Genomic DNA, 56,500 nt, shown 5'->3' with positions numbered 1-56,500 from the left:
CGCTTCCTGTTCAGCGGCCTGGTGGGCATCCTGGTGTGCACGGTGCTCAGCGCGGTGCTGGCGCTGTACCTGTCGCGACGCCTGTTCGGCGACATCATCCGTCCCTTGCGCAACCTGGCCAGCGTCGCCCATGCCGCGCGACGCGAGCGCAGCTTCGACCGGCGGGTGCCGCAGACCCAGATCGCCGAACTCAACGAGCTGGGCAACGACTTCAATGCCCTGCTCGACGAGCTGGAGGTCTGGCAGAGCCACCTGCAGAGCGAGAACGAAAGCCTTGCCCACCAGGCCAGCCATGACAGCCTCACCGGCCTGCCCAACCGTGCCTTCTTCGAAGGGCGGTTAAGCCGCAGCCTGCGCAATGCCGCCCGTAGCGAAGACCACCTGGCGCTGTTGTTCCTCGACAGCGACCACTTCAAGCAGATCAACGACAGCCTCGGCCATGCGGTGGGGGACGAAGTGCTGATCAGCGTGGCCAACCGCGTGCGTGCGCAACTGCGCGAGCACGACCTGGTGGCGCGCCTGGGGGGTGACGAGTTCGCCGTGTTGCTGACCCCACTGCACTCGCGCGAGGATGCCCAGCGCATCGCCGAGAAGATCGTCGCCAGCATGAAGCTGCCGGTGCAGCTGGAGGATGGCAACAGCCTCGTCACCTCGCTGAGCGTCGGTATCGCCTATTACCCGGACGACGGCCGCGACCCGGCCAGTCTGCTCAATGCCGCCGATGCGGCGATGTACCAGGCCAAGCGCAATCGCCGTGGCCATTGGCAAGTGGCGCAGACGGAACGCTGCGCCCCTGATGCAAAGAACAGGAGCTGAACCGTGATAAAGCGTTTTTCCATGCTGCGTTTCCCGTTATTCACCCTGCTGCTGGCGCTGTTCGCCCTGGCCGGCTGCCAGAGCGTGCCGCCCAAGGGACTGACCCCCGAGCAGGTTGCTGTGCTCAAGCGCGAGGGTTTTGCCCCGACCGACGAGGGCTGGGCGTTCGACCTGTCCGGCAAGGTGCTGTTCGGCAGTGACCTGGACAGCCTCAACAGCGCCAGCGAGTCGATTGTCGAGCGCATCGGCAAAGCGCTGCTGTCGGTGGATATCCAGCGGGTGCGCATCGACGGCCACACCGATGCCTCGGGCAAGACCGCCTACAACCAGCAGCTCTCTGAGCGCCGTGCCCAGAGTGTGGCCAAGGCCTTGATCGGCATCGGCATGCAGCCGCAGAACATCCAGACCCGCGGCATGGGCAGCAGCCAGCCGGTGGCGGATAACCGCACCGCGACAGGACGCATGGAGAATCGGCGGGTGTCGATCGTGGTGGCGTCGGACTGAGTGCTGCATGCCATCCATCGCGGGGCAAGTCGCATCGGCGCACCGCCGCTCCCACGTTGAATTGCCAATACCTGCGTGGGAGCGGGCTTGCCCCGCGATGGCCCTCAAGTTCAACCTTGAGAGAACTTCATCTCCCGCGTTTCCCCCATCAACAACGGCGCATTGGCCTCGGTCACCTCGCGGATGTAATCCCACAGCAGGGTGATCCGCTTGAGCTTGCGCAGATCCTCCCGACAGTACATCCAGAACTGCCGCGTCACCTCGATCTGCTCCGGCAGCACCGTCACCAGCCGCGGGTCCTGCGCCGCCAGGAAGCACGGCAGGATCGCCAGCCCGCGCCCCTGCAAGGCCGCCGTGTACTGGGCGATCACGCTGGTGCTGCGCAGGTGCGCGTTGGCGCTGGGGATCAGGTTGGCCAGGTACAGCAGCTCCGAGCTAAACGCCAGGTCGTCCACGTAGCTGATGAACGGATGGCGCCCCAGGTCGGCGATCTCGCGGATCGGCTCGTGGCTGTCCAGGTAGTCCTGGGTGGCATACAGGCGCAGGCGGTAGTCGCACAGCTTGCAGCACACGTAAGGGCCATGTTCCGGGCGCTCCAGGGCGATGACGATATCGGCCTCGCGCTTGGACAGGCTGATGAAGTGCGGCAGCGGCAGGATATCCACCGAGATCGCCGGCCAGGCATCGACGAAATGGCTCAGCTGCGGGGTGACGAAGAAGCTGCCGAAGCCTTCGGTGCAGCCCATGCGCACATGCCCCGACAACGCGACGCCCGACCCCGAGACCTGCTCGCAGGCCATGTGCAGGGTGCTCTCGATCGATTCGGCATAGCCCAGCAGGCGCTGGCCTTCGGCGGTGAGAACAAAGCCGTTGGTTCGCGACTTCTCGAACAGCAAAGTGCCCAGCGCCCCTTCCAGTGAACCGATGCGCCGCGACACCGTGGTGTAGTCCACGGCCAGGCGCTTGGCCGCACTGCTGGCCTTGCGGGTGCGCGCCACCTCAAGAAAGAACTTGAGGTCGTCCCAGTTCAGCGCGCTCAGGGAGGTGAGGTCTTTTTGCATGATGATCCGGTTTTTTTGTGCATTCTTGTTGGATGTTTGCACATCTATACTCGAACTCAGCCCCTGAGCGCCACCCCGTTCGCTGCGGCGTAGGCGTCCTCGTTCCGACAATAATTCCAAGGAGAGCGCAGATGAACGCACCCCAGACGCCCGACCAGACCAAGGTCGAGCAGGTCAAGCTGCTGATCGACGGCCAATGGGTCGAGTCCAAGACCACCGAATGGCGTGACATCGTCAATCCAGCGACCCAGCAAGTGCTGGCGCGGGTGCCGTTCGCCACCGTCGAGGAAGTCAACGCCGCCGTGGCTGCGGCCGAGCGCGCCTTCAAGACCTGGCGCGACACCCCGATCGGCGCGCGCATGCGCATCATGCTCAAGCTGCAGGCGCTGATCCGTGAACACAGCAAGCGCATCGCCGTGACCCTCAGCGCCGAACAGGGCAAGACTATCGCCGACGCCGAGGGCGATATCTTCCGTGGCCTGGAAGTGGTCGAGCACGCCGCTTCCATCGGCACCCTGCAGATGGGCGAGTTCGCCGAGAACGTCGCCGGCGGTGTCGACACCTACACCCTGCGCCAGCCGATCGGCGTGTGCGCCGGCATCACCCCGTTCAACTTCCCGGCGATGATCCCGCTGTGGATGTTCCCGATGGCCATCGTCTGCGGCAACACCTTCGTGCTCAAACCGTCCGAGCAGGACCCGCTGTCGACCATGATGCTGGTCGAGCTGGCGCTGCAAGCCGGCATCCCGGCCGGCGTGCTCAACGTGGTGCACGGTGGCAAGCAGGTGGTCGACACGATCTGCACCCACCAGGACATCAAGGCGATCTCGTTCGTCGGCTCGACCGAGGTCGGCACCCACGTTTACAACCTGGGCAGCCAGCATGGCAAGCGCGTGCAATCGATGATGGGCGCCAAGAACCACGCCGTGGTGCTGCCCGACGCCAACCGCACCCAGACCATCAATGCCCTGGTCGGCGCCGCTTTCGGCGCGGCCGGCCAGCGCTGCATGGCCACCTCGGTGGCGGTGCTGGTGGGCAAGGCCCGCGAATGGCTGCCGGATATCAAGGACGCGGCGAGCAAGCTCAAGGTCAACGCCGGCAACGAGCCGGGCACCGATGTCGGCCCGGTGGTCTCCAAACGCGCCAAGGAGCGTGTGCTGGGCCTGATCGAAAGCGGTATCAAGGAAGGCGCCAAGCTCGAACTGGACGGCCGCGATGTGAAGGTGCCGGGCTACGAGCAGGGCAACTTCATCGGCCCGACCCTGTTCTCCGGGGTGAAGACCGACATGCAGGTCTACACCCAGGAAATCTTCGGCCCGGTACTGGTGACCCTGGAGGTCGATACCCTCGACGAGGCCATCGCCCTGGTCAACGCCAACCCGTTCGGCAACGGCACCGGCCTGTTCACCCAGAGCGGCGCGGCGGCGCGCAAGTTCCAGAGCGAGATCGATATCGGCCAGGTCGGCATCAACATCCCGATCCCGGTGCCGGTGCCGTTCTTCAGCTTCACCGGTTCCCGTGGCTCCAAGCTCGGCGACCTCGGCCCGTACGGCAAGCAGGTGGTGCAGTTCTACACTCAGACCAAGACCGTCACCGCTCGCTGGTTCGACGATGACAGCGTCAATGACGGTGTGAACACCACCATCAGCCTGCGCTAAGGAGAACGCCATGCGTATCGCTTTCATCGGCCTGGGCAACATGGGCGCGCCCATGGCCCGCAACCTGATCAAGGCCGGGCACCAGCTCAACCTGTTCGACCTGAACAAGGCCGTGCTGGCAGAACTTGCCGAGCTGGGCGGCCAGGTCAGCACCTCGCCCAAGGACGCTGCCGCCAACAGCGAGCTGGTGATCACCATGCTGCCGGCCGCCGCCCATGTGCGCGGCGTGTACCTGGATGAAGAAACCGGCGTGCTGGCCGGCATCCGCCCCGGCACCCCGACCGTGGACTGCAGCACCATCGACCCGCAGACCGCCCGTGAGGTCTCCAAGGCCGCGGCGGCCAAGGGCATCGACATGGGCGATGCGCCGGTTTCCGGCGGGACCGGCGGCGCGGCAGCCGGCACCCTGACCTTCATGGTCGGCGCCAGCGCCGGGCTGTTCGCCACGCTCAAGCCGGTGCTGGAGCAGATGGGCCGCAATATCGTGCACTGTGGCGAGGTCGGCACCGGGCAGATCGCCAAGATCTGCAACAACCTGCTGCTGGGCATCTCGATGATCGGCGTGTCCGAGGCCATGGCCCTGGGCAATGCGCTGGGCATCGACACCAAGGTGCTGGCCGGGATCATCAACAGCTCCACCGGGCGTTGCTGGAGTTCGGACACCTACAACCCGTGGCCGGGCATCATCGAGACCGCCCCGGCTTCGCGCGGCTACACCGGCGGCTTCGGTGCCGAGCTGATGCTCAAGGACCTGGGGCTGGCCACCGAGGCCGCGCGCCAGGCGCACCAGCCGGTGATCCTGGGGGCCGTGGCCCAGCAGCTGTACCAGGCCATGAGCCTGCGCGGCGAGGGTGGCAAGGATTTCTCGGCGATCGTCGAGGGGTACCGCAAGAAGGATTGACGAGCGAGTGGACTTGATCGCGGGCCGGGTGGCCCTTCCCCTTGTAACTGCGCACCTTGGGGAAGGGTCATCAGGTTCGCGATTTTTTTATGACCAGCTGTGGGGGGCGTGGGAGCGGGCTTGCCCCGCGATGGCATCTGCTCGAGCAGTGATGTCTTGTGGCAGTACGCATCGCGGGGCAAGCCCGCTCCCACCGAGTCAGGCGAAGACGAAGTATTTACGCACCGTCTCGACCACTTCCCAGGTCCCCTTCATCCCCGGTTCGATCACAAACACATCGCCCGCCTTCAGATGCTTCGGCTCTTCACCCTCAGGCGTGACGATGCAGTAGCCATCGAGGAAATGGCAGTACTCCCACTTCTCATAGTTGACCTCGAACTTGCCTGGCGTGCAGATCCAGGTGCCCATGATCTTGCTGCCGTCAGCGGACAGGTAGGCGTTGAGGTTGACGGTGTGCGGGTCGCCGCCGATGCGCTTCCACTTGGTCGCGTCGACCACCGGGGTCGGGCAGGTTTCGCGCAGGACGGTGATGAAATCGGACATGGCGTGGCTCCAGGCAACAGGTGAGATGACGCATCACCATAGGGCCATTGCCAGGCGGGCAGTTGCCTGGGCTCGACGCCCAGCTGTCTGCCTGCGCTATGCCGGGATATGGGCCTTGCAGTAGTGAATAAATGCAGCCACCGGCTCAGGCCAGGCCGTCAATTGCTCCGTGGTCTCGCCCCGGTAGGCGTCCCGGGCATTGGCCAGCACGGGCCGGTGGACCTTGGGCAGCTGCGGTAACAGCCAGTCGGCAGCGACATCCTTGGCCGCGATTTCACCGGTCGTCAGGCTGTACCAGATACGCGCAAGGGCCAGGACCACGGTGCGCTCGTCGCCGCTCCAGTCCTCGGGGCTGTTCCATTGCGCGAGGGTGTCGTGGAAGGCCCGGGCCAGGTCGGCAGCCGGAACGGGGTCGAACCATTGCGCGGCGGCCGGGCCAAGCAGGTTGATGCTGTGCTGGCGGGCCTTGGTCAGCAGGATGGCCAGGTCGGGGTCGAGTTGTGCAGGTTCCAACTCACCGGCCAGCAACGCCTCGCGCAGCCATTCGCCGAATTGCAGTTCACGCCGGGCCGGATAGTGCCAGGGGTGAGTGTGGTCACGAGCCAGCACTGTCACCTCGAGCGCCCGCAGATCAGGGCGACTACCGGGACGGGCCGAGACCGTGAGCAGATCGAGCATCAGTGCTTGACGCGTCGCAGGGGGCAGGGGACTTGCCACGGTTACCAGCAGGTCCAGGTCGCTCTCCGGTTTCAAGCCACCGGAGACCGCAGACCCGTAAAGATGGATGGCCAGCAGTTGATCGCCCAGGTGCCGTGTGAGGATCTGCCGGGCGGCGGACAATTGCGCGTCGATCATGCTGTATGCCTCACGCCCACCAGTAACGCACGAAGTGGAAGAATACCGGCGCGGCGAAACACACCGAGTCCATGCGGTCGAGCATGCCGCCGTGGCCTTCGATCATGTGGCCCCAGTCCTTCACGCCGCGGTCGCGCTTGATTGCCGACATCACCAGCCCGCCGAAGAAACCCATGGCGTTGACGGTCAAGGCCATCAGCGCCGCCTGCCAGAAGGTGAACGGGGTGATCCAGCACAACAGGGCGCCGACCAGGGTGGCCAGCGCCACGCCGCCGAGCAGCCCTTCGAGGGTTTTCGACGGCGACAGGTTCGGCGCCACCTTGCGTTTGCCGAACAGCTTGCCGCACACGTACTGCAGCACGTCGCTGATCTGCACCACCAGGATCAGCCAGGCGATCAGCAGCAGGTTGCGGCCCTCGTAGCCGGGGATGTCCAGGGTCATCAACGCCGGCACCGACGACACGCAGTACACCGCGATCATCAGGCCCCACTGCACCTTGGAGGCGCGCTCGAGAAAGCGCGTGGTGTCGCCGCCGAAACTGGCCAGGATCGGCAGCAGCAGGAACAGGTACACCGGGATGAAGATGCTGAACAACCCGTACCAGTCCATGGCGATAAGCAGGTACTGCACCGGCAGCGCCACGTAGAACGCCGCCACCAGCGCTGGATAGTCGCTGCGTCGGGTCGGGGTGAGGGTCATGAACTCGCGCAGGGCATAGAACGACACGCCGTAGAACAGCACGATCACGCCGTACTTGCCGAACAGGAAGGCGATGCCGATCACCAGCACCATCACCCACCAGGCGTTGATGCGCGCGTTGAGGTTGTCGATCACCGCATGCGGGGCGGGGCCGGCGCGCCATTTGAGCAGGCGGCCGATCAGGCTGGCGAGCAGCAGCAGGGCGCCGATGCCGGCGAACAGCGACAGGGTGTTGTGATCCATCTCAGGCTTCCTTCGGGGCCAGGTTCAGCAGGGCCTGGCGGGCCCGCTCGAGAAAGGCGTGCTTGCCCTCGTCCGGCTGCAAGTGCAGCGGCTCGCCGAAACTCAGGGTGCACAGCAGCGGCAGCGGCAGGGCGCGGCCCTTGGGCATGACCCGGTTGAGGTTGGCGATCCACACCGGCACCAGCTCGACCTGCGGGTTGGCCGAGGCCAGGTGGAACAGGCCGCTCTTGAATGGCAGCAACGGGTCGTCGGTCAGGTTGCGCGTGCCCTCCGGGAAGAAGATCAGTGAATCGCCCTGGGCGAAGGCCTCGAGCACCGGTTGCAGCGGGTTGCCCTCGCCCGTGCCGTGCTGGCGGTCGATCAGCACGCCGTTGAACACCTTACGGATCAGGAAGTCGCGGATCCCCGGCTTGCACCAGTAGTCGGCGCCCGCCACGGGGCGGGTGCGGCGGCGCAGCGGTTCGGGCAGCGCGGCCCACAGCAGCACGAAGTCGCCATGGCTGCTGTGGTTGGCGAAGTACAGGCGCTGCACCGGTTGCGGTGTGCAGCCCAGCCACAAGGCGCGGGCGCCGGTGATCAGGCGGGCGGCGGAGGTGATGACGAAGGCGGTCAGGCTGGCGAGCATGGCATTGGTCTTATCCGGTGAAGGGGAGGGTCAGCAGCAGCGCGACCTGCAGCGCCAGGCACAGGGCCTGGCGACGCAGCAGGGCCAGGGCGGCCCGACTGCGGGTCGGCCAGTCGCGCGGGTCGCTGGGCGCAGGTTTGAGGCGCAGGTCGAACAGGGCGTGGTCCAGGGCCTGGGTATCGGCAGGCAGGTCGCCGCTGGCGCCGAGGCGGGCGAACAGGTCGGCATCCAGGGCGACGCGTATAGCCCAATACTTGTGGACCAGGCCGAGCAGCAGCAACAGGCCGCAGAGCAGATGGGGCAGTGGCGCCAATGGCAAGCCGAGCAGCGGTGCCAGGGTGCAGGCCAGGGCCAGCAGGGTCAGGCCGTCCGACAGGCGCTCCAGCTGACGGCCTCGGGCGAGCAGGCTGGCGACGAGAAACAGCCTCATGGCTGGGCCTCCAGATGATGCAATGCCAGGCGGTGGGCCGGGTGCAGGACCACGCCGGGGCGCGCCTGGCGAATCAGCGCCTCGGCTTGTTCGGCACTGGCACAGCGGCCACTGAGCAGCAGCCAGGCGGCGACGGCGCTGGCGCTGCGCGAGTAACCCAAGGCGCAGCAGACCAGCACCGGGCCTTGTTGCTGGAGGTGTTCGATGGCCTTGGCGGCCTGTTGCAGGATTTCCCGGTCTGGGGCAATCAGGTCCAGGGTCGGCAGGCTCTGGTAGTCCTGTGGCGTTTTCAGCGCCTTCATCGCGGGGCAAGCCGCGTTGTGGGAGCGGGCTTGCCCCGCGATGCTCTGTTGAGGGACAGCAAGACAGGGCAGTTCCGCGCTCAGGTCGACAATCGCCGCGAACGCGGACGCTTCAGTGCGCCCCGGAACTCTGCCGAGATATACGCCATCGGCCACCTCATCCGCCTGCGGATGCCGCCAGGTCCATAGCCGAGAATTGACCCAGGCGCCCAGCAGATACGGCGCCAGCAGCCAGGTGGCGGCCACGGACAGCTGCCCGTCGGCGCCTTTCTGGAAACCTGCGGCGCCGAACAGGGCATAGTTCAGCGCCACCAGCAGCAACGACAGCGCCGGCCACAGCAGCCACAACCCGCCACCGCCGATCTTCATTGCCAGTAGCCCCAGCACGGCCGCGCCGAGTCCATAGCGCAGTGTCAGGCGCCAACGTTTCGGATCGCGCGCCAGGTGTGCCTGTCGCCAGGGCAACGGGCCGCTGTGTGGCCACAGCCACAGGCAGACGAACCCCGCCAGCGCCCCGGTCGGCACGTCAATGAAATGATGCTGCCAGGTGGTCAGCACCGACAGGCCGATCAGCCCCATCCAGCCATGCAACACCCAGCGCCAGGCAGGATGCCGCGTATGCCGGGCGAACATCGTCCAGATGATCACCAGCAACGCAATGTGCAACGACGGCGCCTGGTTGTACGGTTTGTCGAAACCCATCAGCACATCGAACAGCCAGCCGAACAGCCCCGACAGTTCGGGACGCTCGAAGGTGAAGCGCAGCGGCCAGAGCAGGAAACAGGCCACGCAGACCAGTTGCGCCGTCAGCAGGGCCAGGGCATGACGGTCCATCTCCGAACGCGAGCGCGGCAGCAGGAACGACAACCCGTACAGCAGGTCGATCGACCAGTACGGGATGATCGTCCAGGGCCACAGCGGCACCTGCCGCTCCCAGGCGAACACCAAACTGCCGATATCCTCGCGGCCGGCGGTGTAGGTATTGGCCAGGCCGTAGCTGAGAAAGAAGAACGGCCCGAGCAGCAACAGCCACAGGACACCACGACGGACCAGCCCGGCTTCACGGCCCATCAGCGCACCCGCTGCGCCAGGCTGACGCTGAAGATGCCCCACTCGTCGATGCGCTGGGTGATCTTGCGAAACCCTGCCGCTTCCACCAACTGGTCCATCTCCGCCTGGCTGCGCCGACGCATCACCCAGGCCTGGCCGCCACGGTGGCTGGTCAGGGCGCGGGCGATCATTTCCAGCTGCGGGTGCCAGGGCTGCCCGGTGTAGACCAGATAGCCGCCGTCCTCTACCGCGTCGGCGAGTCCCGCCAGCGAGTTGCCGACCAGCTCGTTGCTGGGGAACAGTTCGTAGAGGCCCGAGACCACCGCCAGTGTCGGATGCGGGGTGAGAGCGGCCAGGCTCTGGCGGTCGAAGGCATCGCCCTGGACGAAACGAGCGATCTCGGCCAGGCCCTTTTCGCTGATCAAGGCATTGCCCTGTTGCACGTTCAGTTCGCTGTAGTCGCGCAGCAGGATCGAGTCGGGCAGCTGTTGCAGGCCCTGCAGCGCCTCGAGGATGTAGCGGCCATGGCCGGCGGCGATATCGACGATATGCACCGGGCGCTGCTGTTCACGCAGGCGGGCGATGGCCAGGCGCAGCAGTTCCTCGACATTCAGCTTGCGCTGGCGGATGCCACGCCAGCCGATGGCATCCAGGTAGTTGCGGTCGATCAGCTCGCCCAGCTTGCCCTTGCCGGTCGGGGTGTTGCGGTAGATGTAGTCGAGGGTGGAGCCTGAGTCGAAACCGGTGTCGAAGCCCAGCTTCACCCCTTCGGAAAAGCCTTTGCCCAAGCGCAGGCTGGCGCGGGTGGCACGCCAGTAGAGGTCGCGTGGCGAATGGCGCGGCAATGGCGCGGCCAGGCTCTCGGCCTCGGCGCAACTGGCGCCGCTCTTGTCGGCATCGAGCAGCGAGGGCTGCGCTTGCGGAGCGTCGAAGCAGTGCGCGACGAAGCGCTCGATCCGCGCCAGGGCATGGGCGCGGTCGCGTTCGCCAAGGGTGTCGTGGAAGAAGCCGGGGAGGATGTGCTTCTCTTTGCGTGCGCTGCCCAGGCGGTCGAAGAACTGCTCCTGCGGCTTGCGCTCGACCACCAGGTCGGCGCCGGAAATCAGCAGCTGCGTCGGCACCTGGATCGCCTGGGCATCGGCGACCACGCGGTCGGCGGCGTCGTACAGGCCCAGCAGCATGGTGACGGAGATGGGCCGGCTGATCAGCGGGTCGGCGACATAGGACATGACCCGTTCCGGGTCGTGGGTCAGCAGGCGCGGCTTGACGTAGCTGTTGACGAAGAAGTTGCCGCGCAGGGCCTTCATAAGCTTCAGCCCGGGGCGGGCGAAAGGTACGTAGAGCTTGACCTTGAAGGCCGGCGAGGCGAGCACCAGGCAGCGTACCCGGGGCGCATAATCGTGGGCCCAGGTGGCGATCAGTACCGCGCCGACGCTTTGTGCCAGCACCACCATGTCGGCCTCGGCGATGCCGTGCTGCGCCTGGATGTGCTCGATGAAGGTCTGCACGTCGCGCACGCTGGTGGCGAAGCTCGGGCTGTCGCCGCGAGCCCCCGGTGACTGCCCATGACCACGGGCGTCCCAGGCGAAGAAGTCGTAGCCGGGCATATCCAGCTCATCGGCCAGGTGGGCCATGCGCCCGCCGTGCTCGTGGCCGCGATGGAACATCACCACGGCCCGGCGCGGCTGGTGTTCGTTGCGCGTGGCGGGCCAATGACGATAGTGCAGCTCGACGCCGTCATGGGTGCAGAAGTGCAGCGATTGCGCTTGGCGCATGGCGAATATCCTTGTCCGGCAGCGAGGGGCTCAGCGGGTTTCGGCCAGGCCGTGGCGAACCCGGTTGTAGAGGGTATAGAGCGAGAGCAGCAGGATGACCAGCAGCAGGCCGTTGATCCAGGTCGCGGCCAGCAGCCCGAACCCCACGCCGGTGCCCAGCACGCCGAAGGCAAAGGCTCGGTCGCTCTTGCCCATCGGCCCGTCGTAGCGGCGCGATGCGCCGGCCAGCGGGCCCATCACTCCGGCGTACTCGCTGATCACGGCGAACACCACCACCAGCACTACCAGCGTCGGCGAAACGCCTGGCAGCAGGGCGAAGGGCAAGTAGAGGGCGGAGTCGGCGATCACGTCGCACAGTTCATTGAGGTAGGCGCCGAGTTTGGACTGCTGGCCGAACTCCCGGGCGAGCATGCCGTCGACCGCGTTCAGCGCCATGCGCAGCAGCATCCACACCGGGATCAGCAGGAACAGCCAGGTGACCTGGGGCAGCCAGGCCAGCAACAGGCCCAGCAGGACGGAAACCGCAGCGGCGGTGACCGTGACCTGGTTGGCGGTGATGCCGCGATCGAACAGGCGCTGGACGGCAGGGCGCAGCAACGCCTGGAAGCGGGGTTTGAGCTGGTAGATCGATGGCACGGTGAATTCCCTGTCGTGGTGCGGCATGGACGCGATTGTGGGGAATCAGGCCCAGGGGCGGCAAGGGGGGCGTAGCGGAGTTGTGAGGACGGCGAGGTAATCGAGGTGGCCTTTGTCGGCGTTGATCGCGGGGCAAGCCCGCTCCCACACTGTTCCCCGCGAAGGCAGGGTAGTGCAATAGGCAGGGCAATTTCCTAAGGAACAACACGCAACCCATTGATTTGGCTTGGCCCTGTGGGAGCGGGTTTACCCGCGAAGAATCCAGCGCGGTGTATGGCCCCGGCTTCGCCGGGCGATCTCCTACAGACTTGGCGCAATTGTTGTAGGAGCGGGCTTGCCCCGCGAGGGGCCGCACAGCGAGTTTAGGTACTCGGCTGTAGTTCATTTCCGAAACTTGTTTCACTGCCGCCTGGCACATTGCGAGGGTGCGGCTGAACGTTCTAGTTTCGCGGTTCACCGACCGGAAACGCTGCCCGGCAGATGCCCAACCATGGCAGCTCGACAAAACGAGAGAGCCGATGAACCTACTTGTTGTCCTGCACAAGTCCCGTGAGACCTATTACGGTGTCACCATCCCCGATGTACCTGGCTGTTTTTCCGCAGGCGCCACGGTCCCCCAGGCACTGGAGAACGTTCAGGAGGCGCTGGCGCTGCATTATGAAGGGCTGGTGGCCGATGGCGCGCCCCTGCCGCAGGTGCAGGAAATGGATGCGCATGTGGACAATCCAGAGTATGCAGGCGGCCTCTGGGCGTTGGTGGACTTCGACGCAACGCCGTACCTGGGGACGGCGGTACGGTTCAGTGCGACGTTGCCCAGGAACTTGTTGCAACGAATCGACGATAGGGTGAAGCAGGACAATCGCTACGCTTCACGCTCCGCATTTCTGGCTTCAGCGGCGCTGCGCGAACTGGCTGTGGTGTCCTGAGCCTGCGCGCCCCGGTCATATTCAGACAGGCTCGGCCAAGCGATCGACCAGCACGGCGGCGTACCCCGGCAATGCGCTGAAATCCCGCGAGCAGAGGAGCAAATGGCGATTGGCCCAGTCCTCTCGCAGGGCAACCCAACGCAGCGGCAGGACGCCTTCCCAGCGCCGAACCGAGGCCAGTGGCACCACTGCCACGCCGGCCCCGCCCGAGACCATGCGGATCACCCCATCGAACCCTTCCGCACGAACCCGCACCTGCATGCGCCTTCCCTGGCGTAGCGCCTGTTCCTCAAGGTGCAACGCGAGGGCGCTGTTGGCGCCAAGCCCCACATACCCATGGCCCAGACTCGCGTTGAAACCTGCCTCATCATGGGCGTCCAGCGGATGTCCCCGGGGCATTACCAGCACCAGCGGATCATCGCGAAACGGCCGTGTTTGCAGATGTTCGCAAGGCGCGGCGCTGGAAATGATGCCCAGGTCCGCCATGCCCTGGGTGATCGCCTGGACGATGCCAAGGCTCGGCAACTCCTGGATATCGACACTTACCCCCGGGTGCTCGACCAGATAGCTGGCCAGCAACTCCGGCAGGTACTCGGTCAGTGCAGCCGTGTTGCACAGCAGGCGTACCTGTCCTTGCAGGCCTTGAGCGTACTGTCCCAGGTCGTATTGCAGGCGTTCCAATTGCCGGGCAATCAGCCGCGCATGCTGCAGGAGCGCCTGGCCGGCAGGTGTGGGCTGTACACCGCGGCGGTTGCGGGTGAGCAGGGGGATGCCCAACGAAGCTTCCATGGCGCGAATGCGGGCACTGGCCGCTGGCAGCGACAGGTGACTGCGTCGGGCACCTTCGGTGATGTTGCCGCTCTCGAGGGTATGCTGGAACAGCTTGAGATCGATCAGGTCGAAATGCATCTGCCTCTGTCCTGGAAAGAGTCTGCCTGAGTATATGGCAGATTTTCAGCGCGCCGGCCGCACGGCAGGATGACGCCATGAATACCTTCCTGGCGTTTTATCAGAGTATCGGGCCTGCAATTTCACTGCTGGTGATCATGACCTTCTTCCTGGCTGGCGCGGTCAAGGGGGTGATCGGCCTGGGGCTGCCTACCATTGCCATGGGCTTGCTGGGCCTGGCTATGTCTCCGGCGCAGGCAGCGGCGCTGCTGATCGTGCCGTCGACCGTGACCAACCTGTGGCAGCTGGCGGCAGGCGGTCACTTGCTGGCGCTGCTGCGGCGCCTGGGAGGGATGTTGTCGATGATCTTCATCGGCACCCTGTTGGGCAGCGCCTGGTCAGGTATCGACAGTGGCCCGTGGGCAGCCCATGGCTTGGGCGCTGCGTTGCTGATCTATGCCCTTTACGGCCTGGCCGGCCCGGGCTTGCGGGTGGCGCCTGGGCGGGAGCGTTGGCTGGGCCCCGCCTGCGGGTTGCTGACGGGCGTGGTGACGGCGGCCACCGGGGTGTTCGTGATGCCCGCAGTGCCCTATTTGCAAGGTCTTGGCCTGAGCCGTGAGGAGATGGTCCAGGCATTGGGGCTGTCATTCACCGTCTCGACCCTGGCGCTGGCGGTTGGCCTGGCCGGTCAGGATGCCTTGGGTGGCCAGGCCTTGGGCGCTTCGTTGCTGATGCTGGCGCCCGCCTTGCTGGGCATGTTCGCCGGTCAGTGGCTGCGCGGGCGGATCAGCGCAGCGCTGTTCAAGCGCTGCTTCTTCATCGGCCTGGCGCTGCTGGGCACGCACCTGTTGATCAACGGTTAGCGGACGAAGCGCTGAGCATGTCGATCATCTGGATATCAAAGTCGCGCTCCAGGTAATCCATGCGCTTTTCGAAGAACGCGGCCATATGCGGCAGCGCCGAGTGCACGTCCAGGGCCGTCTTGCTGGCCCAGACCTCGAAGAACACGAACAGGCTAGGGTCTTCCTTGTCGCGCAGCATGTGGTACTCGATGCAGCCCGGCTCCTGGCGGCTGGGCTCGACGTAGGGACGGAACAACTGCTCGAAGGATTCGGCCTGTTCCGGGCGGGTCTTGGCTTTGAGGATGAAGGCGTATTGCTCGCTCATGGCAGATCTCGGTGAGTGAAGAGGGTGAGCAGATTCTAAATCAACAATATGTTTGCCATTCGTGATTAACAGGCAAATGTATTTTGCCCTGAACCCGCTGTTTCCCCGCCCCGTGAGTGCCTAACCTGCCGGCAACTTCACTTACAGGGCTGACCCTCCCATGAAAAAGATCCTCCTGCTCAACGGTGGCAAACGCTTCGCCCACTCCGACGGCCGCCTCAACCAGACCTTGCACGATGCCGCGCTGGCTCACCTGGACCGTGCCGGTTTCGATGTGCGGGAAACTTTCATCGACGGTGGCTACGACGTCCAGGCCGAAGTGGAGAAATTCCTCTGGGCCGACGTGGTGATCTACCAGATGCCCGGTTGGTGGATGGGCGCGCCCTGGACGGTGAAGAAATACATCGACGAGGTGTTCACCGCCGGGCACGGCAGCCTGTACGCCAACGATGGCCGCACCCGCTCCGACGCCTCGCAGAAGTACGGCAGCGGTGGCCTGGTCCAGGGCAAGCAGTACATGCTGTCGCTGACCTGGAACGCGCCGCAGCAGGCGTTCGACGATCCGAGCGATTTCTTCGAGGGCAAGGGCGTGGATGCGGTGTACTTCCCGTTCCACAAGGCCAACCAGTTCCTCGGCATGAGCGGGTTGCCGACCTTCCTCGCCGTCGATGTGATGAAGCGGCCGGATGTGCCGGCGGCGCTGGCGGCGTACGTGCAGCACCTGGATGAGGTGTTCGGCAAGGCCTGATCGCTCGCCTCTGTAGGAGCGGCCTTGTGCCGCGAAAGGGCCGCAGTGCGGCCCCAGGTTTTCGTATACCTGACAACTTCAATGGCGCAGCGTAGCCCTTTCGCGGCACAAGGCCGCTCCTACACGGGGCAAGTTGCTTGCACGTACGTTGATCAACAGCTATCAATCACGGCATTCTCCAATCAGGTCCTTTCGTGTGAAAACTCGCTCCGAAGAACTCCAGGTCTTCGTCGCCGTCATCGACAGCGGCTCGATCTCCGCCGCCGCCGAGCAGATCGGCCAGACCCCATCGGCCGTCAGCCGCACCCTGTCGCGGCTGGAGGGCAAGCTGGGCACCACCTTGGTCAACCGCACCACCCGGCGCATGGACCTGACCGAGGAAGGGCGCTTCTTCCTCGAACGCGCACGGTTGATCCTCGAGCAGATGGACGACATGGAAGAGCGCCTGTCGATGAACCGCCAGACCCCGTCCGGGCGCCTGCGCATCAACGCTGCCGCGCCGTTCATGCTGCACGCGATCCTGCCGTGGATCGGTGAGTTCCGTCGGCAATACCCCGGCATCGAGCTGGAACTGAACACCGACGACCTGATCATCGACCTGCTGGAGCAGAGCACCGACGTGGCCATTCGCATCGGCGAGCTGTCCGACTCCAGCCTGCATGCCCGCTCGCTGGGCTGCAGCCCGGTGCAGGTACTCGCCAGCCCCGATTACCTGGCGCGGCACGGTACGCCGCAGAAGGTCGAGGATCTCGACCAGCATTGCCTGCTCGGTTTCAGCTCCCTGGAATCGCTCAACCGCTGGCCATTGCGCCACGCCCAGGGCGACCATTGGGCGATCCGCCCGCAGCTGCTCGCCTCCAGTGGCGAAACCCTGCGCCAGCTGGCCATCGCCGGTGAAGGCATCGTCAGCCTGTCGCACTTCATGACCCACGAGGATATCCGCGCCGGCCGCCTGCAGGTACTGCTCGGCGAGCACAACAACGGCTATCGCCAGCCGATCCACGCGGTCTACTACCGCAACACCCAGCTGGCCCTGCGCATCCAGTGCTTCCTCGATTTCATCCAGAAAAAGCTGGCCGCCTACGCCTGCTGAGTTGCCTGAACGCGACAGTGTCTGCCCATCGGCGGCGCGATCCTGCAATGGTGTTTGCTTAGTCGGAGGGCTTCGGCCTTAATGACTGATCAACAAAAACAACACCAAGGAAGTGCGCATGCGTATCGTCATGTTCCAGCCGCTGGCCCTCGGGGTCGCGATCCTGAGCTGTTCCTCCGCCTTTGCCGTGACGCTGGAAGGCGGCGCGGTGGCCGCGCCTGATCAATATGGCGCACAGGTGGCCGCCGATATCCTCAAGAAAGGCGGCAACGCGGTGGACGCCGCCGTCGCCACCGCCTTCACCCTGGCCGTGACCTACCCCGAGGCCGGCAACATCGGCGGCGGTGGTTTCATGACCCTGTTCGTCGACGGCAAGCCCTACTTCCTCGACTACCGCGAAGTGGCGCCCAAGGCCGCGACCAAGACCATGTACCTGGACGACAAGGGCGAGGTGATCGAGAACCTCAGCCTGGTCGGCGTACGCGCCGCCGGCGTGCCGGGCACGGTGATGGGGCTGTGGGAGGCGCACCAGAAGTTCGGCAAGCTCAAGTGGAGCGAGTTGCTGACGCCGGCCATCGGCTACGCGCAGAACGGCTTCAAGATCGCCCAGAAGCAGTACCAGTACCGTGACGACGCCCAGGGTCTGTTCAAGACCGCCACCAACTTCAACGACTACTTCGGCCACATGAAGGTCGGCGAGCTGTTCAAGCAGCCGGAACTGGCGCAGACCCTGGAGCGCATCGCCGACAAGGGCGTCAGCGAGTTCTACCAGGGCAAGACCGCCGACCTGCTGGTGGCGCAGATGCAGGCCGACAAGGGCCTGATCACCAAGGATGACCTCAAGGACTACAAGGCCGTGTGGCGCGACCCGATCGCCATTGGCTGGCGCGGCAACGTGGTCTACACCGCGCCGCCGCCAAGCTCCGGCGGCGTCGCCCTGGCCCAGCTGCTGGGCATCAAGGAAGACCGCGCCGCGGACTTCAAGGGCGTCGAGCACAATTCGGCCAAGTACATTCACCTGCTGGCCGAGATCGAGAAACGCGTGTTCGCAGATCGCGCCGACTACCTCGGTGACCCGGCCTTCACCAAGGTCCCGGTCGACCAGCTGGTGGCCAAGGACTACCTGGCCAAGCGCGCCGCCCAGGTCAACCCGAACGCGATCTCCGAGACCGACAAGGTCAAGCCGGGGCTGGAGCCGCACCAGACCACGCACTTCTCCATCGTCGACAAGCAGGGTAATGCGGTGAGCAACACCTACACCCTCAACCTCGACTACGGCAGTGGCGTGGTGGTCAAGGGCGCGGGCTTCCTGCTCAACGACGAGATGGACGACTTCAGCGCCAAGCCGGGGGCGGCCAATGCCTTTGGCGTGGTCGGCGGCGACGCCAACGCTATCGCGCCGGGCAAGCGCATGCTTTCGTCGATGAGCCCGAGCCTGGTGACCCGCGATGGCAAGGTGGCGCTGGTGCTGGGCACGCCGGGTGGTTCGCGGATCTTCACCTCGATCTTCCAGGTGATGAACAACCTGTATGACTACGGCATGCCGTTGGAGAAGGCGGTGGCGGCGCAGCGTGTGCATCATCAGTTGCTGCCCAAGGACACGATCTACTTCGACAGCTATGCGCCGCTCACCGGCAAGGTGGCGGACGATCTGAAGAAGATGGGCTACGTGCTGGAAGACCAGGGTTGGGAGATGGGCGATATCCAGGCGATCCGGGTCACCGGGGAGAAGCTGGAGACCGCTTCCGATCCGCGTGGGCGTGGGGTGGGGATGATCGTCAAATAAGGCTGGGGTGAAATGATCGCGGGGCCAGCCCGCTCCCACGACCGGTGGGAGCGGGCTGGCCCCGCGATGCGTTACAGGGTCAGACGCGGAACTGGCTGACCAAGGTCTGCAGGTGACCACCCAGGCGCGCCAGCTCGACGCTGGAGGCGGCGGTCTCGTCGCTGGCCGCGGCGGTCTGCTCCGACACGTCGCGCACGTTGAGGATGCTGCGGCTGATCTCTTCGGCCACGGCGCTCTGCTGCTCGGCGGCGGCGGCGATCTGCTGGTTCATCGACTGGATATTCGACACCGTGCGGGTGATGCTCTCCAGCGAACCACCGGCCTTGCGCGCCAGCTCGACGCTGCTGTCGGTCAGGCTGCGGCTGCCGTTCATCACTTCGGCGACCTGCTGGGTGCCGTGCTGCAGGCTGGCGATCAGGCCTTCGATCTCTTCGGTGGACTGCTGGGTGCGCTGGGCCAGGCCGCGGACCTCATCGGCCACCACGGCGAAGCCACGGCCGGCCTCGCCGGCACGGGCCGCCTCGATGGCGGCGTTGAGCGCCAGCAGGTTGGTCTGCTCGGCCACCGACTTGATCACGTCCATGACGCTGCCGATCTTCTGGCTTTCCTGCTGCAGCAGGGTCATCGCCTCGGTGGAGCGGTGCACCTCATGGGCCAGGCGTTCGATCTGGCTGATGGCTTCACCCACCACCTTGTCGCCGACCCGGGCTTCGTCGTCGGCGTTGGTCGCCGCGTGGGAGGCCTGCTCGGCGTTACGCGCGACTTCCTGGACGGTGGCGGCCATCTCGTGCATGGCGGTGGCCACCTGGTCGGTCTCGACCTTCTGGCTGTTGGCGCCGGCGCTGGTCTGTTCGGTCACCGCCGACAGTTCCTCGGCGGCGCTGGCGATCTGGGTGACGCCGTCGCGGATGCCGGTGATCAGGTCGCGCAGGGTGGTGCCCATGCGGGCGATGCCCTGCTGCAGGGCGCCCAGTTCGTCGCGGCGGGTGACGCGCAGTTCCTGGGTGAGGTCGCCGCTGGCGATGCGGTTGACCACATCCATGGTTTCGCGCAGCGGGCGGGTGATCTGGCGGGTGATGATGAACGCGGCGAGCACGCCGACCAGCAGCGCCAGGAGGGTGGCGGTGGTCTGCAGGCTGCGGGCCTGGACGCTTTCGGCGTCACGGCGCTCGATCTGGATCTTGTACAGCTCGTCGCTGCGCTTGACGATGTCGGCGCCCTGCACGGTCATTTCGGCACGGGCCACGCCGATGGCGGCGGTGGCGTCGCGGAACTGGCGCACGGCGTCGCGGTAGGCCAGCACGGCGTTTTCGAACTGCTGGATGCGCGAGGCTTCGCCCGGCAGTTGGCGCTTGAGGCTGTCGATTTCGCTCAGGGCGTTTTCCAGCTGGCGCAGGGCGGCCTGCTCGGCTTCGTTGGTCAGGTCGGCGATGTAGCTGCGCACGTCCAGGCGAACCTGCACCAGTTGCTGCTTGGCCTTGCTGATGACCAGGTATTGCGCCAGGCGGCTGGCATCGCCTTCGGAACTGGACAGCACGGCGTTGCTGATGGCCTCGATCGCCTCATTGGCACGGCCGGCGGCCTGGTTCATCGACTCGCGGGCGGCGAGGGTGGTCTTGTAGCCCTGGCGCATCTTTTCCAGCGAGACGCGATATTCGCTGATGCTCTGGCCCTGCTCGCGCAGCAGCTTGACGTTTTCCGGGCTCTTGAAGGAGTTGACCAGGTGCTGCTGCTGGCTGCCGAAGGCGTCGAGCTTGGCCTGGACATTGGCCGCCGAGGCGTCGTCGCCGTTGGTCAGCATCCACTGCAGGCGGGCCACGCGCAGGTTGGTCAGGTCACTGTTGAGCTGGGTGATGTCGCTCATCCAGTTGCTGCGGTCGATGAGACTGCCCAGGCTGTTCCAGCCGGTCAGGGCCAGCAGGCCGGTCAGGACCAGGACCAGGCCGAAGCCCAGGCCGAGTTTGAGGTTGACGCTGATATTGGCGAACCAACTGTTCATGCACGCTCTCCCAGAGAATGATTTCGCTCACTTGATCTCAAAAGCTGGGCGTTGTTGTTGTCAGATAGCCCGCAGATTTGTGTAGGACTTATCGGCAAACAGGGGAGAAGCTGAAACGCTTTTTCAGCAAATTTGTAACTTGTTGAATACGTTTGTGTTTTTGATGTGGTCAATCGCGGGTACACCCGCCATGCGCACCTGTAGGCGCGCACTGGGGGATCGCGATCTCAAAGGCTCCGTGCGCTGAAGGTGTCGCACTGGTTCACGTCGCCACTGGAAAACCCAGCCTTGAACCAACGCTCGCGCTGTTGCGAGGTGCCATGGGTGAACGAGTCGGGCACCACCCGCCCTTGCCCCTGCTGTTGCAGGCGATCATCACCGATGGCATTGGCGGCGTTCAGCGCCTCTTGCACATCACCCGGCTCCAGCCAGTTCAGGCGTTTCTGCGCCTGGTAGGCCCACACGCCGGCCAGGCAGTCGGCCTGCAGTTCCTGGCGCACCAGCAGGCCGTTGTCACCTTCCATGCGTTGGCCATTGCGGCGCGCGGCGTCGACCTTGGCCGAGACGCCGAGCAGGGTCTGCACGTGGTGGCCGATTTCGTGGGCGATCACGTAGGCCTGGGCGAAGTCGCCGGCGGCCTTGAAGCGGGTTTCCATTTCCCGGAAGAACGTCATGTCCAGGTACACGCGCTGGTCGCCGGGGCAGTAGAACGGCCCGACCGCCGCCGAGGCGAAGCCGCAGGCGGAGTTGACCTGGCCACTGAACAGCACCAGCTGGGGATCGCGGTACTGCTTGCCCGCCTGGGCAAAGAGTGCCTTCCAGGTGTCCTCGGTGTCGCCGAGGATCGAGGCGACGAACTCGGCCTGCTCGTCGTTGGCCGGCGGCGCCTTGCTGCCGACGTTGGCCGGAGCGGTCTGCTGCTGCTCCATCTGCCCGGCCAACTGGCCGAGGATCTGCAGCGGGTCCTGACCGGTGAGCCAGCCGATGCCAACGATCAACAGGATGGCGCCGAGCCCGAGGCCCTTGCCGCCGCCGAAGCGCATGCCGCCGCCACCCCCTTCGCCGCGGGCATCGACCACGTTGTCGCTGCGTCGACCTTTTCGCCATTCCATATGGAGCTCTCCGGTTTGTGAAACATGAAGTCTAAAGATTAGTTCAGCGCTGCCCAGGGCGTCGCCCTGGTCGCTGATGCATAACCAAATGGTTATGTCTAAGACCGCTGAATTCAATATTCATCCCGACTGGCCTGCCGGAAACTGCAAGTCCGCCTGCCACGCCCAGGCGTTCGACAATTCCAAGAGAGGAAACCGGCATGCCCGCCCAGGACACCAGCCGCTTCGTGATCCGTGATCGCAACTGGCACCCCAAGGCCTTCACCCCCGACTACAAGACCTCGGTGGCGCGCTCGCCGCGCCAGGCGTTGGTCAGCATCCCGCAGTCGATCAGCGAAAGTACCGGCCCGGACTTTTCCCATCTGCGCTTCGGTGAGCACGACCACGACCTGCTGCTCAACTTCAACCAGGGCGGCCTGCCGATTGGCGAGCGCATCATCGTCGCCGGCCGTGTTGTCGACCAGTACGGCAAGCCGGTGCCCAATACCCTGGTCGAGATGTGGCAGGCCAACGCCGGCGGTCGCTACCGGCACAAGAACGACCGCTACCTGGCCCCGCTGGACCCGAACTTTGGCGGCGTTGGTCGTTGCCTGACCGACCGCGACGGCTACTACAGCTTCCGCACCATCAAGCCCGGTCCGTACCCGTGGCGCAACGGCCCCAACGACTGGCGCCCGGCGCATATCCACTTCTCCATCAGCGGGCCGTCGATCGCCACCAAGCTGATCACCCAGCTGTACTTCGAGGGCGATCCACTGATTCCGCTGTGCCCGATCGTCAAGTCGATCGCCAATCCTGAGGCGGTCCAGCGGCTGATCGCCAGGCTCGACATGGGCCATGCCAACCCCATGGATTGCCTGGCCTACCGCTTCGACATCGTCCTGCGCGGCCAGCGCCAGACCCACTTCGAAAATCGCTGAGGAGGCCCGTCATGCCTATCGAACTGCTGCCGGAAACCCCTTCGCAGACCGCCGGCCCCTACGTGCACATCGGCCTGGCCCTGGAGGCGGCGGGCAACCCGACCCGCGACCAGGAAATCTGGAACCGCCTGGCCCGGCCCGATGCGCCGGGCGAACATATCCTCTTGCTCGGCCAGGTGTACGACGGCAACGGCCACCTGGTGCGCGATTCGTTCCTGGAAATCTGGCAAGCCGATGCCAATGGCCAATATCAGGATGAATTCAACCTGGAGAACGCTTTCAACAGCTTCGGCCGCACCGCGACCACCTTCGATGCCGGTGAATGGACGCTGCACACGGTCAAGCCGGGGGTGGTGAACAACGCCGCGGGCGTGCCGATGGCGCCGCACATCAACATCAGCCTGTTTGCCCGGGGGATCAATATCCACCTGCATACCCGGCTGTACTTCGATGACGAGGGCGAGGCGAACGCCCGGTGCCCGGTGCTCAACCTGATCGAGCAGCCGCAGCGGCGCGAGACGCTGATCGCCAGACGTTGCGAGGTAGAGGGGAAGACGGCGTATCGCTTCGATATCCGTATTCAGGGGGAGGGGGAGACGGTGTTCTTCGATTTCTGAAGGCGTTTACGCGATCCCTGTAGGAGCGGCCTTGTGCCGCGAAAGGGCCGCAGAGCGGCCCCGGTGATTGATGTGTAAACGCTGGAATCCAGGGGTCGCTACGCGACCCTTTCGCGGCACAAGGCCGCTCCTACACACACACAGCGTGCAGGAGCCTGCCCTGCGAGCGTTTCAGCGCCGAACCAGCAGTACGCCGCTTTCCATATGGTGGGTATACGGGAACTGGTCGAACAGCGCGCAGCGTTCGATACGGTGGGTATCGTGCAGCTGGGCGATGTTCTGCGCCAGGGTCTCTGGGTTGCACGAGATATACAGGATGCGCTCGAAGCGGCGGGTCAGCTCGCAGGTGTCCGGGTCCATGCCGGCGCGTGGCGGGTCGACGAACACGGTGCCGAAGTCGTAGCTTTTCAGGTCGATGCCTTCCAGGCGGCGGAACGGGCGGACCTCGTTCAGCGCCTGGGTCAGCTCTTCGGCCGACAGGCGTACCAGGCGCACGTTGTCCACGCCGTTCTCGTCGAGGTTGTGCAACGCGGCATTGACCGAGGTCTTGCTGATCTCGGTGGCCAGCACCTTGCGCGCGCGGGTGGCCAGCGGCAGGGTGAAGTTGCCGTTGCCGCAGTACAGCTCCAGCAGGTCGTCCTGGCGCTCGCCCATGGCCTCGAAGGCCCAGCCGAGCATCTTCTGGTTCACCGCGCCATTGGGCTGGGTGAAGGCACCTTCGGGCTGGCGATAGCTGAAGGTGCGTCCAGCGATGTCGAGCTTCTCCACCGCATAGTCGCGGCCGATCACCACGCGCTTGCCCTTGGAACGACCGATCACGCTGACGTTCAGGTCGCTGGCCAGTTGTTGCGCGGCGGTTTCCCAGGCGTCGTCCAGCGGACGGTGGTAGCACAGGGTGACCATCGCATCGCCGGCCAGGGTGGTGAGGAACTCGACCTGGAACAGGCGATTGTCGAGCGCCTCGTTGCCCTGCCAGGCGGCCTTCAGGCGTGGCATCAGTTCATTGATGCGCTCGCTGGCGATGGGGAAATCGTTGATCAGGATCGCCTTGTGCTTCTCGCCCGGGGCGAACATCGCGTAATGGCGTTGGCCGTCCTCGCGCCACAGGCGGAACTCGGCGCGCAGGCGATAGTGCTCGCGCGGCGAGTCGAACAGCGCCGGCTCCGGCGCGCCGAACGGTGCCAGCAGCTCGCGCAGGCGGTCGGCCTTGGCCGCCAGCTGCGCATCGTATTGGGAAGGATCCAGGACAGCACTCATGCGGGGAACCAGCCCAGCTTGATGACGAACAGGATCGACAGGATCACCAGCGCCGGGTTCAGGTCGCGGTGACGACCGGAGATCAGCTTGATGGCGGTCCAGGCGATGAAGCCGAAGGCGATGCCGTTGGCAATCGAATAGGTCAGCGGCATGGCCAGGGCGGTCACCACCACCGGCGCGGCTTCGGTGACATCGTCCCAGTTGATCTCGGCCAGGCCCGAGGCCATCAGCACGGCGACGAACAGCAGCGCTGGCGCGGTGGCGAAGGCTGGCACGCTGCCGGCCAGCGGGGCGAAGAACAGCGCCAGCAGGAACAGCACGGCGACCACGATGGCGGTCAGGCCGGTGCGCCCGCCCGCGCTCACGCCCGCCGCCGACTCGATGTAGCTGGTGGTGGTCGAGGTGCCCAGCAGGGAACCGGCCATGGCGGCGGTACTGTCGGCGATCAGGGCGCGGCCCATCTTCGGCATGTGGCCGTCCTTGCCCATCAGGCCGGCGCGCTTGGCCACGCCGATCAGGGTGCCGGAGTTATCGAACAGGTCGACGAACAGGAAGGCGAAGATCACGCTGATCAGGCCGACGTCGAGGGCGCCGGCGATGTCCAGTTGCAGGAAGGTCGGGGCCAGCGACGGCGGCATCGACACCACGCCATTGAACGGAGTGACGCCCATCGCGATCGAGGCCACGGTCACTGCCAGGATGCCGATCAGCACCGCGCCGCGGACCTTCAGCGACTCGAGGGCGACAATCAGGAAGAAGCCGAGGATGGCGAGGATCGGCGCTGGCTTGCTGAGGTCGCCCAGGCCCACCAGAGTGGCCGGGTTATCGACGACGATCCCTGCGTTATGCAGGGCGATCAGTGCCAGGAACAGGCCGATGCCGGCGGCGATGGCCGAGCGCAGCGGCAGCGGGATGCTGTTCACGATCCACTCGCGGATGCGGAAGATCGACAGCAGGAAGAACAGCACGGCGGAGATGAATACCGCGCCCAGCGCCACCTGCCAGGTGTGGCCCATGTGCAGGACCACGGTGTAGGTGAAGAAGGCGTTCAGGCCCATGCCCGGCGCCAGGGCGATCGGGTAGTTGGCGATGATGCCCATGGTCACCGAGCCGATGGCCGCGGCCAGGCACGTGGCGACGAACAGCGCGCCCTTGTCCATGCCGGTCTCGCCGAGGATGCTCGGGTTGACGAACAGGATGTAGGCCATGGCCAGGAAGGTGGTGACGCCCGCGAGAATCTCGGTGCGCACATTGGTGTCGTGTGCTTTTAGTTGAAACAGCCTTTCCAGCATGCCTGCTCCCCGGGCGCCCTCGCGCCGTGAATGTATCGACCCCAACAGCAAAGCACAGACCGTACCGGATACCGTGGTTTTGTGTGGGGCGGAAAAAAGCCGCGCATCATACCAGCATGGATGGCGGGGGCCTATGGCCATTGGGGAGAGGGTTTTCTCCAGCCTGTGTCGGCCCTTTCGCGGGCAAGCCCGCTCCCACAGGTATTTCACAGGGCCTGAGGGCGGCGCGATCCCTGTGGAAGCGGGTTTATCGGACCGCCGCACCGCCGCGAAGCAGGCGACGCGGTACCTGGCACCGGCTATGCCGGTGTTCGTGGCTGAAGCCGCTCCCACAGCGACCGTGCAGCTCTCAAGCCACGCCTGTGGGAGCAACTGTCTTGCTCAATTTTTAGAATCTGGCGCGATCCCTGTGGGAGCGGGTTTATCGGACCGCCGCACCGCCGCGAAGCAGGCGACGCGGTGCCTGGCACCGGCTATGCCGGTGTTCGCGGCTGAAGCCGCTCCCACAGTGACCGTGCAGCCCTCAAGCCACGCGCCACGCCTGTGGGAGCGGGTTTACCCGCGAAGAGGCCGGCACAGGCAACCGATCAGCTGTTGTGCATCCGGTCCCGATGGGTCAGCGTCGGGAACAGCTTCATCCACACCCCGGTCACCACCAGCGTGCCCACGCCACCGAGCACCACCGCCGGCACTGTGCCAAACCAGTGCGCGGTAACGCCCGACTCGAACTCGCCGAGCTGGTTCGAGGCACCGATGAACAGCCCGTTCACCGCGCTCACCCGGCCGCGCATCTCGTCTGGCGTCTCCAACTGCACGAAGGCGCTGCGGATGACCATGCTGATCATGTCCGCCGCGCCCAGCACCACCAGCACCGCTAGGGAGAACCAGAACGAAGTGGACAGGCCGAAGGCGATGGTCGCGACGCCAAATATGCCCACTGCGGTGAACATGGTCAGACCCACCTTGCGTTCCACCGGGAAGCGCGCCAGCCACAGCGACATCAACAATGCACCGACGGCGGGCGCCGAGCGCAACAGACCCAGGCCCCAGGCGCCGGTGAGCAGGATGTCCTTGGCGAACACCGGCAGCAGGGCGGTGGCACCGCCCAGCAGCACGGCGAACAGGTCCAGCGAGATCGCGCCGAGGATATCCGGACGGCTGCGGATGAAGCGGATCCCGGCCAGCAGCGAGTCGAGGTTGGCCCTGCCTGGCTGCGGCGGCTGCCGACGGGCATCGAGGCTCAGGGTCAAAAGACAGGCGATGAGATAGAGGACTACGGTCGGACCGTAAACCCAGGTACTGCCGAGGGCGTAGAGCAGGCCGCCCACCGCCGGGGCGACGATGGTCGCCGCCTGGGACGCCGATGCAGAGGCCGCCACCGCGCGTGGGAACAGCCCGGGTGGTACCACGTTGGGCAGCAGGGCCTGGGTCGCCGGCATCTCGAACGAGCGGGCGGCCCCCAGCAGGAAGGCCAGCACGAAGATCAGTTCGCGGCTGACGTTGTCGGTAAAGCTGCCCACGGCCAGTGCGAGGGCGATCAGCGCCTGCAGGGTCTGGCACAGGGCGGCGACCTTGCGCCGGTCATAGCGGTCGGCGACGTGACCGGTGTGCAGCATGAACAGCACGCGGGGGGCGAACTCGACCAGCCCGACCAGGCCCAGGTCGAGGACATTGCCGGTCAGTTGGTAGAGATGCCAGCCGATGGCCACGGTGAGCATCTGGAAGCCGCTGGCGGTGAACACGCGGGCCAGCCAGAAGGCGAGGAACGGGCGGTGATGGCGCAGCAATTTCGGGGCGGAATCGGACATCGGGGAGCCTGCGACCTCGGTACCAGAGGGGGCTGAAGAGTAACATCTGTTTGTAACAAATAGTTGCTGAAAGCCGCGTGGATCAACTTTTCACACGCAAAAAAAGAGGGTGAGGCAACCGGTCACGCGGCAATCAACCACACATCCGGATGGGTCATTCGGGACTATGCTTCCATTCAGTCGTTGACCTGGATCAATCGTTCCAGATGCAACGATCTTGGCCCTCGGGCCGGAATCCCCGCGATCGAACAGAACAATTCCAACGCGCCGCACTCGATACCCGTGGGGGCAGTGGGCGACAGGCCATGAGCCCGGTCGCCGGATTACCTGAAGAGGAAGCACCATGTTCGGATTGGAAGCCCTAGAGCTCGCCCGAATCCAGTTTGCCTTTACCGTGTCCTTTCACATCCTGTTCCCGGCCATCACCATTGGCCTGGCGAGCTACCTGGCGGTCCTCGAAGGCCTTTGGCTGAAGACCGGCGACAATACCTACCGTGACCTCTACCACTTCTGGTCGAAGATCTTCGCCGTCAACTTCGGCATGGGCGTGGTCTCGGGCCTGGTCATGGCCTACCAGTTCGGCACCAACTGGAGCCAGTTCTCCGACTTTGCCGGGTCCATCACCGGTCCATTACTTACTTACGAGGTCTTGACCGCCTTCTTCCTCGAGGCCGGTTTCCTCGGCGTCATGCTGTTCGGCTGGAACCGTGTCGGGCGTGGCCTGCACTTCTTTGCCACGTGCATGGTGGCGCTCGGCACGCTGGTGTCGACGTTCTGGATCCTCGCCTCCAACAGCTGGATGCAGACGCCCCAGGGCTACGAGATCGTCAATGGCCAGGTGATCCCGGTGGACTGGTTCGCGGTGATCTTCAACCCGTCCTTCCCCTACCGGCTGATGCACATGGCCACCGCGGCCTTCGTCGCCACCGCGTTCTTCGTCGGCGCCTCGGCGGCCTGGCACCTGCTGCGCGGGCGCGACAACCCGGCGGTGCGCAAGATGCTGTCGATGGCCATGTGGATGGCGCTGATCGTCGCGCCGGTACAGGCGGTGATCGGTGACTTCCATGGCTTGAACACCCTCAAGCACCAGCCGGTGAAGATCGCCGCCATCGAAGGCCACTGGGAGAACAAGCCCGGCGAGCCGACCCCGCTGATCCTGTTCGGCATTCCCGACATGCAGGCCGAGACCACGCGCTTCAAGATCGAGATCCCGGCGCTCGGCAGCCTGATCCTCACCCACAGCCTGGACAAGCAGGTCCCGGCGATGAAGGACTTCCCGCCCGAGGATCGACCCAATTCGACCATCGTGTTCTGGTCGTTCCGGATCATGGTCGGGCTGGGCATGCTGATGATCTTCGTCGGCCTGTGGAGCCTGTGGCTGCGCAAGCGCGGCACGCTGTACAGCTCGCGTCCGTTCCTCTACCTGACCTTGTGGATGGGCCCGTCCGGGTTGATCGCCATCCTCGCCGGCTGGTTCACCACCGAGGTCGGTCGCCAGCCCTGGGTGGTCTATGGGCTGATGCGCACCGCCGATGGGGTGTCCAACCATAGCTACGCGCAACTTGGTTTCACCCTGGTGATGTTCGTGGTGGTCTACTTCGCCCTGTTCGGCACCGGCATCGGCTACATGATGCGCCTGGTGCGCAAAGGGCCGAAGACCGGCGAAGGCGAGGAGCACACCCCGGGTGGCCCTGGCCAGAAACGCACGCCGGCGCGGCCACTGTCCGCCGCCGATGAAGGCCATGAGGCCGACTCCGCCAGCCTGAGCAAGGGGAACTGAGATGGGTATCGATCTTCCGCTGATCTGGGCCGTGATCATCATCTTCGGCGTCATGATGTACGTGGTGATGGATGGTTTCGACCTGGGAATCGGCATGCTCTTCCCCTTCGTCAAGGACGAGCGTGACCGCGATGTGATGATGAACACCGTCGCCCCGGTATGGGACGGCAACGAAACCTGGCTGGTGCTGGGCGGCGCGGCGCTGTTCGGCGCCTTCCCGCTGGCCTACTCGGTGGTGCTGGAGGCACTGTACCTGCCGTTGATCCTGATGCTGGTGGGCCTGATCTTCCGTGGCGTGGCCTTCGAGTTCCGTTTCAAGGCCCGGGCCAACAAGCGGCACATCTGGGACAAGGCGTTCATCTGGGGCTCGCTGGTGGCGACCTTCTTCCAGGGCGTGGCCCTGGGCGCGTTCATCGAGGGCTTCAAGGTGGTCGACCGCAAGTTCGTCGGCGGCACCCTGGACTGGCTGACGCCGTTCACGCTGTTCTCCGGCCTGGGCCTGATCGTCGCCTACACCCTGCTGGGCTGCACCTGGCTGATCATGAAGACCGAAGGGCCGCTGCAGAAGCAGATGCATGACATCGCTCGGCCACTGGCGCTGGTGCTGCTGGCGGTCATCGGCGTGGTCAGCCTGTGGACGCCGATCGCCTATCCGCAGATCGCCGAACGCTGGTTCAGCATGCCCAACCTGGTCTGGTTCATGCCGGTGCCGATCCTGGTGCTGGTGACCTTCTACGGCCTGCTGCGGGCGGTGGCGCGCAATGCCCACTACACGCCGTTCCTGCTGACCCTGGTGCTGATCTTCCTGGGCTACAGCGGGCTGGGTATCAGCCTGTGGCCGAACATCATCCCGCCGTCGATCAGCATCTGGGACGCCGCGGCGCCACCGCAGAGCCAGGGCTTCATGCTGGTGGGCACGCTGTTCATCCTGCCGTTCATCCTTGGCTACACCTACTGGAGCTACTACGTGTTCCGCGGCAAGGTGACCCATGAAGATGGCTATCACTAGGAGCGTATCGTGATGAACGTCGAAGAGAAAAAGCCGCTGTGGCAACGCCTGGGTTGGCTGGTGCTGATCTGGGGGCTGAGCGTGGCGGCGCTTGGGGTGGTGGCTTATGGCATGCGCATGTTCATGAGTGCGGCAGGCTTGAGTACCCACTAGGTTTTGAGGGCTGCGGTGCAGCCCGATCGCGGGACAAGCCCGCTCCTACAGAACCAGTAGGGGCGGGCTTTTCTCGTTTTCTATCGGGTGTTTATTTACGGGCTTTCAACACCACGAACTTCGGCGTCGCAGCCACCTGCTCGACCCCTCGGAACAATCGCGCCAGCTTGCTGTGGTAGCCCAGGTGGCGGTTGCCGACGATGTACAGCGCGCCACCGACCTCCAGCGCCTCCCGGGCCTGCTGGAACATGCGCCAGGCGAGGAAGTCGCCGACCACCTGCTGCTGGTGGAACGGCGGGTTGCACAGCACCACGTCCAGCGATTGTTTCTCCTGACCGGCCAGGCCATCCGCGGCCCTGATCGTCACTTCGCGATCACCCAGCGCCGCCTGCCAGTTCTCCCGCGCCGACTGCACCGCCATGTACGACTCGTCGACCAGGGTGAACTGCGCATCCGGGTTGGCCAGGGCGCAGGCGATCGCCAGCACGCCATTGCCACAACCGAGATCGGCGACACGGGCGCGGCCCAGGTCGCGTGGCAGGTGTGGCAGGAAAGCGCGGGTGCCGATGTCCAGGCCTTCGCGGCAGAACACGTTGGCGTGATTGACCAGCTCCAGGGCCGGGCTGTCCAGGCGGTAGCGGCTGGGGTAGGGCGAGCGCGCGGTCGGGCGTTCGCCGACAGTGGCAATCAGCAGGCGGGCCTTCTTCTGCGCCAGCGAAGCCTGGACCGGGCCGATGTACTTCTCCATCAGGTCGCCGGCGGCGCGGGGCAGGTGCTTGATCATGGCCCCGGCGATCACCTGGGCGCCGGGCGCCAACTGGCCCTGCAGGCGGATCAGCTGTTCCTCGAGCAGGGCCAGGGTCTTGGGCACGCGCACCAGCACGCGTTCGAACGGGCCCTGGAAGGTCTCGCTGGCCGGGATGAAGGGCACGCTGTCGAATGGCTTGCCGTTACCCGCCAGGTTCTTCTCCAGGGCCAGGTGCGCCAGGTGCGAGTCGCCGCTGCTGCTCACCTGCACATGCCCCGCGAGGCTCGCGGCCAGGGCGCCGAAGCTGTCGTTGAGCACCAGCACCTTGCAGCTCGCCTGCGGCGCCTGGGCCGCCAGGTGCTCCAGCAGGTACTGGTCGGCGGCGTCGAAGGCCAGCAACGGGTCGTTGGCCTGGGCCGGCTGGCGGATCAGGTCGAGGTCGGCGAAGGGGCTGTTGAACAGGGGCATGGCGTACGACTCAAGGTGGTGCTGGTCATCGCGGGGCGCGATGGACATGAGGTACGCGATTCTACAGATTCCGAGCCTTTACCTGGGACTGATCTGCTTGGCTTCGACGAGCTTGGCGACCGCCGCTGTCTTGTTGGGAGCATTGGTCTTGTCGATGGCGCTGCGGATATGAAAGTTCACTGTGCTGGTCGATAAGCGCAGGATCTTGGCAATATCCTCGGCAATCTTGCCTTTGGCGCACCAGTCCATCACCTCCAGTTCCCGCACGCTGAGCCCGTAGAGATGGGTCAGGTGATATTCACTGAGCAACGTGTGCAAGGTGTTGCATAGCCACATCGTTGCAGCGCACTTTTCGTAATGTTCGTCTTCGTCGATGGCGCGGGAGCGCCGGGACACGCTCAAGTGGCTTTCGTTATGCCGCAGGTCATGCGTTGACTGGGTCCAGCCGTAGGTCAGCCCGTGCGCATGGGCTTCCTCGCGCAGCTGTGGGACGTCGCGGAAGAGATCGTCGCTCCAGACAAAAGGCAGCTCGCCGAGGTGGCACTTTAATATTGTCGGATCCATACTGATGAAATTCTCGTTCTGGTAACGATCATTCCAGCTTTTGGGATAGTTGTTGTAGAGAATTACCTGCGGAACCTTTGCACAGGCATGCAGATGTAGCGTCAAACCCAGATACTCCATGTCGAGCTTCTGTATCAGGTCTACGGCGCATGCGAAAATCTGTTTGGGCTCGCGCTCGTCCAGCAGCTGCTGGAGATCTTCAGTCTTCCAGTGTGGCATCGATGAAGCTCCCTTCTGCTTCTCGCTGGATCCAATGTAGGAAACGCACGAAGCGAAGTGTAGGAAATCTCCTAACTCTGTGCTGGGTTTTTTTGTTATAGCTGGCGCGTTTTCTTAGCTGATTGCGAGCAGTCCCAGGCGATACCTTACAAACCGACGGTGTTTATCTCCGCTGCTTTGCGCGACACTACGCGCATCTGTTCCATGGAGTCCGTCATGACCGCCAGCGCCGACAAATTCACCCGCCAGACCCTGCTCGACGTCCAGCCCCTGACGCCCAACCTGTTTTCCCTGCGTGTCACTCGCGATGCCGGTTTCCGTTTCCGCGCCGGGCAGTTCGCTCGCCTTGGGGTGAGCAAGGCCGATGGCAGCGTCGCCTGGCGCGCCTATTCCATGGTCAGCGCGCCCCATGACGAGTTCCTCGACTTCTTCTCCATCGTGGTGCCGGGGGGCGAGTTCACCAGCGAGCTGAGCCGCCTGGGCGAGGGCGACACCCTGCTGATCGACCGCCAGGCCTTCGGCTACCTGACCCTCGACCGTTTCGTCGGTGGTCGCGACCTGTGGCTGCTGGCCACCGGCACCGGCATTGCGCCGTTCATGTCGATCCTGCAGGACTTCGAGGCTTGGGAGCGCTTCGACAACATCAAGCTGGTCTACTCGGTGCGCGAGGCGAAGGAGCTGGCGTATGTGGACGAGATCGCCGCGCTGGAGCAGCGCGACTACCTGGCGGAGTTCGCGGGCAAGCTGCAGTTCATCCCGGTGGTAACCCGAGAGCCGCATCCGGGTGCATTGAATGCGCGGATCACCACGCTGATCGAGAACGGTGAGCTGGAAAAGGCGGCGGGGCTGGCGCTGTCGCCGGAGCATTCGCGGATCATGCTGTGCGGCAACCCGCAGATGATCGACGAGACGCGCAAGGTGCTCAAGGCGCGTGACCTGCAGTTGAGCCTGAGCAAGCGGCCGGGGCAGGTGGCGGTGGAGAACTACTGGTAAGGCACAACAGCGCCTGTTGGATCGTCGTCACTGGGGCCGCCGAAAAGCGGCCCCAGTCGTTTTGTGCTTCAGGGCTGGCGGTTCTGCGCCTTGAGCAGGTCGCGAATCTCGGTCAGCAGGGTTTCCTCGGCGCTTGGCACTGGCGGTGCGGTCGGTGCCACGGCCTCTTCGCGCTTGAGGCGGTTGATCACCTTCACGCCCATGAAGATGGCGAAGGCGACGATGATGAAGTCGAGGATGGTCTGGATGAACTTGCCATAGGCCATTACCACGGCTGGCACATCGCCTTCGGCGGCCTTGAGCGTGATCGCCAGGTCGCTGAAATCCACTCCGCCGATCAGCATACCGATAGGGGGCATGATCACGTCGCCGACAAAGGACGAGACGATCTTGCCGAACGCCGCGCCGATGATGATACCTACCGCCATGTCGACAACATTTCCCTTGACCGCGAAGGCCTTGAATTCACTGAGCATGCCCATGCTGTATTCCTTTGTTACGAATGGAGAGGTAAACGCAGTGTAAGCCACTAAAACGCTTCATGCGTGACGTTCGCAGCTACAGACTGTGTTTAGCGCGAATAGTTTTGTCGCCTGCCGCAGCCTCCGGGACACGTCCGTGTTCGGCTATCATGGCGGTTTTTTCCAGGAGACCCGCCCATGGCCAAGGCCAAGCGCTTGTATGGCTGCACAGAGTGCGGCGCGACCTTCCCCAAATGGGCCGGCCAGTGCGGTGACTGCGGGGCCTGGAACACCCTGGTCGAGACCATGATCGAGAGCGGCGGCGCCGCGGCGCCGAGCGGGCGTGCCGGCTGGACCGGGCAGCAGGCGCAGATCAAGACCCTGGCCGAAGTCAGCGTCGAGGAGATCCCGCGTTTCACCACCAGCAGCACCGAGCTCGATCGCGTGCTCGGCGGGGGCCTGGTGGACGGCTCGGTGGTGCTGATCGGCGGTGATCCGGGGATCGGCAAGTCCACCATCCTCCTGCAGACCCTGTGCAACATCGCCACGCAGATGCCGGCGCTGTATGTCACCGGCGAGGAGTCGCAGCAGCAGGTGGCCATGCGCTCCCGGCGCCTGGGCCTGCCCCAGGAGCAGCTCAAGGTCATGACCGAAACCTGCATCGAGACCATCATCGCCACCGCCCGCCAGGAAAAGCCGCGGGTGATGGTCATCGACTCGATCCAGACCATCTTCACCGAGCAGTTGCAGTCGGCTCCGGGCGGTGTCGCCCAGGTGCGTGAGAGCACGGCATTGCTGGTGCGCTACGCCAAGCAGAGCGGCACGGCGATCTTCCTGGTCGGCCATGTCACCAAGGAAGGCTCGTTGGCCGGGCCCCGGGTGCTCGAGCACATGGTCGACACCGTGCTGTATTTCGAGGGTGAGTCCGACGGCCGCCTGCGCCTGCTGCGGGCGGTGAAGAACCGCTTCGGCGCGGTCAACGAACTGGGTGTGTTCGGCATGACCGACCGTGGCCTCAAGGAAGTCTCCAACCCGTCGGCGATTTTCCTCAACCGTACCCAGGAGGAAGTGCCGGGCAGCGTGGTCATGGCCACCTGGGAAGGTACCCGGCCGATGCTGGTGGAGGTCCAGGCGCTGGTCGACGACAGCCACCTGGCCAACCCGCGACGGGTGACCCTGGGTCTGGACCAGAACCGCCTGGCCATGCTGCTGGCGGTGCTGCACCGGCACGGCGGCATCCCCACCCACGACCAGGACGTGTTCCTCAACGTCGTTGGTGGCGTGAAGGTGCTCGAAACCGCCTCGGACCTGGCGTTGCTGGCGGCGGTGATGTCGAGCCTGCGCAACCGCCCGCTCGCCCATGGCCTGCTGGTGTTCGGCGAGATTGGCCTGTCGGGTGAGGTGCGCCCGGTGCCCAGCGGCCAGGAGCGTCTGAAAGAGGCGGCCAAGCATGGCTTCAAGCGCGCCATCGTGCCCAAGGGCAACGCGCCGAAGGAAGCGCCCGTCGGGTTGCAGGTGATTGCCGTGACCCGTCTGGAACAGGCGCTGGATGCACTCTTCGAGTAATGCTGTTTCTTGCAAGTGATTCTCAATAACCAGTAGCATACCGCCACCTTGCGACCACCCCATGGAGAGCGTGTGGCGGAGTTCGACCTCAAGCGGCTGTTCACAAAGCACGCGAAAAACCTTCAGGGCCTGCTCTCGCGCAAGGTGCGCGACCCGCAGCTGGCGGCCGACCTGGTGCAGGACAGCTTCCTGCGCCTGGCCGAGCAGCAACGTCACGAGCCGATCGACAACGCCCAGGCCTACCTGTACCGCACCGCGCACAACCTGATGATCGATCACGTGCGCCAGCAGCAGCGGCGCAAGACCGACACGGTGCCCCACGAAGCCTTCGAGGCGATCGTCGAGGATGGCCCCGGGCTCGAGGAGCAGGCCGTGCGTGAGCAGCACCTGCGTCGCCTGCAGGCGATCCTCGGCGAGCTGCCCGAACGTACCCGGGAAATCTTTCGCCTCAACCGCCTGGAAGGCATGACCCACGCCGAGGTTGCCCGGCACCTGGGGATCTCCGACAGCTCGGTGCAAAAGCATCTGGCCAAGGCCCTGGCCTATGTGATGCAGTGCCTGCAGGAAACCGAATGACCAACGGTTTACTGACAAATGCCGCTTCAGACGTCAGCCCAGACATAACCAGATCACGAGAGAACCGTGTGAGCAGCCAGAACGAGCAAGCCATCCGCGAGCAGGCCGCCGAGTGGGTGGTGCTGCAGCAGGCCGGTCCCCTGGGCCCGGCGCAGCAGCACGCCTTGGACCAGTGGTGCGCCAGCGATCCCCGGCACGCCCAGGCCTATGGTTTCGCCCAGGCCACCTGGGCTGACCTTGGGCAATTGGCAAGCTTGCCCGCTGTCTCGGCCGTTCGCCCCACGACTCCCCTTCAGGGCAGCCCGGTACGGCGACGGCGACCTCGGTTGCGCCGGGCTGTCGCCAGCGCGGCGGCGCTGTTGCTGGCCGTGCTCACTGTGCAGCAAGGGCCGCAGGCATGGCTAGGCTGGCGTGCGGACTACCTCACGGGTATCGGCGAGGTGCGCCGGGTGACCCTGCCCGATGGCAGCCAGGTCGAACTGGACAGCCGTAGCGCCGTCCAGCTTGCCTTCGACGATCAGGAGCGCCGCGTGCGCCTGTTGTCCGGTGAAGCCATCTTCACTGCCGCACCGGTCACGGCCCAGGACGCACGCCCGTTCGTGGTCGAATACGCCGGGGCTACCAGTCGCGCCCTCGGTACACGCTTCGTGGTTGGCGCGCAGGGTGAGGGGGGCTGGGTCGGCATGTTGGAGCACAGCGTCGCCGTCGAGCTGCAGGCGCCGCCGTTGCAGGGCCCGGCCAGCCAGTTACTGGAGCAGGGCGATAGCTTGCGCTATGACCAGCGCAAAGGGATACGACCCTGGCCGGGTCACGATCTGCGGCGGGCCACGGACTGGCAGCGCGGCGTGCTGGTGTTCGAACGCCAGCCGCTCGCCGAGGTGGTCGCCCGGCTCAATCGCTACCGTGCTGGCCAGCTGGTAGTCGCCAGTGACGCACTGGCCCGGCGTGAGGTCAGCGGCGTATTCCGCCTCGACCAGCTAGGCACCGCCCCGGTGGTGCTCGGTGACGAGCTCAAGGCCCGGCTGATCGAGCTTCCAGGCCTGGCCGTGCTCTACTGAACGCGGCTTCGGCAAAAAACTTTCTATTTTAGTTACTGACTTTTCCTGCGTTGCTCGTCTGATTGTTGAGATTGATTTTCATTACTAGAAAACGCCAACAACGGACGAGCAACCGCAGTGAGCACGCCACGACAACAACCCTTGCGCCCTCTGGGCCGCCTCGCCCTGGCCGGCAGCCTGGTCCTGGGCAGCTGTGCTTTGCCGATGGGGATCGGCATGGCACACGCCGCCGATTCGCCAAGCACCGCCAACCGCAACCTGGTGCGTTTCGATATTCCGGCCCAGTCGCTCGACAGCGCGGTACTGGCCTACGCCGAGCAGTCCGCTGTGCAGGTGTTCTTCGACAGCCGCAAGCTGGCCGGCCTGCGCAGCGAGGGGCTGCGCGGCAGCTACCCGGCTGAAGAGGGCCTGCGCCAACTGCTGCGCGGCACGCCGGTACGCTACCACTTCAGCGCCGCCGGACAGGTCGGCCTGGAGCGTGTCGCCCAGGACGGCGAGGTCCTGGAGCTGGGCGCGACCCATGTCGATTCTCAGCGCGATGGCGATTGGGTGTACCAGACCCCGCGATCGGTCAGTGTGATTACCCGCGAGCAGATCGAGCAGCGTGCCCCTCGTCATGCCGCCGACCTGCTCGAACAGACCCCGGGCGTGTACACCGCGGTCAACCAGCGTGACCCAGGACTGTCGGTCAACATCCGCGGCGTGCAGGACTATGGCCGGGTCAACATGAACATCGACGGCATGCGCCAGAACTTCAACGTCAACGGCCACCAGCAGCGCAACGGCGTGATGTTCATCGACCCCGAGTTCATCCAGGGCGTCGAGATCGACAAGGGCACCTCGGCCGGCATGGGCGGTGCCGGAGTGATCGGCGGCATCGCCAGCTTCAACACCGTCGATGCCCGCGACCTGCTCGGCCAGGGCAAGGAGATCGGTGGTCGCCTGCGCGCCGGCCACGGTATCGGCGAGTTGGGCAACGGCACCTACTTCAATGGCAGTGCGCTGTTCGCCGTCGGCAATGAAGCCGGCGATATCCTGCTTGGCCACAGCGAGCGGCATTTCGGCAACTACCGCAGCGGTACGCAGAACGCCGACAACCTGGGCACGCAGATCCGCGGCAAGCTGGAGAATCGCGAGGCCTGGAAGAGCTGGCTGCATGGCGAAGTGGGGGCGATGGACAGCGTGACCCGCTCCCAGCTGTTCAAGTTCGGCCTCAACTTCGCCGACGACCAGCGCCTGCAGTTCAGCTACATCGAGACCGACACCGACAGCAAGGACGCCTGGACCTACAACGACAGCAACGCCAACCGCTATTACTACCGGGTCACCGGCACCAACGACATCAATGCGAAGAATGCCGCGCTGGACTACAGCTTCACCCCGGACAACGACCTGATCGACTTCAAGGCCAAGCTGTACTACGTGACCACCCGCCAGGACCGCTGGAACGCCGACAACCTGTCCAGCGCCGCCACCGGCAACCGTGTCGAGGCCTACACCGACCGCTTCCAGACCGACACCTGGGGCCTGCAGCTGCAGAACACCTCGCGCTGGCACCTGGGACAGGCCGACACCCTGAGCTTCAACTACGGCACCGAGTTGTTCCAGGACAGCTTCCGCCCCAGCACCGAGCGCATCGCCGCAGTCAACGAGGTGGAATCGCTACCCTACGTGCAGGGCGCCAACCCCAAGGGCAAGCGAGTGATGGCCAGCCTGTTCGGCAAGCTCACCTACGAGCATGACGACTGGCTCACCCTGGATGCCGGGCTGCGCTACGACCGTTATCGCCTGAGCGGCAAGACCGGTGTCACCACCTGGATGTACCCCGAAGGCGTCACCGAGGTCGGCCTTACCCGCCAGCAGACCCACATGATCTTCGACGAGGACACCGAGGAGGGACGCTTCTCGCCGACCTTCGGCATCGCGCTCAAGCCCGGGCCGGACTGGTTGCAGGTCTATACCCGCTGGGGCCGTGGCTGGCGCCCGCCAGCGGTGACCGAAGTGTTCATGAGCGGCCGCCCGCATGCCGGCGGCAGTGCCGAGATGGTCTACCCCAACCCGTTCCTCAAGGCCGAGGAGTCGCACAACTGGGAGCTGGGGCTGAACATCTTCAAGGAGTCGCTGCTGCGCGACGGCGACCGCTTCGGCGCCAAGGTCGCCTACTTCGATACGCGCATCGACAACTTCTCGTTCCTCGACACCAATGTCTCGCTGCCCGGCAGTAGCGTGGCAGGCATCGCCCTGGGCCGTTCGGCCTACCAGAACAACCTGGAGACCACACGCTTTCGCGGCGTGGAATACAGCCTGGACTACGATGCCGGTGCCTACTACGGCCAGCTCAGCTACACCCACATGATCGGCAGCAACGAGTTCTGTTCCAACCAGTTCTACATGGGTGGCGCACAGCGTCTGGTCAGCGCCGGTACCGTCATGCGCCCGGTGCGGGTGGGCAGCCGCATCATCATGCTGCCGGTGCGCGTATCACGCGCCGAGGGCGCCGCAGACACCAACGCTATCGTCAGTTGCGGCGACATCATGGGCAACGCCTCGTACATGCCCGCCGACCGTGGCGCCCTGACCCTGGGCATGCGCCTGCTCGAGCGCACCCTGGATGTGGGCATGCGCGTGCGTTACAGCGAAGGCAACGGCGAGAACCTCAAGAGCCATACCTACAACCAGATCGATCAGGCCCAGTGGCCGCAGTACACGGTCTACGACCTCTACGCCAGCTACTGGATGACCCCCAGCCTGAACCTGGCCCTGTCGCTGGAGAACGCCACCGACGAGGCCTACTTCGTGGCCATGGGCGACGGCAACAACCTGTCGCTGGCCCGCGGCCGCACCTTGAGCGGCATGCTCGAGTACCGCTTCTGAACCAACCGGGTTTGCCCATTCCGGGCGACGCGAAGGCACGGAACGCGCCTTCGTCATCACTGTGCAACAACGAGGAACCGTTATGACCATCTCCGTTAACTATGACGCCGCCTTCGCCAGCTCGACCGTCGACGACTACCTGGCCTTCTGGAGTGCCGGCTTCGTCACCGCCGGCCATGGCTACAGCAACACCGGCGGCTTCAGCAACGGCACCTTCGATGGCGACCAGTACGCCACCCACGGTCGCAACAACTCGGACTACGCCTTCATTGCCGACAGCGACAGCGCCAACGGTCTGCACTATGTGTTCGACCCGTCCAAGGCCCCGGGCGACAACCTCAACCACTACCTGTGGGGCTCGCTGGACAACGTCTCCCTGGGTGAAGTGCTCGGTGGCGGCAGCGGCAGCGACTTCAGCCTGGGCAACTACGTGGTCAGCTTCAACGGCCTGGACCTGGATGCCGCGCAGGGTGCCGGGCGTGCCGGCAACGAAGTGCAGGGCGTGATCTACGGCCTGATGCAGGGCAACACCTCGGCCCTGGAAGGCGTGCTGGACAACCTGCTGGCCGGTTATGGTGTCTCCACCAACAGCACCTTCGCCGAGATCGGTGCGGCCCTGGCCGCCGGCCCGGCTCACGCCGCTGCTGCCGAAGCGGTCGGCGTGCAGGCGCTGCCCGAGGACCTGGCCCTGGCGGCCTGAGCGCAGGCATGAAAAAGCGAATGGAAGGTCACCCTGCCATTCGCTGATCTGATGCACTTACCCCGCAGCCCGTGTCTTTGCCGGGCCCAGGCTGCGGCGGTGCGAATTCTGTGGCGACGACAGGGCGAATGCAATCACCGGTCGGCGCCTTCTACGAGGTTTCCAACAAATGCGAACCGCTCCCGCCGCGGCCAACGAAGTGCTGCGGGCGCTCAGGGCCTGCCGTGCCGGGCTTGGCAACGTTGCGCTGTTCACCGCGGTGATCAACGTGCTGATGCTGGCCCCGGCGCTGTATATGCTGCAGGTCTACGACCGGGTCCTGTCGTCGCGCAACGAGATGACCCTGTTGATGCTCAGCCTCATGGTGCTCGGGGTGTTCGCCTTCATGGGCCTGCTGGAGTGGCTGCGCAGCCAGGTGGTGATCCGCTTGGGCACGCGCATGGACATGGACCTCAACCCACGGGTGTTCGAGGCCGCCTACGAGGCCAGCCTGGCCGGGCACAAGGGTGCCGCAGGGCAGATGCTCGCCGACCTGACCGCGCTGCGCCAGTTCGCCACCGGTCAGGCCCTGTTCGCGTTCTTCGACGCGCCGTGGTTCCCGGTGTACCTGCTGGTGATGTTCATGTTCAGCCCATGGCTCGGCCTGATGGCGCTGCTGGGGGCGGTGCTGCTGACGCTGCTGGCCTGGGTCAACGAGCGCCTGACCCAGGCGCCGTTCGCCGAGGCCGGGCAGCTGTCGCAGCAGGCCGGCCTGGAAGCCAGCGCCAACCTGCGCAACGCCGAGGTGATCGAGGCCATGGGCATGCTGGCGCCGGTGCGTCAGCGCTGGGCGCGCCTGCACCATGGCTTCCTGGCTCGGCAGAACCTGGGCAGCGAGCGTACCGCGGCGGTCACCGCGCTGACCAAGACCGTGCGCCTGGCGCTGCAGTCGCTGGTGCTCGGCCTGGGCGCCTGGCTGGCCATCGAGCAACTGATCACGCCGGGGATGATGATCGCCGGCTCCATCCTCATGGCCCGGGTGCTGGCACCCATCGACCAGTTGATCGGCGCCTGGCGCCAATGGAGTGGCGCGCGCCTGGCCTATCAGCGCCTCAGCGAGCTGCTGCTGGCCCAGCCGCCGCGTCCGGCGGGCATGCCGCTGCCGGCACCGCTTGGCAAGCTGACGCTTGAGCAGGTGGGGGCGACGCAGCCGGGCAGCAGCCGTCTGTGCCTGAACAACCTGGGCTTCGAACTGCCAGCGGGCGAGTCACTGGGGATCATCGGCCCGTCCGGCTCGGGCAAGTCGACCCTGGCGCGGCTGCTGGTCGGCGCCGTTGCCCCGGCGAGCGGCAAGGTCCGCCTGGATGGCGCGGACCTGAGGGTCTGGGACCGTGGCGCACTGGGTCAGCATATCGGCTACCTGCCCCAGGACGTGCAGCTGTTCGCCGGCAGCATCGCCGACAACATCGCCCGGCTTGGCGCGGTGGATGCCCAGCAGGTGGTGGCCGCGGCGCAGCTGGCGGGGGTGCACGACATGATCCTCAAGCTGCCGGGCGGCTATGACACGCTGCTGGGCGAGGGCGGGCTGGGCCTGTCCGGCGGCCAGCGCCAGCGCATCGGCCTGGCGCGGGCGCTGTATGGGCTGCCGGCGCTGATCGTGCTCGACGAGCCCAATTCCAATCTCGATGAAGCCGGGGAGCAGGCGCTGGTCGAGGCCATTGCCAGGCTGCGCGAGCACAAGCGCACGTTGATCCTGATTACCCACAAGTCCTCGCTGCTGGCCGGCCTGGACAACTTGCTGATGCTCAAGAGCGGCCAGTTGCAGGCCTTCGGCCCCACCGCCCGGGTGCTGCAGGACGCACAACGGTCCGCCCGGCCGGCTCCCTCACCCGTCGCGCCACCCACCACACGCAATCCCATCGGCCTGAGCGTCACCTTCGGCCAGCCAAGAGCCTGACTTCATGAGCGTACACGCCCTCTCCACGCAAAAGACCGAGGCGAGCCTGCTCAGCCTCGACGAACACCGCCCGGGCCGGGTCGGCCGCTGGCTGGTGCTGGCAGGTTTCGGTGGCTTCCTCCTGTGGGCCGCGTTGGCGCCGCTGGACAAGGGTGTGCCGGTCAGCGGCAGCGTGATGGTCGCCGGTAGCCGACAGGCCGTGCAGCACCCCACGGGCGGGGTGATCGAGCAGTTGCTGGTGCGTGACGGCGACACGGTGAGCGCCGGCCAGGTCGTGCTGCGCATGGACCCGACCCTGGCTCAGGCCCAGGTCGGCTCTCTACGGGTGCAGTATGTCAACGCCCGCGCCGCCGAAGCGCGCCTGCTGGCCGAGCGCGATGGCAGGGCTTCGATCGAGTTCCCGCAGGGGCTGCGTGACCAGGCCGGCAGCGCCTGGGTGGCCACGGTGCTGGAGAGCCAGCGGCAACTGCGCAGCAGCCGCGCCCAGGCGCTGGAGATGGAACTCGGCGGCCTGCGCGAGAGCATCGCTGGCGCCGAAGCCTCGCTGCAGGGCCTGCAAGGCTCGCTGACCAGCAAACAGGCCCAGCGTGACGCGCTGGACGAGCAACTGCGCGGCCTGCGCGAACTGGCTCGGGATGGCTACATCGCCCGCAATCGCCTGCTCGACAGCGAACGCCTGCTGGCCCAGGTCAACGGCTCGATCGCCGAGGACTTCGGCAGTATCGGTCGCACCCGGCGCCAGGTGCTGGAACTCAAGCTGCGCATCGGCCAGCGCCAGCAGGAGTATCAGAACGAGGTGCGCCAGCAGCTCGCCGAGCTGCAGGCCAGCGCCGAGGACCTGGACAACCGCCTGCGCAGCGCCGAATTCGAGCTGGCCCATACCCAGGTGCGGGCGCCCGTAGCCGGCACGGTGGTCGGCCTCAGCGTGTTCACCAACGGCGGGGTCATCGCCAGGGGCCAGCAACTGATGGAGATCGTGCCGCGCGATGCGCCGTTGCTGGTCGACGCCCGTGCCTCGGTGGACATGGTCGACCGCCTGCGCCCAGGGCTGCCGGTGGAATTGATGTTCGTCGCCTTCAACCAGAGCACCACGCCGCGAGTGGATGGCGAGGTGACGTTGGTCTCGGCCGACCGCCTGCTCGACGAAAAGACCCAGCAGCCCTACTACCAGGTGCGCATCAAGGTCAGCGAGCAGGGCCTCGGCCAACTGGCCGGCCTGGATATCCGTCCGGGCATGCCGGTGGAGGCCTTCGTGCGGACCGGCGAACGCTCGATGCTCAACTACCTGTTCAAGCCACTGGCCGACCGGGTGCATGTCGCCCTGGCCGAGGAATAAAAGGATGTCAGTGTTTTTGCGTGCCGCCTGCCCGCTGCTGTTGTTTACGAGTCTGTCGGCGCAGGCCCTGGACCTGGGCGACGCCTATGCCCTGGCCCTGCGCAACGATCCCACCTGGCAGGGCTCCATCGCCGAGCGCGAGGCGGGGCTCGAGAACCTGGCGATCGGTCGTGCCGGCCTGCTGCCCAGGCTGTCGTACCGCTACAACCGCGCCCGTAACGATTCCGAGGTGACCCAGCGCAGCCAGTTCGGCGACGTGACCACCCAGCGCGACTACCGCAGCTACAGTTCGACCCTGACCCTCGAGCAGCCGCTGTTCGACTATGGTGCCTGGAGCGACTACCGCCGTGGCGTGGCCCAGGCCGCCCTGGCCGACGAGCGCTATCGCGGCCGTGGCCAGGAGCTGATGGTGCGTTTGTTCGGCGCCTACAGCGAAGCGTTGTTCGCCAACGAACAGATCGCCCTGGCCCAGGCCCAGCGACGCACCTACGCCGAGCAGTTGACCCTCAATGAGCGCCTGCTCAAGGGCGGCGAGGGCACCCGTACCGATGTGCTGGAAACCCGCGCCCGCTACGAGCTGGCCCAGGCCCAGGAGATCGAGGCCGGCGACAATCTCGATGCGGCGTTGCGCGTCTTGCAGGCGATCATCGGCGAGCCGGTGGCAGTCGAGGACCTGGCGCCGATGGCCGGCGATTTCCGCGTCCAGCCGCTCACCCCCACGCGTTTCGAGCCCTGGCGCGACCTGGCCGTCGCCCACAACGCCGAACTGGCCAGCCAGCGCCACGGGCTCGAGGTCGCCGAGCAGAACATCGAGCGGCAGCGGGCCGGGCACCTGCCTTCGTTGAGTGCCTATGCCAGCAAGGGCATTTCCCGTTCCAGCTCCGAGAGCAGCTACAACCAGCGTTACGACACCGACAGCATCGGCGTGCAACTGAGCGTGCCGCTGTTTGCCGGAGGCGGTGTGCAGGCGTCGGTGCGTCAGGCCCGGGCCCAGCGCGATGCCGCGGGTTTCGAGCTGGATGCGCAGCTGCGCGACACGCTCAACCAGCTGCGCCGGCAGTTCAACCTGTGCGCCAGCGGCACGGCGAAGATCCGTGCCTACGACCTGGCGGTGAAGGCCGCCTCGGCCCTGGTGCAGGCCACGCGCAAGAGTGTGCGGGGAGGGGAGAGGGTCAACCTGGATGTGCTGGACGCCGAGCAGCAGCTGTTCGGTGCCCGGCGCGACCTGGCGCAGGCACGCCATGAGTACCTGCGGGCGTGGTTGCAGTTGCGCTATCTGGCGGGGGTGCTGGAGGCGGGGGATCTGAATGTGTTGAACCGGTACTTCGTGGCGCACGGCTAGGGCGACTCAGCGGATCGAACGTGGGAGCGGGCTTGCCCCGCGATGGCGTCCTGTCATGAAGTGATGTTGTACCGACAGACCGGATCGCGGGGCAAGCCCGCTCCCACAGTGCCCGCTCCCACAGTGCCCGCATCCCACAGTGCCTGCTTGCGCGCATGCTCGAGACGAAAAAAAGAGCCGACGATGCGCGTCGGCTCCCCCTCGATGACCGTCCTGGTCAGCGATCAGTGTTCGGCAACTGCCTTGCGCCTGGGCGCCTCGTTGCCGTGCTCGTCGAGTTCCAGCACCGGAACCTCGTTACCGTCGGCGTCGAACAGCTTGCCATCCTTGAAGTAATCGCCATCGCGCAGGGCCGAGATGTCCGAGTACTGGATGGTGCGCTCGTAGGCCGCGGCGAACACCGACTGGTTTTCCGAGTTGCCGGTGGTGAAGTGGTTGAAGATCAGGTTCAGCAGGATGGCCATGATCGCCGCCGAGCTGATGCCGGAGTGGAAGATGGTTTCGAACCAGCTCGGGAAGTTGTGGTAGAAGGTCGGCGCCGCGATCGGGATCATGCCGAAGCCCAGCGAGGCGGCGACGATGATCAGGTTGACGTTGTTCTTGTAGTTGACCTTGGACAGGGTACGGATGCCGCTGGCCGCCACGGTGCCGAACAGCACGATGCCCGCGCCGCCGAGGACCGGGGTTGGTACCGCGGCGATGACCCGGCCCATGATCGGCAGCAGGCCCAGCACCACCAGGATCACCCCGCCGGTGGCCACCACGTAGCGGCTCTTGACCCCGGTCACGGCCACCAGGCCGACGTTCTGGGCGAAGGCGCTCTGGGTGAACGAGCCGAAGATCGGCGCCAGGATGCTCGACGCCATGTCGGCGCGCAGGCCATTGCCCAGGCGCTTGGAGTCGACCTTGGTGTCGATGATCTCACCGACTGCGAGGATGTCCGCCGAGGTTTCCACCAGGGTCACCATGATCACGATGCACATCGACAGGATCGCGGCGATATGGAAGGTCGGCATGCCGAAGTGGAACGGCGTGGGGAAGGCGAAGATCGGGCCTTCGGTGACCTTGCTGAAGTCGGTCATGCCCAGCGCCCAGGCAATCAGGGTGCCGGCGACCATGGCCAGGAGGATCGACAGGCGCGAGATGCTCGCGCTGCCCAGCTTGCTCAGCAGCAGGACGATGGCGAAGGTCAGCCCGGCCAGACCGATGTTGGCCACGCTGCCGAACTCCGGCGAGGCGCTGTTGCCGCCCATCACCCAGCGTGCGGCCACGGGCATCAGGGTCAGGCCGATGGTGGTGATGACGATGCCGGTGACCAGCGGCGGGAAGAACTTGGTGATGCGCGAGAACACCGGGGTGATCAGGAATCCGATGAGCGAAGCCGCCATCACCGCGCCCAGCACCGAAGGCAAGCCGCCACCGCTCTGACTGCCGAGGATCGCGCCCATGGTCGCCACGCCGGCGAACGATACGCCCTGCACCAGTGGCAGCTGGCAACCGAAGAATGGCAGGCCGAGGGTCTGCAGCAGGGTGGCCAGGCCTCCCGCGAACAGCGAGGCGGCGATCAGCAGGCCGATTTCCGCCGGGGCCAGGCCGGCGGCCTGGCCGAGGATCAGGGGTACGGCGACGATCCCTCCATACATGGTCAGGACATGCTGCAGCCCGTAGGCCAGGTTGGCGCCAAGGCCGAGATTTTCGTCCTCGGGGCGCGGGGCGGGAGACGTGCTGGGGGACGTGGTCATTGGAGCAGGCTCTCTGTTTATTGTTGTGCCGCTACTGTAGACAACTACCACAAAAAATTGCCACAAAAATTGTATACAAAGTTTTGATCGTAGCGACGGAACGGGTGCGTCCAGGGTGCGTGAAACCTGGATGCAGGTTGCGTTCCAACATGCAGGAGGCTGTTCCAGAGGGGTGTGTACAAACAGGTTGGCGGGTGTAGGAAAGCTGTCTGGCTGGACAGGAAAGCCGTCACAGCCAGATAGATAGCAGGCTAAGAGATATCAATCTTCGATGAGTTCGCGCAGCTCGCGCATCATTTCGGTGCTGTCACCCACGTTCAGCTCCACCAGACGGTGCAGATGGGTCATCGAATCGATATCGATGTGCAGGCAGATGAATCCCAGACGGCTCGGCTCCTCGTGGCGCAGTTCGACCTGCATCAGCACCTGGGTCTTCTTGTCGTTGAGGTGGATGATCGCTTCGAAGTCCTGGGTGAGGTCGGCATTCCAGGGATCGGGGCGCTCGATCAGCAATCCCTTGAGCGACAGGTCGAGCAGTTTCACCGGCCAGCGCCGCTCGCCCTGGCGCAGTTCAGTGGGGGCATCGAAGGCGATGCGTTGAAAGCGGCGGCGTTCGTCGTGGTCGCTCATGGGAAAAGCCCTCGGGGGTTCAACCTGACTATAGTGGGTTATGTTGCCGTATCAGGTACCGCAATCTGGCCGCAGAGGCTCTAGACCAAAGCAAGTGTGGCAATGCGCGATGACTCGCCCTAGACTCGATGGGCGGTCTTTCCAATCCACCAGCTGGAAGTAAACCATGAACAACAATAATAGCCTGCTACGCCACATTCCGTGGCTGGCGCTGGCAGTCATAGGGGCCTGCGCGCTGGGTGTGGTTGCCCTGCGTCGCGGTGAGGCGATCAATGCCTTGTGGATCGTGGTCGCGGCAGTGGCCCTCTACCTGGTCGCCTACCGTTACTACAGCCTGTTCATCGCCACCAAGGTGATGCAGCTCGACCCCCGCCGGGCCACGCCCGCGGTACTCAACAACGATGGCCTGGACTACGTCCCGACCAACAAGCACATTCTCTTCGGCCACCACTTCGCCGCCATTGCCGGCGCCGGCCCGCTCGTGGGCCCGGTGCTCGCCGCGCAGATGGGCTACCTGCCCGGCACGCTGTGGCTGATCGCCGGCGTGGTGCTGGCCGGCGCGGTGCAGGACTTCATGGTCCTGTTCCTCTCCACCCGCCGCAACGGCCGCTCGCTGGGCGACATGGTGCGCGAGGAAATGGGCCGCATCCCCGGCACCATCGCCCTGTTCGGCTGCTTCCTGATCATGATCATCATCCTCGCGGTGCTGGCGCTGATCGTGGTCAAGGCCCTGGCCGAGAGCCCGTGGGGCATGTTCACTGTGATGGCGACCATCCCGATCGCGATGTTCATGGGCATCTACATGCGCTACATCCGCCCGGGCCGCATCGGCGAGATCTCGGTCATCGGCGTGGTCCTGCTGCTGCTGTCGATCTGGCTGGGGGGCCAGATCGCCGCGGATCCGGTGTGGGGCCCGGCGTTCACCTTCACCGGCGTGCAGATCACCTGGATGCTGGTCGGCTACGGCTTCGTCGCCGCCGTGCTGCCGGTGTGGCTGGTGCTGGCGCCGCGTGACTACCTGTCGACCTTCCTCAAGATCGGCACCATCGTCGGCCTGGCCATCGGCATCCTGATCATCGCGCCCGAACTGAAGATGCCGGCGCTGACCCAGTTCACCGACGGCACGGGCCCGGTGTGGAAGGGCACCCTGTTCCCGTTCCTGTTCATCACCATCGCCTGCGGCGCGGTGTCCGGCTTCCACGCGCTGATCTCCTCGGGGACCACGCCCAAGCTGCTGGACAACGAAACCAACGCCCGCTACATCGGCTACGGCGGCATGCTCATGGAGTCGTTCGTCGCCATCATGGCCATGGTCGCCGCCTCGGTGATCGAGCCGGGCGTGTACTTCGCCATGAACAGCCCGGCCGCAGTGGTCGGTGCCGACGTCGTCTCGGTGGCGCAGACCGTGAGCAGCTGGGGCTTCATGATCACCCCCGAGCAGCTCGAGGCCACCGCCCGCGACATCGGCGAGCACACCATCCTGGCCCGTGCCGGCGGTGCGCCAACCCTGGCGGTCGGTATCGCGCAGATCCTCCACCAGGTGCTGCCGGGTGAGAACACCATGGCGTTCTGGTACCACTTCGCCATTCTGTTCGAAGCACTGTTCATCCTCACCGCGGTGGACGCCGGTACCCGTGCCGGACGCTTCATGTTGCAGGACCTGCTGGGCAGCTTCGTGCCGGCGCTGAAACGCACCGAGTCGTGGACCGCCAACCTGATCGGCACCGCCGGTTGCGTGGCGCTGTGGGGCTACCTGCTGTACCAGGGCGTGATCGATCCGCTGGGTGGCATCAACACCCTGTGGCCGCTGTTCGGCATCTCCAACCAGATGCTCGCCGGCATCGCCCTGATGCTGGGCACCGTGGTGCTGATCAAGATGAAGCGCCAGCGCTACGTTTGGGTCACCCTGCTGCCGGCCGTGTGGCTGCTGATCTGCACCACCACCGCGGGTCTTATCAAGCTGTTCGACCCGAACCCGGCGGTCGGCTTCCTGGCCCTGGCCAAGAAGTACAGCACCGCGCTGGACGCCGGCCAGGTGCTGGCCCCGGCCAAGGACATCGGCCAGATGCAGCACGTGATCTTCAACGCCTACACCAACGCCGGCCTGACCGTGCTGTTCCTGGTGGTGGTATTCAGCGTGCTGTTCTTTGCCGTCAAGGTCGGCCTCGCCGCCCTGGGTCGCAAGGAGCGCAGCGACAAGGAAACCCCGTTCCAGGCCCTGCCTGACGCTTGAGAGGACCGCCGCGATGTTCAACGACCTGGGTCGACTGGGTAAGTACCTGGGGCAGGCCGCCCGCCTGATGGTCGGCATGCCCGACTACGACAACTATGTCGAGCACATGCAGAAGAAGCACCCGGACAAGCCGGTAATGAGCTACGAGGCGTTCTTCCGCGAGCGCCAGGAAGCGCGCTATGGTGGCAAGTCCGGGCCCAAGTGCTGTTGAACCTGATGCCGGCGCGGTCCTTGTAGGAGCGGCCTTGTGCCGCGAAAGGGCCGCGCAGCGGCCCCGGCAATATCTGCTGCGAACCTGAAAATCTGGGGCCGCTTTGCGGCCCTGTCGCGACACAAGGCCGCTCCTGCAAGGGATCGCGGCCTTTCTTTTTTTTCCGCACAGGAGATTTCCGCGTGCAAACGCCGATTCCCGTTACCGTGCTGACCGGCTTCCTTGGCGCCGGCAAGACCACATTGCTCAAGCACATGCTCAAGGCCGAGCATGGCCTGAAGCTCGCCGTGATCGAGAACGAATTCAGCGAGGCCGGCATCGACAGCCAGCTGCTGGGCGATGAACCGGTGCAGGTCATGACCCTGGCCAACGGCTGCGTGTGCTGCAGCATCCATGGCGACCTGACCCGGGCCCTGTACCTGCTGCTCGAACGGCTGGATGCCGGTGAAATCGCCTTCGATCGCCTGGTCATCGAATGCACCGGCCTTGCCGACCCGGCACCGGTGGCGCAGACCTTCTTCATCGATGAAGAGCTGCGCGAGCGCTATATCCTCGACGGCATCATCACCCTGGTCGACACTGCCCACGCCGAGCTGCACCTGACCCAGGCCATCGCCCAGGCCCAGGTCGGCTTCGCTGACCGCCTGCTGCTCAGCAAGACCGACCTGGTCGAGCCGCAGGTGGTCGAAGCCCTGCGCGAGCGCCTGGCGCGCATCAATGGCCGGGCGGCGATCCGTGTGGTCGAGCACGGCCGCATCGACCTGGCCGAGCTACTCGATGTGCGCGGCTTCAACCTCAACCCGGACCTGGGCATCAGCCCAAAGCCCACCTTGCGCCCGGTGCTCAAGCCGGCCACGCCTGACCGTATCTCGACGCTGGTGCTGCGCACTGAAACGCCGTTGGACATCGATCGGCTCAGCGACTTCATGAACGAGCTGCTGGAAGAGCACGGCAAGCAATTGCTGCGCTACAAGGGGGTACTGAACATTGCCGGCGAGGACCGCCGCCTGGTGTTCCAGGGGGTGTTGAAGCTGTACGGGTTCGACTGGGACGCCGAGTGGAAGGAAGGCGAGAAGCGGGAAAGCGTGATGGTGTTCATCGCCGATGAGTTGCCGGAGGAGAATATTCGGGCAGGGTTTGAGGCGTTGTATCACGCATGAGTGGGACGTAGCTGACTGGTTGATGCCGCCGAATGGCGGCATTTTTTTGCCTCGTTCAATTCGTTGGCCATACGCTATGGCCCCCTTGAAAGAGGTACCTTTTTTGGTACACTTGGTCGAGTCACATCCACAGCTTCGGGTGTTTTTCTTTCGCAGTGACCTCGGTAATGAGCCAGTGCGGGAGTGGTTGAAAGCGTTGCCGCGCAACCAGCACAGGTTGATCGGAAACAAGATCAAGTCTGTTCAATTCGGTTGGCCGCTTGGCATGCCTCTGGTTCGGAAGATGGAAAGCGGACTCTGGGAGATCCGTATCGACCTGGGGGATAGCGTGGGACGGGTGATGTTCACGATCACCGATGGGGTGATGGTCTTGCTCCATGGATTCATCAAGAAAAGTCAAAAGACGCCCTCGATCGACCTCGCATTGGCCAGGCAGCGCAGGGCAAGCTTGCGGAGGCAAACGATATGAACCCGCACATCGGTTCGGATTTCGATGATTTTCTTGCCGAAGAAGGCATTCTGGAGGAGGTCACGGCCACAGCGCTCAAACGGGTGATTGCCTGGCAGCTGACTGAGGCGATGAAGCAGCAGAAGGTCAGCAAGAAGGCGCTTGCCGAGCGCATGCACACCAGCCGTACGGCGGTCGATCGAGCGCTTGATCAGACGGATGCCGGCATGACGCTGGCAACGCTGGCCAGTGCGGCGAGGGCGTTGGGGCAGCGCGTGGAAATACGTCTCGTGCCGGATGTCGCAACAACTCGCTGAGAAGAAGCACAAAAAAGCCCGGCACATGGCCGGGCTTTTTCACATCAGGCGTCTGCCAATCAGTTGCCGTACACCGGCAGCTTCTTGCAGATGGCCTTGACCTTCTCACGCACGGCGTCGATCACCGCTTCGTTGTTCAGGTCGGCCAGGATGTCGCAGATCCAGCCAGCCAGTTCGCGGCACTCGGCTTCCTTGAAGCCACGGGTGGTGACGGCTGGGGTGCCGAAACGAAGGCCCGAGGTGACGAAAGGCGAACGTGGGTCGTTCGGGACCGAGTTCTTGTTGACGGTGATGAAAGCCTTGCCCAGGGCGGCGTCGGCGTCCTTACCGGAGATTTCCTGCTTGATCAGCGACAGCAGGAACAGGTGGTTCTGGGTGCCGCCGGAAACGACGTCGAAACCACGCTCGATGAACACGCTGGCCATGGCCTGGGCGTTTTTCACGACTTGCTGCTGGTAGGCCTTGAACTCAGGCTGCAGCGCTTCCTTGAAGCAGATCGCCTTGGCGGCAATGACGTGCTCCAGCGGGCCGCCCTGGGCGCCCGGGAAGACCGCGGAATTCAGCTTCTTCTCGATGTCGGCGTTGGCACGGGCCAGGATCAGGCCGCCACGCGGACCGCGCAGGGTCTTGTGGGTGGTGGTGGTGACCACGTCGGCGAACGGAACTGGGTTCGGGTACACGCCAGCGGCGACCAGGCCAGCCACGTGGGCCATGTCGACGAACAGGTAGGCACCGACCTTGTCGGCGATTTCGCGGAAGCGTGGGAAGTCCAGGACTTGCGAGTAGGCGGAGAAGCCAGCGACGATCATCTTCGGCTTGTGCTCCAGGGCCAGTGCTTCGACTTCGTCGTAGTTGATCAGGCCGTTGGCGTCGATGCCGTACTGGATGGCGTTGTACAGCTTGCCCGAGGAGGAAACGCTGGCGCCGTGGGTCAGGTGACCGCCGTGGGCCAGGCTCATGCCGAGGATGGTATCACCGGCCGACAGCAGGGCCAGGTAGACAGCGGCGTTGGCCTGGGAACCGGCGTGCGGCTGGACGTTGGCGTAGTCGGCGCCGAACAGTTCCTTGGCGCGGTCGATGGCCAGTTGCTCGACGACGTCGACGTACTCGCAACCACCGTAGTAACGCTTGCCTGGGTAGCCTTCGGCGTACTTGTTGGTCAGAACCGAACCCTGGGCCTCCATGACCGCCGGGCTGGTGTAGTTTTCCGAAGCGATCAGCTCGATATGCTCTTCCTGGCGCAGGGCTTCTTGCTGCATGGCTTCGAAGAGCTCGGCGTCGTACTTGGCAATGGTCAAATCACGGCTGAACATGGCGGTCCTCAAGGATCGGGCAGAATTGGGGGTGCATTCTAACCGATTGATTCGCCGCTGGCATATGAAGTGGCATCAAGTCGCGGACCAATGGCCCTCATGTTGCAACCCGCGCCGTTTCTGGGCTGGAGTTGACTTTTGGGTCCGCTTTTCCGGCGCTACGCCGTGCCCTTGTAGGAGCGGCCTTGTGCCGCGAAAGGGCTGCGTAGCAGCCCCAGGATTTCAGCGTTGATGCAAGGTTGGCGGGGACCGCCTTGCGGTCCTTTCGCGGCACAAGGCCGCTCCTACAGGGCCGTGTGGTTTTGCGATTACTGGAACATGAACAACGTCTCGTTGCTGAACTGCGCCTCGAACTGGTTGGCCGGCATCGGCCGGCCGAACAGGTAGCCCTGCACCTCGTCGCAGCCGTGCTCGCGCAGGAACTCCAGCTGCTCGTGGGTTTCCACGCCCTCGGCGATCACCGCCAGGTTGAGGCTGTGGGCCATGGCGATGATTGCCCGGGCGATCTGCGCGTCCTGCTCGCCCTCGGGCAGGCCGTCGACGAAGGTGCGGTCGATCTTGAGCACGTCGATGGGGAACTGCTTGAGGTAGTTGAGCGACGAGTAGCCGGTGCCGAAGTCATCGACCGCGATGCTCAGGCCGAGGTTCTTCAGGCTGTCGAGGATCTGCATGGCCTCGTTGACCTCGCGCATCAGGATGCTCTCGGTCAGCTCCAGCTCCAGGCAGGCCGGGGGCAGCCCGGTTTCCTCGAGGATGGTGGCGATGCGCGTGCCCAGCTGGCCGTCGGAGAACTGCCGGGCGGAAATGTTCACCGACACCTTCGGCACCCGCACCTTCTCCTTGTGCCAGGCCTTGAGCTGGCGGCACGCCTCGCGCAGCACCCAGTCGCCGACGTCGACCACCAGGCCCAGCTCTTCGATCACCGGGATGAAGTCGCCCGGCGGCACCAGGCCGCGGGTTGGGTGGCGCCAGCGCAGCAGCGCCTCGGCGCCGGTCAGGCGCTTGCCGTCGCCGCTGAACTGCGGCTGGTAGTAGAGGATGAACTCGTTCTGCTCCAGGGCATGGCGCAGGTCGCTTTCCAACTCCAGGCGCTCAAGGGCGCTGGCGTTCATGTCCGTCTGGTAGAACTGGAAGTTGTTCTTGCCGCGTTCCTTGGCGTGGTACATCGCCGTGTCGGCGTTCTTCATCAGCTGGCTGAGCTCGCTGCCGTCCTGCGGGCTCAGGGCGATGCCGATACTGGCGGTGACGAAGAACTCGCGGTTTTCCAGGACGAACGGCGTGACCAGCCCCTCGAGGATGTTCTCGGCGACATGGATGGCCCGGTTGAGCGCCTGCTCGCGGCTGGCCTTGGGCTGCAGCAGCAGGGTGAACTCGTCGCCGCCCATGCGCGCCACGGTGTCGTCGTCGTCGACGCAGGCCAGCAGGCGCTCGGCCATGTCCTTGAGCATGCGGTCGCCCGCGGCATGGCCGAGGGAGTCGTTGATCGGCTTGAATCGGTCGAGGTCGAGGAACATCAGCACCACCCAGGCCTTCTGCCGTTCGGCCTGTTGCAGGGCGGTGTACAGGCGGTCCTGGAACAGTGTGCGGTTGGGCAGGTGGGTCAGGGCATCGTAGTAGGCCAGGCGATGGATGCGCTGTTCACTGGCCTTGCGCTCGCTGATATCGGTGAAGAAGCACACGTAGCTGGCCAGGTCGCCCTCGTCGTCGAGCACTGCGGTGATGCCCACCCACGCCGGGTAGTGCTCACCGTTGCGGCGCTTGAGCCAGACCTCGCCTTCCCAGGTGCCGCGCTGGCTCAGTTGCTTGAGCACGTAGCCCAGCTGGGCGCTCTGCTGCTGTTCGACGGTGAGCATGCCGGGCAGCTGGTCGAGTACCTCGGCCACGGCATAGCCGCTGACCCGGCTGAAGGCCTCGTTGGCCTGGACGATATAGCCGGCCGGGTCGGTGATGAGGATCGCCGAGGTGGAGTGTTCGAACACTGTCGCGGCCATGCGCAGGTCTTTCTCGGCCCGGCGCTGCTGGCTGATATCGCGGCCCACGCCAAGCACGCCCTCGAAACGCTCGTGTTCGTCCCACACCAGCACCAGGCGCAATTCGATGGGGATCTTGCGGCCATCGGCGCGCAGGCAGTCGAACAGGAACAGCTGGGTGGGCAGGGTGCTGCGCAACTGGGCCAGTTGCTCACTGTCGCCCAGCACCTTGCTGACCCGCTCCAGCAGGTTGTAGACGCCGCTGAGCTGGGCGGGGTTGGCGACGATCGACTGCCAGCCGTTGGCGAAGATCCAGTCGGCCTGATAGCCCAGCACCGCCTGCACCGAGGGGCTGACGTAGTTCAGCTGCAGCTGGCTGTCGGTGGAGAAGATCACGTCGCTGATGCTCTCGGCGAGCATGCGGTAGCGCTGTTCGCTGTCGCGCAGGGACTCGCTGGCCTCGATCTGCACGGTGACATCCTTGCCCACGCCGATGATGCGGGTGACCAGGCCCTCGCTGTCGCGGGTCAGCACTTGTTCGCGGATGTCGTAGCAGCGCCAGCCGCCGTCACGGTGGCGGAAGCGCAGCTGGCAGTGCAGCGACTCGCCGTAGCTGGTATCGCGCTGCTGCTGGCGCAGGGCGCGGTAGTGCTCGGCGTCGCCGGGGTGCAGGAGCATCTCCCAGAAACGGTCGCCCATCTGTGCCAGCTCCACGCGGTCGTAGCCCAGGGTCTGGCCGAGGTGGCGGTTGCTGAAGATCATCCGCTGGCTGTTGACGTCCTGCACGTAGAGCTGGTCGGGCACGGTGCGCACCACATCCGACCAGAAGCCTTCGCGCTCCAGCAGCGACAGCTCCACCTGCTTGCGGCTGGTGATGTCGCTGATGCTCAGGATCACCGCCTGGTAGTCGCGACGCTGCTGGGGCAGGCGGGCCATCAGCCACAGGTGCAGCTCGCCGCCCAGCGGGGCGGGCAGGCGCAC

Annotated in this window: 50 protein-coding genes and 2 pseudogenes (2 of these 52 only partly in view); 28 read left to right on the top strand and 24 right to left on the bottom strand. The window is 65.1% G+C overall.

What is annotated here, in order from left to right; genetic code table 11:
• Both LU671_RS11700 and LU671_RS11695 read left to right on the top strand, forming a co-directional pair.
• On the top strand, positions 1–816 hold the 3' portion of the coding sequence (locus LU671_RS11700) for a diguanylate cyclase domain-containing protein (RefSeq protein WP_203650428.1). It extends 456 nt beyond the left edge of the window; only the last 816 of its 1,272 coding nucleotides appear in the window; its start codon lies off the left edge, out of view; its stop codon occupies positions 814–816.
• Between the two features lie 21 nt (positions 817–837).
• Positions 838–1,320 carry an OmpA family protein gene (locus LU671_RS11695; RefSeq protein WP_232855762.1) on the top strand — a complete coding sequence of 161 codons (483 nt, stop codon included), beginning with the start codon at positions 838–840 and terminating at the stop codon, positions 1,318–1,320.
• 110 nt (positions 1,321–1,430) lie between these two features.
• On the opposite strand, the gene LU671_RS11690 is transcribed toward LU671_RS11695, so the two are convergent.
• Positions 1,431–2,381, bottom strand: a complete 951-nt coding sequence (locus LU671_RS11690) for a LysR family transcriptional regulator (protein WP_232855754.1) — start codon at positions 2,379–2,381, stop codon at positions 1,431–1,433.
• 131 nt (positions 2,382–2,512) lie between these two features.
• Between LU671_RS11690 and LU671_RS11685 the strand changes: the two genes are divergently transcribed.
• Both LU671_RS11685 and mmsB read left to right on the top strand, forming a co-directional pair.
• Entirely contained in the window at positions 2,513–4,039 is a 1,527-nt protein-coding gene (locus LU671_RS11685; protein WP_232855753.1) for a CoA-acylating methylmalonate-semialdehyde dehydrogenase, read from the top strand.
• Between the two features lie 10 nt (positions 4,040–4,049).
• Positions 4,050–4,940: a 3-hydroxyisobutyrate dehydrogenase gene (gene mmsB, locus LU671_RS11680; RefSeq protein WP_232855752.1), complete on the top strand. Its 891-nt coding sequence runs from the start codon at positions 4,050–4,052 to the stop codon at positions 4,938–4,940.
• Between the two features lie 198 nt (positions 4,941–5,138).
• On the opposite strand, the gene LU671_RS11675 is transcribed toward mmsB, so the two are convergent.
• From LU671_RS11675 to LU671_RS11640, 8 genes are all read right to left on the bottom strand, one after another.
• Positions 5,139–5,483 (bottom strand): cupin domain-containing protein, encoded by a 345-nt coding sequence (locus tag LU671_RS11675; RefSeq protein ID WP_023631693.1) that lies wholly within the window; start codon positions 5,481–5,483, stop codon positions 5,139–5,141.
• Between the two features lie 96 nt (positions 5,484–5,579).
• Complete coding sequence (locus LU671_RS11670; RefSeq protein ID WP_203650439.1) at positions 5,580–6,338, bottom strand: aminoglycoside adenylyltransferase family protein; 759 nt, start codon at positions 6,336–6,338, stop codon at positions 5,580–5,582.
• A 10-nt stretch (positions 6,339–6,348) separates the two neighbouring features.
• Positions 6,349–7,281 (bottom strand): phosphatidate cytidylyltransferase, encoded by a 933-nt coding sequence (locus tag LU671_RS11665; RefSeq protein WP_232855751.1) that lies wholly within the window; start codon positions 7,279–7,281, stop codon positions 6,349–6,351.
• A gap of 1 nt (position 7,282) precedes the next feature.
• Positions 7,283–7,906, bottom strand: coding sequence for a lysophospholipid acyltransferase family protein (locus LU671_RS11660; protein WP_232855750.1), 624 nt, complete (start codon positions 7,904–7,906; stop codon positions 7,283–7,285).
• 10 nt (positions 7,907–7,916) lie between these two features.
• Positions 7,917–8,336 carry a hypothetical protein gene (locus tag LU671_RS11655; RefSeq protein ID WP_232855749.1) on the bottom strand — a complete coding sequence of 140 codons (420 nt, stop codon included), beginning with the start codon at positions 8,334–8,336 and terminating at the stop codon, positions 7,917–7,919.
• Positions 8,333–9,709, bottom strand: coding sequence for a phosphatase PAP2/dual specificity phosphatase family protein (locus tag LU671_RS11650; RefSeq protein ID WP_232855748.1), 1,377 nt, complete (start codon positions 9,707–9,709; stop codon positions 8,333–8,335). The genes LU671_RS11655 and LU671_RS11650 overlap by 4 nt, the downstream gene beginning before the upstream one ends.
• The gene (locus LU671_RS11645) at positions 9,709–11,463 is read right to left on the bottom strand and encodes a bifunctional alpha/beta hydrolase/class I SAM-dependent methyltransferase (protein WP_232855747.1); all 1,755 of its coding nucleotides are present in this window, start codon (positions 11,461–11,463) and stop codon (positions 9,709–9,711) included. The genes LU671_RS11650 and LU671_RS11645 overlap by 1 nt, the downstream gene beginning before the upstream one ends.
• Positions 11,464–11,493: 30 nt before the next feature.
• Complete coding sequence (locus LU671_RS11640; RefSeq protein ID WP_203650449.1) at positions 11,494–12,099, bottom strand: CDP-alcohol phosphatidyltransferase family protein; 606 nt, start codon at positions 12,097–12,099, stop codon at positions 11,494–11,496.
• 518 nt (positions 12,100–12,617) lie between these two features.
• On the opposite strand from LU671_RS11640, the gene LU671_RS11635 reads away from it, so the two are divergent.
• Positions 12,618–13,025 carry a type II toxin-antitoxin system HicB family antitoxin gene (locus LU671_RS11635; protein WP_203650451.1) on the top strand — a complete coding sequence of 136 codons (408 nt, stop codon included), beginning with the start codon at positions 12,618–12,620 and terminating at the stop codon, positions 13,023–13,025.
• 21 nt (positions 13,026–13,046) lie between these two features.
• Here LU671_RS11635 and LU671_RS11630 read toward each other — a convergent pair whose 3' ends face one another.
• Positions 13,047–13,934 (bottom strand): LysR substrate-binding domain-containing protein, encoded by an 888-nt coding sequence (locus tag LU671_RS11630; RefSeq protein ID WP_232855746.1) that lies wholly within the window; start codon positions 13,932–13,934, stop codon positions 13,047–13,049.
• Between the two features lie 77 nt (positions 13,935–14,011).
• On the opposite strand from LU671_RS11630, the gene LU671_RS11625 reads away from it, so the two are divergent.
• Complete coding sequence (locus LU671_RS11625; protein ID WP_232855745.1) at positions 14,012–14,776, top strand: sulfite exporter TauE/SafE family protein; 765 nt, start codon at positions 14,012–14,014, stop codon at positions 14,774–14,776.
• Here LU671_RS11625 and LU671_RS11620 read toward each other — a convergent pair.
• Positions 14,766–15,080, bottom strand: a complete 315-nt coding sequence (locus LU671_RS11620) for a putative quinol monooxygenase (protein ID WP_232855744.1) — start codon at positions 15,078–15,080, stop codon at positions 14,766–14,768. The two genes, LU671_RS11625 and LU671_RS11620, sit on opposite strands and share 11 nt — an antisense overlap.
• A 160-nt stretch (positions 15,081–15,240) precedes the next feature.
• Here LU671_RS11620 and LU671_RS11615 point away from each other — a divergent pair, with 160 nt between their 5' ends.
• From LU671_RS11615 to ggt, 3 genes are all read left to right on the top strand, one after another.
• A complete protein-coding gene (locus LU671_RS11615; RefSeq protein ID WP_232855743.1) occupies positions 15,241–15,828 on the top strand; it encodes an NAD(P)H-dependent oxidoreductase in 588 nt (195 codons plus the stop codon).
• A 196-nt stretch (positions 15,829–16,024) separates the two neighbouring features.
• On the top strand, positions 16,025–16,921 hold the full coding sequence (locus LU671_RS11610) for a LysR family transcriptional regulator (protein WP_203650468.1): 897 nt from the start codon (positions 16,025–16,027) through the stop codon (positions 16,919–16,921).
• Between the two features lie 118 nt (positions 16,922–17,039).
• Complete coding sequence (gene ggt, locus LU671_RS11605) at positions 17,040–18,707, top strand: gamma-glutamyltransferase (protein ID WP_203650470.1); 1,668 nt, start codon at positions 17,040–17,042, stop codon at positions 18,705–18,707.
• Positions 18,708–18,786: 79 nt separating this feature from the next.
• Here ggt and LU671_RS29700 read toward each other — a convergent pair whose 3' ends face one another.
• The 3 genes and pseudogenes from LU671_RS29700 to ypfJ all read right to left on the bottom strand — a co-directional run bounded on the left by LU671_RS29700 (position 18,787) and on the right by ypfJ (position 21,818).
• Positions 18,787–19,491 carry a methyl-accepting chemotaxis protein gene (locus tag LU671_RS29700; protein ID WP_371263159.1) on the bottom strand — a complete coding sequence of 235 codons (705 nt, stop codon included), beginning with the start codon at positions 19,489–19,491 and terminating at the stop codon, positions 18,787–18,789.
• A 198-nt stretch (positions 19,492–19,689) separates the two neighbouring features.
• Positions 19,690–20,571 (bottom strand): annotated as a pseudogene (locus LU671_RS29695) (methyl-accepting chemotaxis protein); the annotation flags it as partial.
• Positions 20,572–20,933: 362 nt separating this feature from the next.
• Entirely contained in the window at positions 20,934–21,818 is an 885-nt protein-coding gene (gene ypfJ / locus LU671_RS11595) for a KPN_02809 family neutral zinc metallopeptidase (protein WP_232855741.1), read from the bottom strand.
• 200 nt (positions 21,819–22,018) lie between these two features.
• Here ypfJ and pcaH point away from each other — a divergent pair, with 200 nt between their 5' ends.
• Complete coding sequence (gene pcaH, locus LU671_RS11590; protein ID WP_203650476.1) at positions 22,019–22,738, top strand: protocatechuate 3,4-dioxygenase subunit beta; 720 nt, start codon at positions 22,019–22,021, stop codon at positions 22,736–22,738.
• Between the two features lie 11 nt (positions 22,739–22,749).
• Positions 22,750–23,355 (top strand): protocatechuate 3,4-dioxygenase subunit alpha, encoded by a 606-nt coding sequence (pcaG, locus tag LU671_RS11585; protein ID WP_232855740.1) that lies wholly within the window; start codon positions 22,750–22,752, stop codon positions 23,353–23,355.
• 171 nt (positions 23,356–23,526) lie between these two features.
• Here pcaG and trmA read toward each other — a convergent pair whose 3' ends face one another.
• The 3 genes from trmA to LU671_RS11570 all read right to left on the bottom strand — a co-directional run bounded on the left by trmA (position 23,527) and on the right by LU671_RS11570 (position 27,712).
• Complete coding sequence (gene trmA, locus LU671_RS11580) at positions 23,527–24,612, bottom strand: tRNA (uridine(54)-C5)-methyltransferase TrmA (protein WP_232855739.1); 1,086 nt, start codon at positions 24,610–24,612, stop codon at positions 23,527–23,529.
• On the bottom strand, positions 24,609–25,904 hold the full coding sequence (locus tag LU671_RS11575) for an NCS2 family permease (RefSeq protein ID WP_203650481.1): 1,296 nt from the start codon (positions 25,902–25,904) through the stop codon (positions 24,609–24,611). The genes trmA and LU671_RS11575 overlap by 4 nt, the downstream gene beginning before the upstream one ends.
• Before the next feature lie 587 nt (positions 25,905–26,491).
• Positions 26,492–27,712 (bottom strand): MFS transporter, encoded by a 1,221-nt coding sequence (locus LU671_RS11570; protein WP_232855738.1) that lies wholly within the window; start codon positions 27,710–27,712, stop codon positions 26,492–26,494.
• A 343-nt stretch (positions 27,713–28,055) separates the two neighbouring features.
• On the opposite strand from LU671_RS11570, the gene LU671_RS11565 reads away from it, so the two are divergent.
• Genes LU671_RS11565 through LU671_RS11555 form a run of 3 tightly spaced genes read left to right on the top strand, consistent with a single transcriptional unit; the run spans position 28,056 to position 30,654 of the window.
• A complete protein-coding gene (locus LU671_RS11565) occupies positions 28,056–29,492 on the top strand; it encodes a cytochrome ubiquinol oxidase subunit I (RefSeq protein WP_110739371.1) in 1,437 nt (478 codons plus the stop codon).
• A gap of 1 nt (position 29,493) precedes the next feature.
• Positions 29,494–30,501: a cytochrome d ubiquinol oxidase subunit II gene (gene cydB, locus LU671_RS11560; protein ID WP_110739372.1), complete on the top strand. Its 1,008-nt coding sequence runs from the start codon at positions 29,494–29,496 to the stop codon at positions 30,499–30,501.
• Positions 30,502–30,513: 12 nt separating this feature from the next.
• Positions 30,514–30,654, top strand: coding sequence for a DUF2474 domain-containing protein (locus LU671_RS11555; RefSeq protein WP_036986195.1), 141 nt, complete (start codon positions 30,514–30,516; stop codon positions 30,652–30,654).
• Positions 30,655–30,745: 91 nt separating this feature from the next.
• On the opposite strand, the gene LU671_RS11550 is transcribed toward LU671_RS11555, so the two are convergent.
• Both LU671_RS11550 and LU671_RS11545 read right to left on the bottom strand, forming a co-directional pair.
• A complete protein-coding gene (locus LU671_RS11550; protein ID WP_203652587.1) occupies positions 30,746–31,870 on the bottom strand; it encodes a methyltransferase in 1,125 nt (374 codons plus the stop codon).
• A 78-nt stretch (positions 31,871–31,948) separates the two neighbouring features.
• Complete coding sequence (locus tag LU671_RS11545) at positions 31,949–32,653, bottom strand: autoinducer binding domain-containing protein (RefSeq protein WP_203650483.1); 705 nt, start codon at positions 32,651–32,653, stop codon at positions 31,949–31,951.
• 216 nt (positions 32,654–32,869) lie between these two features.
• On the opposite strand from LU671_RS11545, the gene LU671_RS11540 reads away from it, so the two are divergent.
• Positions 32,870–33,646 carry a ferredoxin--NADP reductase gene (locus LU671_RS11540; protein ID WP_232855737.1) on the top strand — a complete coding sequence of 259 codons (777 nt, stop codon included), beginning with the start codon at positions 32,870–32,872 and terminating at the stop codon, positions 33,644–33,646.
• 68 nt (positions 33,647–33,714) lie between these two features.
• Here LU671_RS11540 and mscL read toward each other — a convergent pair whose 3' ends face one another.
• Positions 33,715–34,128, bottom strand: a complete 414-nt coding sequence (gene mscL / locus LU671_RS11535; protein WP_110739376.1) for a large-conductance mechanosensitive channel protein MscL — start codon at positions 34,126–34,128, stop codon at positions 33,715–33,717.
• 177 nt (positions 34,129–34,305) lie between these two features.
• Between mscL and radA the strand changes: the two genes are divergently transcribed.
• From radA to LU671_RS11495, 8 genes are all read left to right on the top strand, one after another.
• Entirely contained in the window at positions 34,306–35,673 is a 1,368-nt protein-coding gene (radA, locus tag LU671_RS11530; protein WP_203650487.1) for a DNA repair protein RadA, read from the top strand.
• A gap of 72 nt (positions 35,674–35,745) precedes the next feature.
• Complete coding sequence (locus LU671_RS11525) at positions 35,746–36,249, top strand: RNA polymerase sigma factor (RefSeq protein WP_203650489.1); 504 nt, start codon at positions 35,746–35,748, stop codon at positions 36,247–36,249.
• Between the two features lie 68 nt (positions 36,250–36,317).
• Complete coding sequence (locus LU671_RS11520; RefSeq protein ID WP_232855736.1) at positions 36,318–37,307, top strand: FecR family protein; 990 nt, start codon at positions 36,318–36,320, stop codon at positions 37,305–37,307.
• A 204-nt stretch (positions 37,308–37,511) separates the two neighbouring features.
• Positions 37,512–40,181: a TonB-dependent receptor gene (locus LU671_RS11515; protein WP_232855761.1), complete on the top strand. Its 2,670-nt coding sequence runs from the start codon at positions 37,512–37,514 to the stop codon at positions 40,179–40,181.
• A gap of 82 nt (positions 40,182–40,263) precedes the next feature.
• On the top strand, positions 40,264–40,881 hold the full coding sequence (locus LU671_RS11510; RefSeq protein WP_203650496.1) for a heme acquisition protein HasA: 618 nt from the start codon (positions 40,264–40,266) through the stop codon (positions 40,879–40,881).
• A gap of 169 nt (positions 40,882–41,050) precedes the next feature.
• Positions 41,051–42,817, top strand: coding sequence for a type I secretion system permease/ATPase (locus tag LU671_RS11505; protein ID WP_203650498.1), 1,767 nt, complete (start codon positions 41,051–41,053; stop codon positions 42,815–42,817).
• A 4-nt stretch (positions 42,818–42,821) separates the two neighbouring features.
• Complete coding sequence (locus LU671_RS11500; RefSeq protein WP_203650500.1) at positions 42,822–44,153, top strand: HlyD family type I secretion periplasmic adaptor subunit; 1,332 nt, start codon at positions 42,822–42,824, stop codon at positions 44,151–44,153.
• A 4-nt stretch (positions 44,154–44,157) separates the two neighbouring features.
• Complete coding sequence (locus LU671_RS11495) at positions 44,158–45,495, top strand: TolC family outer membrane protein (protein WP_232855735.1); 1,338 nt, start codon at positions 44,158–44,160, stop codon at positions 45,493–45,495.
• A gap of 224 nt (positions 45,496–45,719) precedes the next feature.
• Here the strand turns inward: LU671_RS11495 and LU671_RS11490 are convergent, their stop codons facing one another.
• Together LU671_RS11490 and LU671_RS11485 are read right to left on the bottom strand one after the other, a co-directional pair.
• Complete coding sequence (locus LU671_RS11490; protein WP_050706911.1) at positions 45,720–47,237, bottom strand: nucleobase:cation symporter-2 family protein; 1,518 nt, start codon at positions 47,235–47,237, stop codon at positions 45,720–45,722.
• A gap of 261 nt (positions 47,238–47,498) precedes the next feature.
• Entirely contained in the window at positions 47,499–47,867 is a 369-nt protein-coding gene (locus tag LU671_RS11485) for a PilZ domain-containing protein (RefSeq protein ID WP_028691346.1), read from the bottom strand.
• A 166-nt stretch (positions 47,868–48,033) separates the two neighbouring features.
• Between LU671_RS11485 and LU671_RS11480 the strand changes: the two genes are divergently transcribed.
• From LU671_RS11480 to LU671_RS11460, 5 genes are all read left to right on the top strand, one after another.
• On the top strand, positions 48,034–50,100 hold the full coding sequence (locus tag LU671_RS11480; protein ID WP_050706910.1) for a carbon starvation CstA family protein: 2,067 nt from the start codon (positions 48,034–48,036) through the stop codon (positions 50,098–50,100).
• A 13-nt stretch (positions 50,101–50,113) separates the two neighbouring features.
• Positions 50,114–50,311 (top strand): YbdD/YjiX family protein, encoded by a 198-nt coding sequence (locus LU671_RS11475; protein WP_050706909.1) that lies wholly within the window; start codon positions 50,114–50,116, stop codon positions 50,309–50,311.
• A gap of 182 nt (positions 50,312–50,493) precedes the next feature.
• Positions 50,494–51,471 (top strand): GTPase, encoded by a 978-nt coding sequence (gene yjiA / locus LU671_RS11470; protein WP_232855734.1) that lies wholly within the window; start codon positions 50,494–50,496, stop codon positions 51,469–51,471.
• 76 nt (positions 51,472–51,547) lie between these two features.
• Positions 51,548–51,940 (top strand): type II toxin-antitoxin system RelE/ParE family toxin, encoded by a 393-nt coding sequence (locus LU671_RS11465; RefSeq protein ID WP_232855733.1) that lies wholly within the window; start codon positions 51,548–51,550, stop codon positions 51,938–51,940.
• Positions 51,937–52,236, top strand: a complete 300-nt coding sequence (locus tag LU671_RS11460; RefSeq protein WP_110739110.1) for a helix-turn-helix domain-containing protein — start codon at positions 51,937–51,939, stop codon at positions 52,234–52,236. Before LU671_RS11465 ends, LU671_RS11460 begins: the two co-directional genes overlap by 4 nt.
• Before the next feature lie 59 nt (positions 52,237–52,295).
• Here LU671_RS11460 and glyA read toward each other — a convergent pair whose 3' ends face one another.
• Both glyA and LU671_RS11450 read right to left on the bottom strand, forming a co-directional pair.
• On the bottom strand, positions 52,296–53,549 hold the full coding sequence (glyA, locus tag LU671_RS11455) for a serine hydroxymethyltransferase (protein ID WP_232855732.1): 1,254 nt from the start codon (positions 53,547–53,549) through the stop codon (positions 52,296–52,298).
• A 308-nt stretch (positions 53,550–53,857) separates the two neighbouring features.
• A pseudogene (locus LU671_RS11450) lies at positions 53,858–56,500 on the bottom strand (EAL domain-containing protein) (its annotated part continues 342 nt past the right edge of the window); the annotation flags it as partial.

Origin of the sequence: Pseudomonas sp. NMI760_13 (assembly GCF_021283245.1) — a bacterium.
GTDB lineage: Bacteria > Pseudomonadota > Gammaproteobacteria > Pseudomonadales > Pseudomonadaceae > Aquipseudomonas > Aquipseudomonas peradeniyensis.
Note: the sequence above shows the minus strand (reverse complement) of the source record. Positions and strands in the feature narration are given on the sequence as shown.

Coding starts and splice junctions, on each gene's coding strand:
- LU671_RS11510 (WP_203650496.1), top strand. CDS start 40,264: ATGACCATCTCCGTTAACTATGACGCCGCCTTCGCCAGCTCGACCGTC.
- ypfJ (WP_232855741.1), bottom strand. CDS start 21,818: ATGGAATGGCGAAAAGGTCGACGCAGCGACAACGTGGTCGATGCCCGC.
- LU671_RS11625 (WP_232855745.1), top strand. CDS start 14,012: ATGAATACCTTCCTGGCGTTTTATCAGAGTATCGGGCCTGCAATTTCA.
- pcaH (WP_203650476.1), top strand. CDS start 22,019: ATGCCCGCCCAGGACACCAGCCGCTTCGTGATCCGTGATCGCAACTGG.
- LU671_RS29700 (WP_371263159.1), bottom strand. CDS start 19,491: ATGGCCGCCACCGTCCAGGAAGTCGCGCGTAACGCCGAGCAGGCCTCC.
- LU671_RS11480 (WP_050706910.1), top strand. CDS start 48,034: ATGAACAACAATAATAGCCTGCTACGCCACATTCCGTGGCTGGCGCTG.
- LU671_RS11630 (WP_232855746.1), bottom strand. CDS start 13,934: ATGCATTTCGACCTGATCGATCTCAAGCTGTTCCAGCATACCCTCGAG.
- LU671_RS11570 (WP_232855738.1), bottom strand. CDS start 27,712: ATGTCCGATTCCGCCCCGAAATTGCTGCGCCATCACCGCCCGTTCCTC.
- LU671_RS11550 (WP_203652587.1), bottom strand. CDS start 31,870: ATGCCCCTGTTCAACAGCCCCTTCGCCGACCTCGACCTGATCCGCCAG.
- LU671_RS11685 (WP_232855753.1), top strand. CDS start 2,513: ATGAACGCACCCCAGACGCCCGACCAGACCAAGGTCGAGCAGGTCAAG.
- LU671_RS11475 (WP_050706909.1), top strand. CDS start 50,114: ATGTTCAACGACCTGGGTCGACTGGGTAAGTACCTGGGGCAGGCCGCC.
- LU671_RS11650 (WP_232855748.1), bottom strand. CDS start 9,709: ATGGGCCGTGAAGCCGGGCTGGTCCGTCGTGGTGTCCTGTGGCTGTTG.
- LU671_RS11465 (WP_232855733.1), top strand. CDS start 51,548: ATGGCCCCCTTGAAAGAGGTACCTTTTTTGGTACACTTGGTCGAGTCA.
- LU671_RS11695 (WP_232855762.1), top strand. CDS start 838: ATGCTGCGTTTCCCGTTATTCACCCTGCTGCTGGCGCTGTTCGCCCTG.
- mmsB (WP_232855752.1), top strand. CDS start 4,050: ATGCGTATCGCTTTCATCGGCCTGGGCAACATGGGCGCGCCCATGGCC.
- LU671_RS11660 (WP_232855750.1), bottom strand. CDS start 7,906: ATGCTCGCCAGCCTGACCGCCTTCGTCATCACCTCCGCCGCCCGCCTG.
- ggt (WP_203650470.1), top strand. CDS start 17,040: ATGCGTATCGTCATGTTCCAGCCGCTGGCCCTCGGGGTCGCGATCCTG.
- LU671_RS11655 (WP_232855749.1), bottom strand. CDS start 8,336: ATGAGGCTGTTTCTCGTCGCCAGCCTGCTCGCCCGAGGCCGTCAGCTG.
- LU671_RS11620 (WP_232855744.1), bottom strand. CDS start 15,080: ATGAGCGAGCAATACGCCTTCATCCTCAAAGCCAAGACCCGCCCGGAA.
- LU671_RS11675 (WP_023631693.1), bottom strand. CDS start 5,483: ATGTCCGATTTCATCACCGTCCTGCGCGAAACCTGCCCGACCCCGGTG.
- LU671_RS11485 (WP_028691346.1), bottom strand. CDS start 47,867: ATGAGCGACCACGACGAACGCCGCCGCTTTCAACGCATCGCCTTCGAT.
- LU671_RS11555 (WP_036986195.1), top strand. CDS start 30,514: ATGAACGTCGAAGAGAAAAAGCCGCTGTGGCAACGCCTGGGTTGGCTG.
- LU671_RS11690 (WP_232855754.1), bottom strand. CDS start 2,381: ATGCAAAAAGACCTCACCTCCCTGAGCGCGCTGAACTGGGACGACCTC.
- LU671_RS11635 (WP_203650451.1), top strand. CDS start 12,618: ATGAACCTACTTGTTGTCCTGCACAAGTCCCGTGAGACCTATTACGGT.
- mscL (WP_110739376.1), bottom strand. CDS start 34,128: ATGGGCATGCTCAGTGAATTCAAGGCCTTCGCGGTCAAGGGAAATGTT.
- radA (WP_203650487.1), top strand. CDS start 34,306: ATGGCCAAGGCCAAGCGCTTGTATGGCTGCACAGAGTGCGGCGCGACC.
- LU671_RS11505 (WP_203650498.1), top strand. CDS start 41,051: ATGCGAACCGCTCCCGCCGCGGCCAACGAAGTGCTGCGGGCGCTCAGG.
- LU671_RS11615 (WP_232855743.1), top strand. CDS start 15,241: ATGAAAAAGATCCTCCTGCTCAACGGTGGCAAACGCTTCGCCCACTCC.
- LU671_RS11645 (WP_232855747.1), bottom strand. CDS start 11,463: ATGCGCCAAGCGCAATCGCTGCACTTCTGCACCCATGACGGCGTCGAG.
- LU671_RS11565 (WP_110739371.1), top strand. CDS start 28,056: ATGTTCGGATTGGAAGCCCTAGAGCTCGCCCGAATCCAGTTTGCCTTT.
- LU671_RS11540 (WP_232855737.1), top strand. CDS start 32,870: ATGACCGCCAGCGCCGACAAATTCACCCGCCAGACCCTGCTCGACGTC.
- LU671_RS11665 (WP_232855751.1), bottom strand. CDS start 7,281: ATGGATCACAACACCCTGTCGCTGTTCGCCGGCATCGGCGCCCTGCTG.
- LU671_RS11515 (WP_232855761.1), top strand. CDS start 37,512: ATGGGGATCGGCATGGCACACGCCGCCGATTCGCCAAGCACCGCCAAC.
- LU671_RS11495 (WP_232855735.1), top strand. CDS start 44,158: ATGTCAGTGTTTTTGCGTGCCGCCTGCCCGCTGCTGTTGTTTACGAGT.
- LU671_RS11575 (WP_203650481.1), bottom strand. CDS start 25,904: ATGCTGGAAAGGCTGTTTCAACTAAAAGCACACGACACCAATGTGCGC.
- trmA (WP_232855739.1), bottom strand. CDS start 24,612: ATGAGTGCTGTCCTGGATCCTTCCCAATACGATGCGCAGCTGGCGGCC.
- LU671_RS11670 (WP_203650439.1), bottom strand. CDS start 6,338: ATGATCGACGCGCAATTGTCCGCCGCCCGGCAGATCCTCACACGGCAC.
- pcaG (WP_232855740.1), top strand. CDS start 22,750: ATGCCTATCGAACTGCTGCCGGAAACCCCTTCGCAGACCGCCGGCCCC.
- cydB (WP_110739372.1), top strand. CDS start 29,494: ATGGGTATCGATCTTCCGCTGATCTGGGCCGTGATCATCATCTTCGGC.
- glyA (WP_232855732.1), bottom strand. CDS start 53,549: ATGTTCAGCCGTGATTTGACCATTGCCAAGTACGACGCCGAGCTCTTC.
- LU671_RS11460 (WP_110739110.1), top strand. CDS start 51,937: ATGAACCCGCACATCGGTTCGGATTTCGATGATTTTCTTGCCGAAGAA.
- LU671_RS11500 (WP_203650500.1), top strand. CDS start 42,822: ATGAGCGTACACGCCCTCTCCACGCAAAAGACCGAGGCGAGCCTGCTC.
- LU671_RS11490 (WP_050706911.1), bottom strand. CDS start 47,237: ATGACCACGTCCCCCAGCACGTCTCCCGCCCCGCGCCCCGAGGACGAA.
- LU671_RS11545 (WP_203650483.1), bottom strand. CDS start 32,653: ATGCCACACTGGAAGACTGAAGATCTCCAGCAGCTGCTGGACGAGCGC.